General features: G+C 45.0%; 42 protein-coding genes and 5 tRNA genes. 27 read left to right on the plus strand and 20 right to left on the minus strand.

Annotation, left to right across the window (positions count from 1 at the left end):
* Positions 1-192 (plus strand): hypothetical protein (locus tag ACNPNW_RS00510; protein ID WP_448766380.1); only part of this gene is annotated, 192 nt, incomplete at its 5' end.
* A 151-nt stretch (positions 193-343) separates the two neighbouring features.
* Positions 344-988, plus strand: coding sequence for a hypothetical protein (locus tag ACNPNW_RS00515; protein ID WP_420937615.1), 645 nt, complete (start codon positions 344-346; stop codon positions 986-988).
* 15 nt (positions 989-1003) lie between these two features.
* Here ACNPNW_RS00515 and ACNPNW_RS00520 read toward each other — a convergent pair whose 3' ends face one another.
* Complete coding sequence (locus ACNPNW_RS00520; RefSeq protein ID WP_420937616.1) at positions 1004-2191, minus strand: MFS transporter; 1188 nt, start codon at positions 2189-2191, stop codon at positions 1004-1006.
* 222 nt (positions 2192-2413) lie between these two features.
* Here ACNPNW_RS00520 and ACNPNW_RS00525 point away from each other — a divergent pair.
* The 4 genes from ACNPNW_RS00525 to ACNPNW_RS00540 all read left to right on the plus strand — a co-directional run bounded on the left by ACNPNW_RS00525 (position 2414) and on the right by ACNPNW_RS00540 (position 6959).
* Positions 2414-3227, plus strand: a protein-coding gene (locus ACNPNW_RS00525) for an IS5 family transposase (protein WP_420937617.1) whose coding sequence is annotated in 2 segments (ribosomal slippage) — positions 2414-2800 and positions 2802-3227 — 813 coding nt in all. Because the reading frame shifts where the segments join, the coding sequence is not laid out codon by codon here.
* 820 nt (positions 3228-4047) lie between these two features.
* Entirely contained in the window at positions 4048-5175 is a 1128-nt protein-coding gene (locus ACNPNW_RS00530; protein ID WP_311204535.1) for a Re/Si-specific NAD(P)(+) transhydrogenase subunit alpha, read from the plus strand.
* A gap of 11 nt (positions 5176-5186) precedes the next feature.
* On the plus strand, positions 5187-5510 hold the full coding sequence (locus ACNPNW_RS00535; RefSeq protein WP_004281642.1) for a proton-translocating transhydrogenase family protein: 324 nt from the start codon (positions 5187-5189) through the stop codon (positions 5508-5510).
* Between the two features lie 3 nt (positions 5511-5513).
* Positions 5514-6959 (plus strand): NAD(P)(+) transhydrogenase (Re/Si-specific) subunit beta, encoded by a 1446-nt coding sequence (locus ACNPNW_RS00540; RefSeq protein ID WP_420937618.1) that lies wholly within the window; start codon positions 5514-5516, stop codon positions 6957-6959.
* A gap of 267 nt (positions 6960-7226) precedes the next feature.
* Here the strand turns inward: ACNPNW_RS00540 and rsfS are convergent, their stop codons facing one another.
* The 5 genes from rsfS to ACNPNW_RS00565 form a co-directional block, all read right to left on the minus strand.
* A complete protein-coding gene (rsfS, locus tag ACNPNW_RS00545) occupies positions 7227-7634 on the minus strand; it encodes a ribosome silencing factor (RefSeq protein ID WP_004645144.1) in 408 nt (135 codons plus the stop codon).
* A gap of 81 nt (positions 7635-7715) precedes the next feature.
* On the minus strand, positions 7716-8504 hold the full coding sequence (locus tag ACNPNW_RS00550) for a hydroxypyruvate isomerase family protein (RefSeq protein ID WP_005101810.1): 789 nt from the start codon (positions 8502-8504) through the stop codon (positions 7716-7718).
* 39 nt (positions 8505-8543) lie between these two features.
* Positions 8544-9413, minus strand: a complete 870-nt coding sequence (locus ACNPNW_RS00555; RefSeq protein ID WP_420937619.1) for an NAD(P)-dependent oxidoreductase — start codon at positions 9411-9413, stop codon at positions 8544-8546.
* Positions 9414-9449: 36 nt separating this feature from the next.
* Entirely contained in the window at positions 9450-10238 is a 789-nt protein-coding gene (locus ACNPNW_RS00560; RefSeq protein WP_448766381.1) for a crotonase/enoyl-CoA hydratase family protein, read from the minus strand.
* A 101-nt stretch (positions 10239-10339) separates the two neighbouring features.
* Positions 10340-13147, minus strand: a complete 2808-nt coding sequence (locus ACNPNW_RS00565) for a GacS-like sensor histidine kinase (RefSeq protein WP_448766382.1) — start codon at positions 13145-13147, stop codon at positions 10340-10342.
* A 362-nt stretch (positions 13148-13509) separates the two neighbouring features.
* Between ACNPNW_RS00565 and cysM the strand changes: the two genes are divergently transcribed.
* The 5 genes from cysM (at position 13510) to ACNPNW_RS00590 (ending at position 19797) form a co-directional block, all read left to right on the plus strand.
* Entirely contained in the window at positions 13510-14439 is a 930-nt protein-coding gene (gene cysM / locus ACNPNW_RS00570) for a cysteine synthase CysM (protein WP_448766383.1), read from the plus strand.
* An 18-nt stretch (positions 14440-14457) separates the two neighbouring features.
* Positions 14458-15276: a 3'-5' exonuclease gene (locus ACNPNW_RS00575; RefSeq protein WP_044110575.1), complete on the plus strand. Its 819-nt coding sequence runs from the start codon at positions 14458-14460 to the stop codon at positions 15274-15276.
* 6 nt (positions 15277-15282) lie between these two features.
* On the plus strand, positions 15283-16671 hold the full coding sequence (gene rlmD / locus ACNPNW_RS00580; protein ID WP_448766384.1) for a 23S rRNA (uracil(1939)-C(5))-methyltransferase RlmD: 1389 nt from the start codon (positions 15283-15285) through the stop codon (positions 16669-16671).
* A 32-nt stretch (positions 16672-16703) separates the two neighbouring features.
* The gene (locus ACNPNW_RS00585; RefSeq protein ID WP_004281652.1) at positions 16704-19013 is read left to right on the plus strand and encodes a RelA/SpoT family protein; all 2310 of its coding nucleotides are present in this window, start codon (positions 16704-16706) and stop codon (positions 19011-19013) included.
* 100 nt (positions 19014-19113) lie between these two features.
* Positions 19114-19797 carry a S24 family peptidase gene (locus tag ACNPNW_RS00590; RefSeq protein WP_004281653.1) on the plus strand — a complete coding sequence of 228 codons (684 nt, stop codon included), beginning with the start codon at positions 19114-19116 and terminating at the stop codon, positions 19795-19797.
* Between the two features lie 24 nt (positions 19798-19821).
* Here ACNPNW_RS00590 and secF read toward each other — a convergent pair whose 3' ends face one another.
* From secF to queA, 8 genes are all read right to left on the minus strand, one after another.
* Positions 19822-20796 carry a protein translocase subunit SecF gene (gene secF, locus ACNPNW_RS00595; RefSeq protein WP_171054344.1) on the minus strand — a complete coding sequence of 325 codons (975 nt, stop codon included), beginning with the start codon at positions 20794-20796 and terminating at the stop codon, positions 19822-19824.
* Between the two features lie 8 nt (positions 20797-20804).
* A complete protein-coding gene (gene secD, locus ACNPNW_RS00600) occupies positions 20805-22703 on the minus strand; it encodes a protein translocase subunit SecD (RefSeq protein ID WP_004281655.1) in 1899 nt (632 codons plus the stop codon).
* A 51-nt stretch (positions 22704-22754) separates the two neighbouring features.
* The gene (yajC, locus tag ACNPNW_RS00605; protein ID WP_004281656.1) at positions 22755-23084 is read right to left on the minus strand and encodes a preprotein translocase subunit YajC; all 330 of its coding nucleotides are present in this window, start codon (positions 23082-23084) and stop codon (positions 22755-22757) included.
* 100 nt (positions 23085-23184) lie between these two features.
* Entirely contained in the window at positions 23185-24315 is a 1131-nt protein-coding gene (gene tgt / locus ACNPNW_RS00610; protein WP_004281657.1) for a tRNA guanosine(34) transglycosylase Tgt, read from the minus strand.
* A gap of 130 nt (positions 24316-24445) precedes the next feature.
* A complete protein-coding gene (locus tag ACNPNW_RS00615; protein WP_448766385.1) occupies positions 24446-25288 on the minus strand; it encodes a hypothetical protein in 843 nt (280 codons plus the stop codon).
* A gap of 113 nt (positions 25289-25401) precedes the next feature.
* The gene (locus ACNPNW_RS00620; RefSeq protein ID WP_004645163.1) at positions 25402-25971 is read right to left on the minus strand and encodes a LemA family protein; all 570 of its coding nucleotides are present in this window, start codon (positions 25969-25971) and stop codon (positions 25402-25404) included.
* A gap of 49 nt (positions 25972-26020) precedes the next feature.
* Positions 26021-27049 carry a hypothetical protein gene (locus ACNPNW_RS00625; protein WP_448766386.1) on the minus strand — a complete coding sequence of 343 codons (1029 nt, stop codon included), beginning with the start codon at positions 27047-27049 and terminating at the stop codon, positions 26021-26023.
* A 15-nt stretch (positions 27050-27064) separates the two neighbouring features.
* The gene (queA, locus tag ACNPNW_RS00630; protein WP_448766387.1) at positions 27065-28099 is read right to left on the minus strand and encodes a tRNA preQ1(34) S-adenosylmethionine ribosyltransferase-isomerase QueA; all 1035 of its coding nucleotides are present in this window, start codon (positions 28097-28099) and stop codon (positions 27065-27067) included.
* 167 nt (positions 28100-28266) lie between these two features.
* Between queA and ACNPNW_RS00635 the strand changes: the two genes are divergently transcribed.
* A tRNA-Leu gene (locus tag ACNPNW_RS00635) sits at positions 28267-28353 on the plus strand.
* Positions 28354-28613: 260 nt separating this feature from the next.
* On the opposite strand, the gene ACNPNW_RS00640 is transcribed toward ACNPNW_RS00635, so the two are convergent.
* The gene (locus tag ACNPNW_RS00640) at positions 28614-30845 is read right to left on the minus strand and encodes an NADP-dependent isocitrate dehydrogenase (protein WP_448766388.1); all 2232 of its coding nucleotides are present in this window, start codon (positions 30843-30845) and stop codon (positions 28614-28616) included.
* 484 nt (positions 30846-31329) lie between these two features.
* Here ACNPNW_RS00640 and ACNPNW_RS00645 point away from each other — a divergent pair, with 484 nt between their 5' ends.
* On the plus strand, positions 31330-31839 hold the full coding sequence (locus ACNPNW_RS00645) for a DUF1543 domain-containing protein (protein WP_005106094.1): 510 nt from the start codon (positions 31330-31332) through the stop codon (positions 31837-31839).
* A gap of 136 nt (positions 31840-31975) precedes the next feature.
* Positions 31976-32968, plus strand: coding sequence for a DUF2804 domain-containing protein (locus ACNPNW_RS00650; protein ID WP_448766389.1), 993 nt, complete (start codon positions 31976-31978; stop codon positions 32966-32968).
* A gap of 62 nt (positions 32969-33030) precedes the next feature.
* Here ACNPNW_RS00650 and ACNPNW_RS00655 read toward each other — a convergent pair whose 3' ends face one another.
* Positions 33031-33909, minus strand: coding sequence for a metal-dependent hydrolase (locus tag ACNPNW_RS00655; RefSeq protein WP_448766390.1), 879 nt, complete (start codon positions 33907-33909; stop codon positions 33031-33033).
* A gap of 142 nt (positions 33910-34051) precedes the next feature.
* Here ACNPNW_RS00655 and ACNPNW_RS00660 point away from each other — a divergent pair, with 142 nt between their 5' ends.
* Positions 34052-35089 (plus strand): AraC family transcriptional regulator, encoded by a 1038-nt coding sequence (locus ACNPNW_RS00660; RefSeq protein ID WP_448766391.1) that lies wholly within the window; start codon positions 34052-34054, stop codon positions 35087-35089.
* Between the two features lie 49 nt (positions 35090-35138).
* Here ACNPNW_RS00660 and ACNPNW_RS00665 read toward each other — a convergent pair whose 3' ends face one another.
* On the minus strand, positions 35139-36473 hold the full coding sequence (locus ACNPNW_RS00665) for a Na+/H+ antiporter NhaC family protein (RefSeq protein ID WP_420937633.1): 1335 nt from the start codon (positions 36471-36473) through the stop codon (positions 35139-35141).
* A 365-nt stretch (positions 36474-36838) separates the two neighbouring features.
* Between ACNPNW_RS00665 and trpA the strand changes: the two genes are divergently transcribed.
* Genes trpA through ACNPNW_RS00685 form a run of 4 tightly spaced genes read left to right on the plus strand, consistent with a single transcriptional unit; the run spans position 36839 to position 40855 of the window.
* Complete coding sequence (trpA, locus tag ACNPNW_RS00670) at positions 36839-37642, plus strand: tryptophan synthase subunit alpha (protein ID WP_005252810.1); 804 nt, start codon at positions 36839-36841, stop codon at positions 37640-37642.
* Entirely contained in the window at positions 37639-38535 is an 897-nt protein-coding gene (gene accD, locus ACNPNW_RS00675) for an acetyl-CoA carboxylase, carboxyltransferase subunit beta (RefSeq protein ID WP_191112609.1), read from the plus strand. The genes trpA and accD overlap by 4 nt, the downstream gene beginning before the upstream one ends.
* Positions 38532-39815, plus strand: a complete 1284-nt coding sequence (gene folC, locus ACNPNW_RS00680; RefSeq protein ID WP_420937634.1) for a bifunctional tetrahydrofolate synthase/dihydrofolate synthase — start codon at positions 38532-38534, stop codon at positions 39813-39815. Before accD ends, folC begins: the two co-directional genes overlap by 4 nt.
* Positions 39812-40855 carry an SPOR domain-containing protein gene (locus ACNPNW_RS00685; RefSeq protein WP_420937635.1) on the plus strand — a complete coding sequence of 348 codons (1044 nt, stop codon included), beginning with the start codon at positions 39812-39814 and terminating at the stop codon, positions 40853-40855. The genes folC and ACNPNW_RS00685 overlap by 4 nt, the downstream gene beginning before the upstream one ends.
* Here ACNPNW_RS00685 and ACNPNW_RS00690 read toward each other — a convergent pair.
* A complete protein-coding gene (locus ACNPNW_RS00690; RefSeq protein ID WP_420937636.1) occupies positions 40852-41460 on the minus strand; it encodes a dual specificity protein phosphatase family protein in 609 nt (202 codons plus the stop codon). The two genes, ACNPNW_RS00685 and ACNPNW_RS00690, sit on opposite strands and share 4 nt — an antisense overlap.
* A gap of 298 nt (positions 41461-41758) precedes the next feature.
* The gene (locus tag ACNPNW_RS00695) at positions 41759-42400 is read right to left on the minus strand and encodes a peroxiredoxin (protein ID WP_005252799.1); all 642 of its coding nucleotides are present in this window, start codon (positions 42398-42400) and stop codon (positions 41759-41761) included.
* 332 nt (positions 42401-42732) lie between these two features.
* On the opposite strand from ACNPNW_RS00695, the gene secA reads away from it, so the two are divergent.
* From secA to ACNPNW_RS00735, 8 genes are all read left to right on the plus strand, one after another.
* The gene (gene secA, locus ACNPNW_RS00700) at positions 42733-45459 is read left to right on the plus strand and encodes a preprotein translocase subunit SecA (RefSeq protein WP_313564909.1); all 2727 of its coding nucleotides are present in this window, start codon (positions 42733-42735) and stop codon (positions 45457-45459) included.
* A 141-nt stretch (positions 45460-45600) separates the two neighbouring features.
* Entirely contained in the window at positions 45601-45954 is a 354-nt protein-coding gene (locus ACNPNW_RS00705) for a hypothetical protein (RefSeq protein WP_420937638.1), read from the plus strand.
* Positions 45955-46112: 158 nt separating this feature from the next.
* The gene (argJ, locus tag ACNPNW_RS00710; protein ID WP_420937639.1) at positions 46113-47333 is read left to right on the plus strand and encodes a bifunctional glutamate N-acetyltransferase/amino-acid acetyltransferase ArgJ; all 1221 of its coding nucleotides are present in this window, start codon (positions 46113-46115) and stop codon (positions 47331-47333) included.
* Between the two features lie 153 nt (positions 47334-47486).
* The gene (gene nadA, locus ACNPNW_RS00715; protein WP_420937640.1) at positions 47487-48554 is read left to right on the plus strand and encodes a quinolinate synthase NadA; all 1068 of its coding nucleotides are present in this window, start codon (positions 47487-47489) and stop codon (positions 48552-48554) included.
* 151 nt (positions 48555-48705) lie between these two features.
* A tRNA-Pro gene (locus ACNPNW_RS00720) sits at positions 48706-48782 on the plus strand.
* Between the two features lie 34 nt (positions 48783-48816).
* Positions 48817-48893, plus strand: a tRNA-Arg gene (locus tag ACNPNW_RS00725).
* 33 nt (positions 48894-48926) lie between these two features.
* Positions 48927-49002, plus strand: a tRNA-His gene (locus ACNPNW_RS00730).
* 17 nt (positions 49003-49019) lie between these two features.
* Positions 49020-49096: transfer RNA gene (locus ACNPNW_RS00735), tRNA-Pro, on the plus strand.
* A gap of 170 nt (positions 49097-49266) precedes the next feature.
* On the opposite strand, the gene ACNPNW_RS00740 is transcribed toward ACNPNW_RS00735, so the two are convergent.
* Positions 49267-50018 (minus strand): IS5 family transposase gene (locus ACNPNW_RS00740; protein ID WP_448766392.1). Its coding sequence is split into 2 segments (ribosomal slippage): positions 49267-49784 and positions 49784-50018, totalling 753 coding nucleotides; the frame shifts between segments, so codons are not numbered across the junction.
* Between the last annotated feature and the right edge of the window lie 79 nt (positions 50019-50097).

The raw sequence follows: 50097 nt of genomic DNA on the forward strand, positions 1-50097 counted from the left end.
CCAATCCATCATTGGCGCAACACTGATTCGTGGTTGAAGTTTATTTTCAATGGTGGTCAGATCAGTCATTCAAAATCACGCCTTAACGAAATGGAAGAAAGAAGAAGCAATTCATGCGATCACTCAGCTATTGGTTTTTGGCTTAAACTGGATCGGCTGACGTCGCAAAAAGAGGGCGTAATACTAGCATAAAATCAGAAAAACCACTCGGCGAACTTAAACCAAGCCAATAAATCCAGGGAATGAAACAAGAAATAAAATTGGAATTCCCAGTCAGGTTGGAATGGTATATTTTGATAGGAGAAAGATGAAGATAAAAATGCTAGAAATAAGGAGAATAATCATGTTGTTATTGGAGGAAATTTATAAAAGCCATAAAGCACAAAATTCGGCACATTTTAATCTAAGAATTCATCGGGGCTTAGGCTGGTTTAAAAAATCGCTAGACCTGGATCAGGATCTGGATTTTAAGTTTATCAGCCTGTGGATCAGCTTTCAGGCGATTTATGCAGATGATAGTGATCAGGTTCAAGATCAGAGCAAGCTGCAGCAGTTTCTGGAAACACTCTGCCAAAAGGATCTGGATCAGAAAATTAATCATATTCTCTGGGAAAAATATAACCAGCCGATCTGCTCACTCTTGGCCAATCCCTATGTGGAACAAAGCTTTTGGGATTATCGTCATCAAAAAATTAGTCTGGAAAGCTGTCAAGCTGATCTGGAAGCACAGAAACAGAATATAGAGAATGCTTTAAAAGAACGAAATTCTATCGAAATTTTAGCTGGAATATTTCAGCGTTTATCTACCTTGCACCATCAGATAATGCAGGGTGGCGCCACGTATCACAGCTCTCTGAATTATAAATCATTAGAGGAGAGCTGCCGGATCCTGGCAGCCTTATTGCCGGTTTTTATCTGTATTTTATTGGAAAATTCACAAACTCTTGATCTGAATAAGCCTTATTATCCGGCGGCGCAAGTCAGCTAAATATAGTCAAAATACTTATGCAGTTGTCCGGGCCTGATACCATTGATCCAGCAGGGCAAATAAGGTAGCGCACAAAGCTAGCCCAAGTCCTGCCATACAGGTCATGCTCCAGCCACCGTGATGCCAGGCATAAACCCCTAAGGCTGAACCACAGGCACCGCCAATAAAATACAAGGTCATATACAGTGAATTGACCCGTGATTTGGCATCCGGGCGCAGGCGGAAAATTACGTTCTGGTTACAGCTGTGCGTAATCGCGAGCCCAAGATTTATCAGCCCATAACCCAAAATATAACTCAGCAAAGACACTGCACCAAAATATAAAAACAGCCAGCTTCCCATCAGGATAGAACAGCCGATCCAGCTCAGCGTTTTGATATGGCCACGATCGGCCCATTTACCAATGAACTGCGTAGAAAGTGCGCCAAATACACCGACCAGCGTGACCAGTCCCACCATGACATCAGAAAGCTGAAAAGGTTCCTGCGTCAACAGCAGAGCGATGGTGGAGAACAACATACTCATGGCAGCAAAAGCACAGGCGCCAGTAAGTGAACGCAATACCAGACGTGGTTCCTGCTTGAGTAATATCCCCATAGATTTAAAAATTGCTGCATAGCTGATTCTCAGACGTGGCAGGCTCGGTAGTTTTCCTCTCAAATAAAAACTTAAGGCCAACATGCTTATGCCACTGAGGATATAAATCATTTTCCAGTGAAACAGGTCGGAAAGTAATCCGGCAATACTGGTCGAAAGTAGAATGCCAACCAGTAATCCGCTCATCAGGAAGCCCACCACTTCTCCAGTTTTTTCCGGTTTGACCGCCATGGTGGCCAAGGGAATCAGAATCTGTGCAGCTACGGAAAACAGTCCGGCAATGATAGTGCCGACCCAGAGCATTGGCAGATTCACTGCACTGGCACAAATAAATAAACCTGCTGCTGCACCCAGCATGAGGAAAGGGATCAGTTTGGTTTTATTCAGCATATCCCCTAAAGGCACAATAAAAAGCAGGCCCAGGGCATAAGAGATTTGAGCAAAAGTGACAGTAAGCGCCACTTGTGATTCAGGTACCTGATAATACTGCTGAATCGATGAAATCAGCGGCTGGCAATAATAGTTAGCGCCGGCACATAAGCCGCATGCAATCGCCATCAGCCATAATAAGGGCTTATTTTGACTAATATCGAGGGGCGTGTGCATAGGGCTAACCTTGTATTCAGACCGGAAGAATTGAAATGAGGAATAAGAATAATGTTCAAATTGAGGGCACTATAGGCCAGAAGTTCTCGCTTTAAAAGTAGAGAAATATTGCCAGCATTGAAAATTGTCAGCACTCAGGTAGCTTAAAGAAAGAAGTGCAATTTTAAATAGAAAATATGAGTAGATCTCTTGCGAAAGTAAAAAATTGTTTATACTAGCCTCATGAAATATGAAAATTTAACTCGATTTAATGATGGGGAATTTAAACGACTCGTTGGAGTTCCTCGTCCATTATTCTTAAAAATGGTATCGGTGTTACAACACGCTGAACTTGCCAAGAAAAAATCTGGAAGACCTCATTCGTTGTGTTTAGAGGATCAATTGTTGTTAACTTTAAATTACTTACGCTGTTATAGAACTCAAATTGAGTTATCCGCTGACTATAACCTAGCTGAAAGCAATGTGAATCGTACTATTCAAAAAGTTGAAAATGCTCTGATTCAATCACGGATTTTCGCATTGCCTAAAAGGAATCAAAAGTTTAGTGAGGGGGATTATGTGATCGTTGATGTCACTGAGTCACAGATTGAGCGTCCCAAAAAAACAAAGAAAATTCTATAGTGGTAAAAAGAAGAAACATACGCTAAAAACACAGGTCATTTTTAACCCAAGACTAAAGAAAATTGTAAGTATACAGGTCGAAAGTGGCAGAAAACATGATCTGACGATTGTGCGTAAGTATTTGAAGGAGATGATCATTTATCCTTGTATCATGGCAGATTTAGCCTATAAAGGATTTCATCAGATTAAGAGTAAGTTACTCATTCCAATCAAGAAACCTAAGAATTTATCATTACCCAAAATAGCAAAACAGATCAACCAAGAAATCAGTCGGCGTAGGATCACAATTGAACATATCAACGGCAAACTTAAATATTTTCGGATATTAACAGAACGCTATAGAAATAGACGGAAACGATTTGGTCTAAGAATGAATTTAATTGCTGGAATGGTGAACTGGACGCTCTTAAATTAACTTTCGCAAGAGATCTAGTGAATGTTTACAGAATTTTTTATCTTTTAATGATGGGGTTGCTTCATTAAAGCGCAGCTTGAGGTAAAAACAATAAAAAACGAGCACCAAGACCAAAAAAGTGGAATATTTACTCTATTTTATTGCGCAAATTTGGTGCGAAAATGGGATTTTCCATTTTAAATCAAGTTCAGTACATTAATATAATAAATAGTCATCCAGCTTTTTTTCTACCCTTTATCTGACTGTTTGAGACCTGAGTCTTATAAAATTTTAGCGATTACTTTTTGTCAGATCTATTAATTGTGTCTGATGAAGATCTGCTCAAAACAAATTCTATCATTTCATAAAATAAGATTTTAACATCTAAAACCAGTGCTCTTGCGTGAGTGCTAAATTTGTCAAAAAAGTCAAAACAAAAAAAACGGCGCAGCTAAAGGGCCGCTATCTATAGGGACTAGAGAAATTGAAAATCTACTTCTGAATCAAGAAATATAGCAATCATTGTCAGAATCATCAATGTAACAAAATAAATCAGAAATCTGCGCTTATTTACATCAGCAAAATCTGGATATTTCATTCAGCGGAATGAATATCGTTTATAAAAGCATCGAATATGAATAGCCGTTGAATTAAATGAATGTGTTATCACAGCATCATTTTTATGAATCATCAGTTCAAAATATAGGTATTTATTAAATAAATAGTAGGTGGTAATTTCAAACAGTTTGATTAGAATCCAAAAATTCAACAAGAACACATCCTGAGGGGAAGCATCGTTTACACGATGTTTACTTAAGAAAAATTAGCTTGAGGAACGCTCATGCAGATCGGAATTCCAGCCGAAACTGTTGTCGGTGAAAATCGCGTCGCTGCGACGCCAGAGACAGTAAAGAAATTGATCAGCGCAGGACATAGCGTGATTATCGAACGTGGTGCAGGTGTTAAAGCTGCCTATATCGATAGTGCCTATGAACAAGTTGGTGCCAAAATTACGGATGATGCCTATACCGGCAGTCAGTTGATTTTAAAAGTTCGTGCACCGAAAGGTGAGGAAATTCAAAAACTCAACCCGAACACCACTATCGTGGCAATGTTTGATCCTTACCGTAATACTGAGCTTGACCAATTCGCGGCACAAAACGTGTCTGCATTTGCATTGGAACTTTTGCCACGAACCTTGTCTCGTGCGCAGAACATGGATGTCTTGTCTTCTCAAGCCAACCTTGCAGGTTACAAGTCGGTGCTTTTGGCTGCGGCTGAATACCAGCGCATGTTCCCGATGCTGATGACTGCTGCGGGTACGGTTAAACCGGCTCGTGTGGTGATCATGGGTGTCGGCGTAGCGGGTCTGCAAGCGATTGCCACTGCAAAACGTTTAGGTGCCATCGTTGAAGCCACAGACTTGCGTCCAACTGCCAAAGATCAGGTTGAATCTCTGGGCGGTAAATGGTTAGACGTACCGATGTCTGCTGAAGAGCAGCAAAAAGCTGCAGATGCTGCCAAAAATGGTTATGGCTGGATGCCGGGTGAAGAATACATCCGCGATCAGGCTGCAATTGTTGATAAAGCGGTATCAAATGCTGACATCGTGATTACCACAGCGCTTTTACCGGGCCGTGATGCACCGCGTTTAATCCGTGCTGGAACAGTTGCGAAAATGAAACCGGGTTCAGTGATTCTGGACATGGCAGTAGAATCTGGCGGCAACGTCGAAGGTTCAAAATGTGGCGAAACAGTCCATACCGACAACGGCGTCAAAATTCTCGGCATTCCAAATATTCCGTCGACTGTATCAACTGAAGCCTCTGCTTTATACGCTCGTAACGTATTTAACTTCGTTGAAACACTATTTGATGCAGATAAGAATTTTGTCCTGAATCAAGAAGAAGAAATTCAAAAAGCCCTACTCGTCACTCATGGCGGCCAAGTGCTGCTGAAACGTGGTTAAGGAGAAGACTGATGGTTGAAACAATTACGATTTTTGTCCTTGCCATTTTCGTAGGTTACTACGTGGTGTGGGGTGTAACACCAGCATTGCATACGCCGTTGATGGCGGTCACCAATGCCTTGTCATCGATCATTATTGTCGGTGCAATGATTCAGACCGTTGGCCTGCCGGTGATCGGCGTTGAAGGTAGCGTGGATTTCCAGACCATTAACGTGGTGAGCGTACTTGGCGCGATTGCAGTATTTCTGGCCAGTATTAATATTTTCGGTGGCTTTGCAGTGACTGCACGTATGCTGGAAATGTTTAAACCTAAGCAAAAGAAAAAAGAGGGTTAATCCATGGAAATGATTCGAGAATATGCGGATTGGTTCTACCTGATTGGTGCCGTTCTTTTTATCCTGACGCTACGTGGTTTATCAGGTCCTAAAACTGCGATTGCCGGTAACCGTTACGGGATGATCGCGATGGCGATTGCGGTATTAACTACTTTCTTCGTTGCAGATAATCCTGTGGTCTGGATGATCATTGGTGCAATGGTACTGGGTGCAATCGTGGGGATTGCCCGTGCACGTACAGTTCCAATGACGCAGATGCCTGAAACTGTGGCGCTAATGCACTCATTGGTGGGTCTGGCTGCGGTCCTGATTGCTGTCGCTGCCATTATTCACAACAACAAATTGATTGAACTAGGTCCAGACCTGTTGGCTGCCAATGGTGTCAATTTCCATGAAATGAGCCGTGTTCATTTATTTGAACTGTTTGTGGGCTGTTTCGTGGGTGCGATTACCTTTACAGCATCAGTCTTTGCTTACGGTAAACTGGCTGCAAAGAAATGGGCAAAAACCATTTCAGGTGCATGGGTGAAACCGGTTCAGGCGATCATCTTTATTGCTATGTTAGGTTTTGGTGTTCACTTCTTCCTGACTGGCAATATGACCTCTTTCTGGGCGATGACAGGTCTTGCACTGGCATTTGGCTGGGTATGGATTGCACCAGTCGGTGGTGGTGATATGCCAGTGGTGGTATCGCTACTCAACTCATTCTCGGGTTGGGCAGCAGCTGGTATTGGTTTTACCCTAGAAAACAACATGCTGATTGTTGCAGGTTCACTGGTGGGTTCTTCAGGTGCGATTCTTTCTTACATCATGTGTAAAGCGATGAACCGTTCCATCATCAACGTTTTGTTTGGTGGTGCGATGGGCGGTGCAGCTGCGCCGATAGCAGGAGCAGGTGAACAGGTTCAACGTAATCACCGTTCAGGTTCGGCAGATGACGCAGGCTTCCTGATGTCAAATGCAGACAGCGTAGTGATTGTACCGGGTTATGGTATGGCGCAAGGCCGTGCCCAAAATGCGGTAAAAGAATTGGCTAACTTGCTGAAAGAGCAGGGTGTAACGGTTCGTTTTGCGATTCACCCTGTAGCAGGTCGTATGCCGGGTCATATGAACGTACTCCTTGCTGAAGCGGACGTACCGTATGAAGATATCCTGGAAATGGACGAGATCAACTCGGACTTCCCGGCAACAGATGTGGTGCTAGTCATTGGTGCGAACGACGTTGTGAACCCTGCGGCGAAAGATGATCCAACATCGCCAATTTATGGTATGCCAATTCTGGAAGCCCATAAGGCACGTACGATTATGGTGATCAAGCGTTCTATGGCAACCGGTTATGCGGGTCTGGACAATGACTTGTTCTATAATGACAAGACCATGATGATCTTTGGTGATGCCAAGAAAGTGGTGGAAGATATGACTAAAGCCATTAATGGTACGGGTCACTAATCATCTAAATCATTAGAATCCTCCTAAGTCCCCCTTTTAATAAAGGGGGATTTTTTATTTTATATCTTGGGAAAAGGATGATTGAGTGGTCATCGAACGTCTATGTTGATGATGAATTGATCCTAAAATACCAATCAAATCGGTGCATAAGACAAGATGGAAATTAAAAAATAGCGAACAGATTGAGTTGTATTAATGCTTATAAAGTTAGATGAACAGGCAATAAAAAAGCGACCTACACAGGTCGCTTTTTTGAATATTCGGTTTTTACGCTACAGAGTCAGTATCTGTAGGATTGCGCCATAAGCTTTCTAGGTCATAGAATTTACGCGCTGTTGGAAGCATACAATGAACCACCACATAACCAAGGTCGATGAGGATCCATTCAGCATCACGTTCGCCTTCAATACCAAGAGGGCGGAAGCCAGCTTTACGTGCTTCTTCAGCAACGTTATTGGCCAATGATTTGATGTGACGTGTCGATGTACCGCTTGCAATGACCATAGCATCAGCAACATTACTGATACCGCTGACATCAAGCTCAACAATTTCTTTTGCTTTTACATCTTCAAGTGCAGCATGTACGACTTTTAAGCAGTCCTGTACAGCTTGAGAATTTGAATTCATAGTAAGATCGTGAGAATTAGAAGCGCTGGGCGATGGTTCTAAATTCATGGGGAGTGTAATTTCCTAACAATTATGCATGGTCTAATATAGCGGTTTTAGTCCTGAATTTCAAATGAAGCCGCAGTCCACTCAGTCATGCTCCGGAAAGAACTCAGCTTTCCAGTCAAAGGAATCGTTGGAATGTCCGCTAGGTTTATACTCGGCAGCGACATAACCTTGATATTGACTATGTTTTAACCACTGAAATATATCATGATATTGAATTGAACCCGTATTGGGTTGATGCCGTCCCGGACAATCCGCAAATTGGATATGACCAATCGAGGCAATATTTTCTTGCAAAGTTTCTAAGACATCTTCGCCCATCATTGCCATGTGGTAACAGTCGTACTGCATTTTTAAGGCCGGATGATGTACCGCTTCCAGCATTTCCTGGGCTTGGGCAACATTTTGAATCAAAAAACGTGGCATATCGGTGCCATTGATCATTTCGAAGACCGGTTCAATTTGATGCTCAAGCAGCATTGAACAGGCCATTTTTAGGTTACTCGCCAGCGTATTCAGGCAGGGTAAAAGATCACAATCCCTAGGCTGTTTTCCTGCCAGAATGTTCACCCGAGGTACATTCAATGCGGTAGCATACTGGATGGCCTGCTCAACCGCATGACGAAACTCGATTTCCTGTCCTGGAATGCCAGCCAGACCATGACCACCCTGCATTAAATCACCTGCCGGCACATTAATCAGGCACAAGTTTAGCTGATGGGTGCTGAGCTGGTTTTGAATCTGGCCAATCGTAAGTTCATAAGGAAACTGGATTTCCACATGATTAAAGCCCTGTGCACGAGCCAGCGCGAAACGTTCGATCAGCGGCACTTCGGTAAAAATCATCGACAGGTTGACAGCAAGTTTAATCATGTCTTTCTCTTCAATATTCAGGGCTGTATAAATCAAGCGTTATGAGTGTTTCAGCTGCTGGATTACAGTGGCCAGATCTGCTTCGGCAAAGCCTTGAGCTTGATGAGCATGTAACTGCGTTAAAGCTTGAGTTGCGACCGGAACATCCAGATCAAAGCTTTGGGCCAGTTGCACGGCATTATTCAAATCTTTGGACAAGGTCTGTACTTTCCATTGCACCGGTTCAAAAGTTTGCGTGGCCATACGCGGTGCCAGAATCTGAAAAGGCTTGGAGTCGGCAAAACCACCTGCCAGCGCTGGTGCCAGTAAACGTGCATCCACTCCAGCAAGGCCAGCCAGAGCTACGGCTTCTGCAATCAGGGTACTATTGGCCGCAACAATCAGCTGATTACAGATTTTAGTCGCCTGACCGGTGCCGGTATCACCCATGCGGGTCACGCGCTGTGAAAGTACCGCATAGATCGGATCAAGATGTTCAATCGTTGCGGCATCACCACCGGCAAAAATCACCAGACTGCCTTGTTCGGCTCCAACTGTACCGCCTGAAACCGGAGAATCAATCCAGGTCACTTTCTTGGCCTGTGCTTGCGCGGCAAGTGTTTGAGTTTGTTGTACCGAAAGACTGGAAAAATCCACAATCACTTGCTCCGCAACCAAATACGGTTCGATCTGAGCAAAGATCGATTGCACTGCATGATCATCTGCCAGGCAGGTCAGAATCACCGGATAGTCGGCAATCTGGTCTAAAGATAGCGCAGTTGCCCCTAGATCCAGCAAGGGCTCACAGGCTGCTGGTGTGCGGTTCCAGACCGCCACCTGAAAACCTGCCTGAAGCAGACGCATAGCCATGCGAGTGCCCATCAGCCCCATCCCTAAAAAGGCAATTTTAGTATCGCGATTCAACAGCATACTTTGTTTTATTCCTTTCCTAGATTCAGACTGGGTTTATTTGTATTGGCGCGGTACAAACTGAACCTCTGGGTTTTTGTCCTTTTTACGGGCCAATTGACTGTTTTTACCCAGTAATAATTTCAGCTGCCATATTTTTTCCATACGCAAGGATTTATTTGGACGATGCTGCATGGCATCCAGTACAAATTTAGAGGCCATCAGCGCATCTGGAGAACGTTGCAGCATTTCTTCAGCCAAGGCTTGTGCTCTTCCTAGTGGCTGTTCATCGACATGGGTGATCAGACCGATTTCTTTGGCATATTCGCCCTCAAAAATCCGGGCAGTTAAGGTCAGCTCTTTGGCCAGATCAATACCAATCAGGCCTTTCAGGGAGCGGCTGAGTCCCATGTCTGGCACCAGTCCCCAACGTGTTTCCATGATCGACATTTTGGTGTCAGGATGGGCAATGCGGATATCTGCGGCCAGAGCAAGCTGCATCCCGGCACCAAAACAGAAGCCCTCCATTGCGGCAATCACCGGAACTGGTAATTCTTGCCAGACCAGAAATGCTTTTTGAAATAAGCTTTGACCAGGACGAATCAGTTCCCATGCGGCATAAGCACGATTTTTAGGATTATTTAAATCTGCCAGATCAATACCGGCACTAAAGACCTGGGCCTCGCCAGTTAAAATCACACAACGGATGCTTTTATCTTTTTTGATTTTCTGTGCAGTCGCGACCAGTTCGCGCAGCAGGGCAAAGCTCATGGCATTGCGTTTATCCGGACGATTCAGTGTAACAGTGGCAATGCCGTTATTTTTTTCCAAGCGCACGAGTGACATGGCATTCTTCCTTACTTTTCCTGGCTTGAGCATAGCATGCAGCCTTTAGGCTTGCATGACAGCTCAGTCACACTTCTTCAATCATAGATTGAGGAATGTTTTTAATTTAAATGCTGCTTGAGAATCTGCTGAGCAGCCTGTTCAACCTGTTCAACCGCGGCTTTGAGTTCATCAAAATATTTCAGCACGTCCTGAACAAAGTTTTCATCCGCCTTGCGGCGTTCTTTGCGCAGGGTTGAAACGAACTGTTCAAAGCCACCGGTGACTTTCTGCAAAGTCGGTGCACCGACATAGCGGGTCGCGCCATATAAACGATGCAGCACATGTTCCAGTTGTGGAAAATCTTCCAGTTCAATCAGTTGCTGCATTTCATCGAGTTCATCTGCAAAGCTGTCCACCAGCATGCGTAACAGGTCTACCGCCAGATCTTCTTTATTGGCTGCCAGTTGCAGGCTTTGCTGCCAGTCCAGAATATTTGGATCCAGTGCATCAATCACATTGGCGCGTTCCAGTACCGGAATCCGTTTAAAATGCTCGGTAGTCCAGTGCGTCAAAATTTGGATAATCTGCTCGATCTGGATCGGCTTGGTGACATAATCATCCATGCCGTTTTGCAGCAGTTTATGTTTTTCATCAGAAAGCGCATGTGCCGTCAGGGCAATAATCGGCAGTCGATTATGATTTTCAAAGGTCGATTCTAGCGAGCGAATGGCACGGGTGGTATCGATTCCGGACATGACTGGCATCTGAATGTCCATAAAGACCAGATCAAATGCCGGCTGTTCCTGTTCATAACGGCGCTGAATAATATCGATCGCTTCCTGCCCGCTGAGGGCTTTGGTTGTGGTGACATTGAGTTCGCCCAGTAAGGCTTCCAGAACAATCAGGTTCGGCAAATGATCATCCACGGCCAGAATATGCAGGCCTTGACCATTAAATTCTTCATGCTGTTCCTGATCGAAGACCGGCTGATTGCCGAGTAATTGAATCAGCGCGCTGCGGCTGAGTGGCTGATGCAGGGCACGGGCACGATGGTCGTTGAGCATGCTTGGATCCAGCTGCATCTGATAACCATAGACAGCCAGATGACCCTGATAACGTGAACGGATTTCGCGTAACAAGACCTCACTGTCACCACTATGATCGACGATCAGCCAGGTATTTTCGCTATTCTGTAAATGATTCAGACGGCTAAACAGATCCAGAATCGATGCACATTCAATGTGTTTGACCTGATAATTTTCCAGATAATGCCGCAGTACATTCGCAGTTGCCGGATGTGCAAGATAAGACACCACGGTCAATTCGCTAAAATCAGGATGCTCAATCACGGTATCTTCATCGACCAGGAACTGGGCAGTGAACCAGAAGGTCGAGCCTTTTTCGGTTGGGGCACGTTCCTGATTGTCTTCAAAGCCAATCTGGCCATGCATCAGGCTGACCAGCTGTTTGGAAATTGCCAGACCAAGACCGGTACCGCCAAACTGACGGGTTACCGAGGTATCACCCTGCGAGAAGGACTCAAACAGCTTTTTACGGTCGGTACCACTCAGGCCAATACCGCTGTCCTGCACACTAAAATGCAGGACACACTGATCCATCCCATCGTGTTCCATGCGTGCCCGGACAATGATTTCTCCATCCGGAGTGAACTTGATCGCATTGGAAATCAGGTTGGTCAGAATCTGTTTAAAACGTAATGCATCACCAATGATGTGTTTTGGCACACCGTCTGCATAATAGAAGGCCATATCAATATGTTTTTGTGCTGCCAATGGCGAGAGCATGTCCATCACATCAAAAATCGCTTCTTCCAGATCGAAAGGTGCAGTTTCTAATTCCAGTTTGCCGGCATCAATCTTGGAAAAATCCAGGACATCATTAATCAGTGCCAGCAAATGCGCCGAAGACTTACGAATGGTCTGCAAATACAGGCTCTGCTCGTTGCTGAGATTGCCCTGACGCAATAACAGATGAATAAAACCATCAATACTGTTCAGCGGGGTACGCAGTTCATGGGAAATATTGGCCAGAAACACCGACTTGGCCTGGTTGGCCGAGATCGCCTGGTCGCGTGCCTGACGATAGGTAATATTCTGGACTTCTAAAGTGTCGAGGGTGCGGCGTAAATCGTCTTCGGTCTGTTCGGTATGTTCACGCAGTTCCAGAAAGCTGAAATGCAAACGTTTCACCACATTGGCGATATCACGTTGCAATAAACGCAGCTCGCCGGTGCTGTTAATCACCATATGCTGGCCGAGGGTATCGGCATTCAGGCGTTGCAATTGCATGCGAATCTCATACATTGGGGCGATCCAGCGCCGTGAGTAGAAATTCAAGCAAAGTAATAACAATAATAAGGTCAGTAATCCGGTCGCAATCAGTACGATCAGTACCCGGTAACGGGCAATTGCTAGCGGCTGGTTATCCAGTTCGATCGCCAGCCAGCCGGTAGAAAAAGTGTTTTCATTCACTTTAATGGCATAGATATGATTATCTTGATGCAGAATCGGACCAACAAAATTGCCGCTTTTCTCAAATTCTGGCCAAGGCGCCTGTTCCTGAAAACCAATGCCCAAACGGCTCTTGCCATTTTCATCCAGAACTGCTGCCCGAACCAGATGCTTTTCATTCAGCATGTTCTGCATGGCGTTGTGAGCCTGGTCATATTGCCATGGATACAGATTCAAGATATCCAGTGCATATTCTGAGGTGCCTTGAAAACGGGTGAGAATCGCAATGGCCATCTGCTTCTGCTGGGCACGTGCGGCATTCGAGGTCTCAGTCAACACCAGCATGGCACCGACACAGGCCAAAATGGTAATCGGCACAAAAATCAGCGCAATCAGCTGTCCATAGGCATGATTTAAGTGTAGGCGTTTAAACAGCTTTTTGTTGATCGTTGACATGATTTAAGCAGTATTTTCTTTATGCCTGGCATATTAGCATGCTTTAAATCGACAGTTAAAATTTAAGCATAATTTTTATAAAGCTTCGGATTAGCAGTTAAAAATACAAGAGATTTCAGTTAATTTTGCTCAGGTACAGCAAGACTAAGACGCACGAAATTTCAATCTGTAAAAGTGCCAGACTGAAATAGTATTTTCATCTTCATTAGCGAGCTGCTTCACCTGGCTAAATTATCGGGAAATGTAGTTTATGGCTTGATAGTGTGTGAGTTTTAGTGAGTTTTCTGAAAAAGCCTTGCTAAATGGGTGCAGGGAAAAGCATTTTTTCATACAATAGCCGCACCTCGATATAGGTGCAAATAATGAGTAATACCATCCCTGATTTTCAAGCAGATGAATTTTTGTTAGACCATTATGTAGGCAAAACGCCGCTGGTGCGTTTACAGCGTCTGGCAAGTCACACTCAAGCTACAGTACTCGCGAAACTCGAAGGCAATAACCCAGCAGGTTCGGTCAAAGACCGTCCGGCCTATAATATGATCATGCAGGCCGAGAAGCGTGGGCAGATCAAACCGGGTGACACCCTGATTGAGGCAACGAGCGGAAATACGGGGATTGCATTGGCGATGGTCGCAGCAATGCGTGGCTATAAAATGAAGCTGATCATGCCGAATAATATGAGTCAGGAACGTAAGGACGCGATGCGTGCGTATGGTGCCGAGCTAATTGAAGTAACCAAAGAGCAGGGCATGGAAGGTGCACGTGATCTTGCTGCTCAAATGCAGAATGATGGTGTGGGTCTGGTGCTGAATCAGTTCGGAAATCCGGACAATGTCGAAGCGCATTACCTGACCACGGGTCCAGAAATCTGGCAACAAACCGATGGCAAAATCACTCATTTTGTCAGCTCAATGGGTACCACCGGCACCATTATGGGTGTGTCGAAATACCTGAAAGAAATGAATCCTGATATTCAGATCGTCGGTTTACAGCCATCTGATGGTTCAAGCATTGCCGGAATCCGTCGCTGGCCAGAAGAATATCTGCCAACCATTTTCGACCGCAGCCGAGTCGATCGCATTATTGATATTCCACAAATCGAAGCTGAAAAAACCATGCGTAAGCTGGCACAGAAAGAAGGCATTAGTGCCGGAACCTCTTCTGGTGGGGCAGTGTGGGCCTCGATTAAACTGGCGGAAGAACATCCGGATGCAGTGATTGTGTGTATTATCTGTGACCGTGGTGACCGTTACTTGTCTACAGGGTTATTCTCTGTACAAGATCCTGAATAATTATTTGAGCACTGTTTTATGCGCCTGCCTGTTTTAACTTTCGATATTGAAACCCAAACCGATCTCAAATCAGGCGCGCATCTGTTTGGTCTGGACCTGCCCGAAGCAGATCTGGATCAGGCCTTGACCAAATTACGCCGTCAGGATTCAGGCTCTGATTTTCAGCGTTTACCGCTGCATGAAATTGTCTGTATTTCCGGTTTATGGATGGATGAACAGGGTATGAAGCTGTTTTCCTTTAGTCGAGAACAGCATTCTGAAGCAGAAATTTTGAAAAAATTCTTGTCCATTTTTGACAAGCGACATCCGACTCTAGTGAGTTGGAATGGCTCACAGTTTGATTTACCAGTAATTTTATACCGCGCCATGTATCATGGACTCTCTGCACCGAGTCTGTTCGATCAGGGCGAAATTGATACGCAAAAGCGTTATAATAACTACCAGAATCGTTACCATCATCGTCATGTTGACCTGATGGATGTGATGGCCATGTTTCATGCCCGTCATTTCCAGAAGCTGGATGATGTTGCACATTTGCTGGGTTATCCAGGCAAGCGCGGTGACGGAGCCTATCGGGTTCCGGAATATGTCCGCAATCAGCAATGGACCGAACTGACGTCTTATTGTGAAGGTGATGTCCTGAATACCTGGCTGGTGTATATCCGCTGGTTGCTGTTAAAAGGCCAGCTGTTGCTGCCGGATTATCAGCATCTGCTGCAAAGCACGATTCAATATTTGCAGACTCAACCGCAACATGCGGACTTTTTATCAGTCTGGCGTGAAACTTCACAACGAACTGAATTTACCCAATTTGATTTTCCCATCTCCACACCCTAGGTTTTCATGAAACATCGAGCACAAGCACGTCCTATCCAGCAACCCGAGTATATTTTTCAGGTTGAGTCACTATCGCATGAGGGACGTGGCATCGCTCATTATGGTTCACATCCGGATCATCCGCAGCATAAACATGGCAAGAAAGTCTTTATCCGTTATGCCTTGCCGGGTGAAACCGTGCGTGCCCGCATTACCCGAGAAGTTAAGAAGCTAGAAGAAGCCGACAGTCTTGAATTGTTGAGCGACGCTTCCGAGATTCGCGTGAAGCCGGTGTGTCCGCATTTTGGGATCTGTGGTGGCTGTAATATGCAGCATATCGCTGCGGATGCGCAGATTGAACTGAAACAGAATGTGCTGAAATCGCATCTACAGCATTTTGCTGGAATCCAGCCTGATCAATGGCTACCGCCTTTACGTTCACAACGTGAAGATTATCGCCGTAAAGCCCGGATTGGGGTGCGTTATCTACCTTCCAAGGATCAGCTGGTGGTGGGTTTTCGTGAGAATCAGTCCAACAAACTGACACCGATTGATCGCTGTATGATCTTGGATCGCGAGTTTGGCTCGGTTACACGTCTTAAACAATTGCTGCAAGGTCTGAATGGTAAGGCCGACATCGGTCATATAGAATTGGCCATGGGGGATCAGGACATTGCGCTGCTGGTGCGTGAAACTGCAAAATTATCTGCCGATGATGTCAACCAATTGCGCGAATTTACGTTACAGAAAGGCTGGCAACTGTATCTGCAGCCTGCCGGCAAAGAAACGCTCTCGCGGATAGATGATCCAGAAGCATCTGCACGCTTACACTATGGTCTTGATGACTTTGATGTGAAATTCGGCTTTAATCCTCTGGACTTTACTCAGGTAAATTCAAGCATCAATCCGCAAATGGTACGATTGGCATGTGATTTGCTTCAGCTACAACAGGGTGAACGGGTTCTGGATCTGTTTTGTGGATTAGGAAACTTTTCTTTGCCGCTGGCGCGCTGTGTTGGTGCGTCGGGTCAGGTGATTGCGGTCGAGGGAAGTGATGAAATGGTTCGACGTGGTGCGGAAAATGCCAAAAACAATGGTATTGCACAAATATCGTTCTATTCACAAGATTTAACCAAAGATTTCTCGCACCACACTTGGGCAAATCAAGGTTTTGATGCATTATTAATCGACCCGCCACGTGCCGGGGCAGAAGAAGTCATGCATTATATCCCTCAGTTTGGAGCTAAAAGAATCGTTTATGTGTCATGTAATCCTGCGACACTCGCCAGAGATGCAGGACTCTTGGTACAACAGGGCTATCGTCTCACCCAAGCGGGCGTGATGGATATGTTTACACATACTGGACATGTTGAATCAATCGCATTGTTCGAAAAAGAAAATCAAATAAACGATTAAAGAAATGATGTTTTTAAAAGTAGGAGACGGGTATGGTCACAGTACGTGAGCAACTCCCTGGGCGACTCAATGAGTTGTCACAGGAGACGACTGTAGAACATGCCGAACAAGCACACCAGGATCTGACTGAATGGTTGGATCGGGTTCGTGGCATATTAGATGGCGCACCTTTAACGCAGCTCGAAGAAGTCGCCCACTTAACATTAGAAAGAGAGCTGCAAAGTACGGTTCAGCACCGCTCCAATACCTTTTATACCGGTATTGAGATGGCGGATATTCTGGCGCATCTGCACGTCGATGAAGATACTTTGTCCGCAGCCATGTTGTATCGTGCTGTTCGTGAAGGCGTCATGCCACTCAGTGAAGTATTGGAACAGTTCGGCGAACAGGTGCATAGCCTGGTCAAAGGTACGCTTGCCATGGGTAAGCTGTCTGAGCTGATCGAAAAAAATAAACGCCTGGAAGATCATTTCAATAATAACCAGCGTGAACATCTGTCTGGCATTTACAAAATGCTGATCTCGGTCACCGAAGATGTACGTGTTGTTCTGGTCAAGCTGGCCGAACGTACCTATGCCTTGCGTGAACTGGCCAATTCCTCACGTGAGCGTCAGGAACGGGTGGCCCGAGAAATTCTGACCATTTACTCGCCACTGGCACACCGTTTAGGTATTGCCCAGTTAAAGTGGGAGCTGGAAGATCTGGCTTTCCGTTATCTTGCGCCGGAACGTTATAAAGAAATTGCGTCCTTACTGAATGAAAAGCGTCTCGAGCGTGAACAGTATATTCAGTTTGTGATTGATAAATTACGCAATGAATTGGCCGAGCATGGCATCGAAGCTGAAATTAATGGCCGGGTGAAACACATTTATTCGATTTATCGAAAAATGAAAAGCAAGAACCTGAGCTTTGACCAGCTCTATGATATTCGTGCTTTACGGGTACTGGTGAAAAGTGTACCGGAGTGTTATCACACTTTAGGTATTGTGCATCAGATCTGGCGCCATATTCCGCATCAGTTTGATGACTATATTACCAATCCGAAAGCCAATGGTTATCGTTCTTTACATACTGCGGTGATTGCCGAGAACAAGTCACTTGAAGTGCAAATTCGTACCCATAGCATGCATGAAGAAGCAGAGCTGGGAGTATGTTCACACTTTAATTATAAAGAAGGCGCAAAAACCACAGATCGCTCCTTTAACCATCGTCTGCATTCCCTACGTGCGGTACTTGAGCATTATCAAGAGCGCAATGAAAGCAGTGCACATAAAGAATCTGAAGATGAAATAGAGAATTTTGAGCATATTCAAGATTTTGAAGGCTTTGAAAAGATCTATGTGTTTAGCCGTGATGGCGATATCAAAGAGCTACCACGTGATTCGACCGTGCTCGACTTTGCTTATCATGTGCATACCGAAGTCGGGAACAAGTGCTATGCCGCACGGGTAAATCAGCGCTATGTGCCGCTGACCTACACCCTGAAAACCGGTGAACAGGTTGAGATTCTGACCAAAAAAGACCGGGAACCTAATCGGGACTGGTTGGTTAATTCGCTAGGTTATATCAAGACTGCCCGTGCGCGGGACAAGCTGCGTCACTGGTTCCGTCAGCAGGATCGTAGCAAGAACCTGGAAGTTGGCCGTGAAGTACTGAACAAAGAATTGTCACGTCTGGCAATTCACCCGAAATCGATTGATCTGAGTGATTATTGCAACCACTTCAATGTCAAAACCGGTGATGACATTCTGGTGAATCTGGTCAATGGTGATATCAGCCTGCATGCCCTGATTAATCAGGTGAACCGTCACATGCATCTGGATCAGGACGAACCTGAACTGGTGCTGAAACCTGCCTTGAATCCGCGTGCCAGTCATACACTGTCAGCGCACGGGATTCTGATCGACGGTCTGGATAACGTGGAACTGCATGTCGCGCAATGTTGCCAACCGGTGCATGGTGAGTCGATCGCTGGCTATATCACTCTGAATCGTGGAGTGAGCATTCATAAGGTCGCTTGTCCGGACTATGTTCGCATGATCACTCAAGAGCCTGAACGTGCTGTAGAAGCTGATTGGGAAATGCAGCCGACTCGCGGTCAGAGCGTACAGATTGTAGTGGAAGCTTATGATCGACGCGGCTTGCTGAAGGATCTGACTCAAGTCATTTTCTCGGATCAGATCAATATCCGTCAGGTGAATACCATTTCGGAAGCGGACGGGATTGCCAATATGAAGCTGCTGATTGAAGTCAAAGGTCTGGCACAACTTTCCAAACTGCTGGCCCGTCTTGAGCAGCAACCGGGAATTATCAGTGCACGCCGTCTGGTACAGGGCACTTAATTCCCGTTATGTAAGTTTAAAAAGCCTGCAATTTAATTGTGGGCTTTTTTATTGTAAGGTATTTGAATCACATGCATAAAAAATAGACCAGAAACCCAAGATGAGTGCGACCGAAATATTTGAACGTAGACGGAATAATCTGGCCAAGGTGATTGATCTGCTGATCGAGACCCAGCAATTTAAAACCGGCAAAGAGATCTGTGAACATTTTGGCTTATCTGCTTCATATATTGCGCAATTGCTGAATAGCAAACGCCAGATCGGGGAGAAGGCAGCAAGGGAACTGGAACAACAACTGGGTCTGGATACTCTTATTTTAGATCAGTCGGCTGAGCCAAAAGTTGAATTAGCTCCAATTCCAGAGCAAGGCGTATTATTTCAGATGCAGGTGGTGCAACAGCAGGCATTTGCACTTATTCCTATAGATTCTGCATTTTCATTCAATCAGGATATTTTTCATCTGCAAGCACAGCATTATGCAATTCAGGTAGCAGGGCCGTATTATTTTCCCAGCTTAAAACCGGGCTGGTGGCTGATCTGTGACAAACAGGCCGAGTTATCCACTGCAGGCATACTCTGTGTGTATCTGGTTAATGGCCTGCAGCTCATTTTGCAGTTGGTGAGCGAAGCTCAAGATCATTATGAATTCCAAAGCCTGGATGAACATCGACAGGTGATTTTCCAAAAAACTGATATTGAGAAAATCCATCCAGTCATTGCGATTATTCCCACTGCCATATATTCAAACGGCAGAAATAATTCAGCCCATCATAAGACGGGCTGAACGATGAACATGAAACAGAACAGATTATGGAATCTGGTTCTCGTCTTCAAATTCTGGCTTCACCTGAACAATAAAGTCCTGACGGTTCAGACCACGCCACAAGGCAAAGGCTGTACCGATATAGATGGACGAATAGGTCCCGACAAAGACACCAACAAACATCGCGATCGAGAACCATTTCAGACCATCGCCGCCCATCAGCATCATGGCAAGCACCACCAGCAATAAGGTCATAGAGGTATGAATGGTACGACGCAGCGTTTCAGTCAGGGCAATGTTAATGATTTCGACCGGTTCTGCACCACGAATCTTACGGAAGTTCTCACGGATACGGTCAGAGACCACGATATTATCGTTCAGTGAGAAACCGATGATTGCAAGGAGTGCTGCAAGTACAGTGAGGTCAAATGGCCACTGCATCATCGCAAAAATCCCGAGGGTGACGATAATGTCATGGAATAGTGACAACACGGCACCCATGGCCAGCTTGAACTCAAAGCGGATAGTGACATAGACCAGCATCAGCAGGAGTGCCAATGCCACAGCACCACCAGAACGGACATAGAGCTCGTTACCGATCTGTCCACCGACGACATCGACCTTGGGTACTTCTGCCGCATTATTTGGCAGTTGAACCGCTGCTGTAACAGCCTTGGTCAAGTCTTCAGCTTCGATATCTTCCTGAACCGGCATACGCACCATCAGATCACGTTCAGAACCTAAAGTCTGAACCACAGCATCATTAAAGCCTGCCTGGTTCAATGCCTTGGAGACATCTTCAGGTTTGACCGGATTGGTATAGTTCAGCTCGGCTGCCACACCACCGGTAAAGTCCAAACCGAGGTTCAGGCCTTTAGTAGCAATAAAGAAGATACTCGCAACGGTTAAGAGAATTGAAAACAATGCCGCAGGCATCGCAATCTTCATAAACGGAATAATGCGTTCGTCTTCCGGGCGACCGTACTGTTTTTGATTCAGTTGAGTATTTTCAGTCATCAGTGATCTCCTTAAATGCTCAACTTTTTCAAGTTACGTTTTTTGCCATAAATGAGCTGTACCACGGCACGCGTTACTGTAATTGCAGTAAACATCGAGCAGACAATACCAATCATCAGGGTTACGGCAAAGCCTTTGATCGGACCTGTACCAATCGCGAACAGAATGAATGCCACCAGGAATGTGGTTAAGTTCGAGTCGAAAATGGTGTTATAGGCACGATCATAACCAGCAACAATCGCCTGTTTTGGCGAAGCCCCCCATTTCATTTCTTCCCGTATTCGTTCACAGATCAGTACGTTGGCATCGACCGCCATACCGATGGTAATCACGATACCGGCAATACCCGGAAGGGTCAGGGAAGCACCAATCCAGGACATGACTGTCAGAATCATCGCCAGGTTAAAGACCAGCGCAAAGTTAGCAATCACACCAAACACACGGAAGAATACCACCATCCAGATGGCAACCAGAAGGAAACCGATCTGAGTTGAAAGTACACCTTTATCGATGTTTTCTTGACCCAGACTTGGACCAATTACACGTTCTTCTACAAAGTACATTGGCGCAGCCAACGCACCTGCACGCAACATCAAGGCAAGTTCAGCAGCTTCTTGCGGCGAGTCCAGGCCAGTAATACGGAACTGAGAACCCAGTACTGCCTGAATGGTTGCAGCGTTAATGACTACAGATTCAGTATACGGGGTACGAACTTCAGTCTGAGTGCCGGTCGCAGGGTCTTCCACATAATTAATGCGCTGCTTGTTCTCGATGAACAAGACGGCCATACGTTTGCCGACCGCATTACGGGTGGCATCCGACATCAGTTTGCCGCCTGCGCTGTCCAAGGTAATGTTAACTTCAGCACCGCCTGTGTCTTGGCTAAAGCCACTTGATGCATTCTGAACACGTTCACCGGTTAAGATACGGTTACGGTTCAAGAGGAGCTGACGACCACTGTCCAGTGACTCATAAGCAAAGACTTCTGTGCCTGGTGGCAATGCACCCGTTGCCTGACCGGTATATGGATCAATATATTGATCATTCAGGTCAGACACCAGACGGAACTCGAGGTTCGCGGTACGACCTAAGACACGTTTCGCTTCAGCGGTATCCTGCACACCAGGAAGCTCAACCACAATACGGTTGCTGCCCTGAGTTTGAACCAGTGCTTCTGCCACACCTAACTCGTTAATACGGTTACGTAAAGTGGTCAAGTTCTGATTGACAGCATAAGATTCAATTTCTTGCTTACGCACATCAGTATAGTTTAGACGTAAGGTCGAACCGGTCTCGGTCGCAACAGCCTGCTGGGTAAACTCATTGCCATTACGGCGCAAGAAGTCCATCGTTGCAGAACGATCATCATTGTTGGCAAACTGCATCACAATGGTGTTGTTGCTTAAATTCAGGCTATTAAATTTCAGGTTGTTATCACGTAACTGACGACGTAGATCCGTCGCAGAGGTTTCCATGCGCTGGGAAATGGCCTTGTCCATATCCACTTCAAGCAAGAAGTGAACACCACCACGTAAATCCAGGCCGAGCTTCATTGGTTTGGCACCAATTTTTTGCAGCCATTCTGGGGTGGTCGGGGCAAGGTTCAATGCAACCACGTAATCATCACCTAAACCACGACGTAAAGCCTCTTTAGCTTTAAGCTGTGATTCACTTGAATCTACACGTAATAAAGCTGCATTGTTGCCAAAGCTATTGTCATGGGTGGCAATATTTTCAGTTTTTAAAATTTGCTCTGCTTTTTGTACGATGCTTGCATCAATTTGAGTACCGGCTTTGGCACCCGAAATCTGTACAGCAGGTTCATCTGGATACAAACTTGGCAGGGCATATAAGGTACTGATCACCAGGACAACCAGGATCAGTACATATTTCCATGCTGGGTAACGCATTCGTTTTCTTCTTAAAATGAAAAAGTCGTGCGAGGGCACGACTATTTTTGATTAAAGGTTATTTAAAGTGCCTTCAGGGAGGACTGAAATCACACTTGCACGTTGAACTTTGACTTCTACACCACGGCTCAATTCAACCACTGCGAAGTCACCTTCAATCTTGGTGATTTTGCCCATTAATCCGCCTGCAAATACCACTTCACTGCCAACGCCAAGGCTGTCGACCAAAGCACGGTGTTCTTTGGCACGTTTAGATTGAGGACGCCAGATCAAGAAATAGAAGATTGCAATAAAAACAGCAATCATCAAAAGGTTCGCCATCATGCTTGGTTGTTGTGCAGTTTCACCTGCAGCGTGAGCAGTCGAAATAAAAAGGCTCATTACATTTTCCTAAAATAAAAAACTGGTGATCAACTCGATAATAAATTGACATATTCTTGCAATTTACATTGTCTTTTTCCTCAGCGCAAATACTGATGGATTAATCTTGCGGACAAGGTGGCACTTCCAGGCCACGGCGGGCATAAAAGTCATGAACAAATTCGTCAAATGTACCGTTGTCTAATGCATCACGCATTGTTTCAGTCAAACGCAGGTAATAGCGCAGATTATGAATCGTACCGAGCATAGAGCCGAGCATTTCCCCACATTTCTCAAGATGGAATAAATAGGCACGGGTAAAGTTCTGGCAGGTATAGCAGTCGCAATGCGGATCGAGTGGACTCTGGTCATGACGGTATTTACTGTTACGGATTCGCACCAAGCCGTCTGTCACAAAATAGTGACCGTTACGTGCATTTCGGGTTGGCATTACGCAGTCAAACATATCGACACCACGACGCACCGCTTCCACAATATCTTCAGGCTTGCCGACGCCCATCAAATAACGCGGTTTGTCTGCAGGCATTTTTTCTGGAAGATAATCCAGTACCTTGATCATTTCCTCTTTTGGTTCGCCCACGGACAGGCCGCCAATCGCATAACCATCAAAGTCGATTTCAAGCAGGCCTTTTAAAGATTCATCACGTAAATCTTCATACATGCCGCCTTGAATAATGCCGAACAGCGCATTACGGTTTTTCAGCACGTCATGATGCTGGGTTTTACAGCGTTTGGCCCAGCGTAGAGAAAGTTGCAAAGATTTTTGTGCTTCTTCATGCGTCGCAGGGTACGGGGTACATTCATCAAAAATCATTACAATGTCAGAGTTCAGCGTGTGCTGAATATCCATTGAAATTTCAGGAGATAAAAATACTTTTGAACCATCAATCGGCGAGCGGAAGGTCACACCTTCTTCTTTAATTTTACGCATTGCGCCCAGACTGAAGACCTGGAAGCCGCCTGAATCGGTCAAAATGGGACTATTCCATTTCATAAATCCGTGCAGGCCGCCATGTTCACGAATTACATCCAGTCCTGGACGTAGATACAAATGGAAAGTATTGCCCAGAATGACTTGAGATTTGATCTCTTTAATGTCGCGTGGCAACAGGCCCTTGACCGTACCATAAGTACCCACAGGCATGAACATCGGGGTTTCCACCACACCATGTTCAAGCGTTAAACGACCACGACGGGCACGGCCCGACTGACCTAATTTTTCAAACTTCATAGGAGTTCCACATCAAGGCGAAAAAACAGTTCGCTGATTGTTATAGCTAAAGGGCGCTATTTTCCTTGATTCTTACACTAAACGCCAGCATTGTAGAGCATTCGCTCTGTAATTTTATTTATCGCTTAAGCTAGAGAACATCCGGAGATATTGGCGGATGGGCAGAAAACTGCTGCAAGCGCTGCTGGATATCTTCCCGGCTAAGGGCACAGCTGCCATCCGGTTCCGAGGCCATTGCGGCGATATGCTGGATCAGTTTCTGGATATAAATATTGCTATCGACAAAGTAGGATTCCAAGGTCAGCAAATAGGCATCTTGCGCCACTTGCAGATAGTCATAAGGCTCCATTACCAGCATCTGCTCCAGATCAATCAGAATATCCTTGTCGTTTTGCGAGAGTTTCAAGCGTTTCTGCATGGCAGGTAAATGAGTAGTTTGTCTGGATGCCAGAAATTTCTGTAAATGAATATGCTCAGGCTTCAGGGTCTGCGCAGATTGGCATTCAAATTCGACTTGGGTCGGCAGGCTCATGAAAAACAGGATGCTATCCAGATCCAGACCATAGGCCTCAGAAAGACGATGTTTGGCCTGTTTAAAACTCTCCAGCAATAAATCCAGATGCGTCGCGTGCAGCTGTTTTTGCTGTGCCAATACCGGATGGCCAAAGCTGTGCTGGGTTTTAAAATAATCGGCCAGCAAGGTTTTAAAGGGAATGAGTCCAGAGTGGGGCAAAGCATGTGCCCGATAACGCCATTTCCGGACATTCCAGCGATCCTGTTCCGCCAGATATTGCTGAAGATATTCCGGATCTTTAAAAATACTGCGTTCAGTCGAAATGGCCAGATCATCCAGCAGTAAAAATTCGTCAAAGACCAGACTACAGGCATAGATTTGATCATCCTGATAATGGTCGTATAACCGATAAAATTCCTCGACCAGCGTCTGTTGCAAGTGCTCTAAATAATCCAGCATAATTTTTATTCTTTATATTATAAGTTTTAGATAGGTACAGCCGCATCCTTGGCTATTTTTATAATAAGTTAATGCGCCAAGGATGCAAAATTTTATCAGATCTTGCTGTTCACTCAGTGAAAGTTCGGACGGTAATCAAAATTCTGTGTCACGCTTTGATCACGGAATGGACGTACCACTTTTTTTCTGAGTAACATATTATTAATGATGTTGTGCGGAAAAATCTGGATCTGGTTGTTAAACAGCTCGACATTGCGATTATAAATGGTAATCGCCGCACCGACATTTTCATTCTGTTCTTCAATTTCAGCCATCATTTTCAGATAGATGTCATTGGCTTTCAGTTCCGGATAATTTTCAATCACGACATTCAGGCTATGCATCAACTGTTTATTCAGGCTTTCAATGCGTTGTAATTGTCCAATATCGGCATCCTTGATATTCAGGTTCATGATGTTCTGACGCAGTTCGGTGACTTTTTCTAGCGTGCCTTTTTCAAAACTCGAGTATTGCTCGACCAGCGGTTGCAGCCCATCCAGAATTTTCAGTTTTTGCCGTTCATAACTGGCGACATCCGACCAGGCGCGAATCGTGGCGTTGTGATGACGGACAATACTGTTGCGGATCATGATAATCGTGACAATCAGCGCCACAATGATCAAACATAAAATCAAAAATCCCATCCGAGATCTCCCCAAGCTATATCTATATTTTAAAAATGATGCGAAAAATTTATTTTAAAAACTGCAGCAGATCATGTTGTAAGTTTTCGAGCTGTTTTAATTTAAACGTTCTCAGGTGGCCGCGCAATGTGGAAATATCGCTAATATTCTGCTGCTTGCTCGATACCTGAAATAAATCATGGGGCCCTAGATAGCACAGCATCTTATTTTCTGGGTGAAACAGTAAATCACCCTGACGCTGTTCAAAAAAGTCGGCCAGTCGCAGCACAAAACCCGGACTGAGTAATTTGGCAGTTTGCAGCATATCGCTACCATAAAAGCTTAAGCGCTGATTGGTGCGAATATCGCTGCTGTGCCAGGGATGGCTATAAGGATAATAAAATTTCTTTCTGGAAGTCGTAACGGCCAGTCCCTGAATCTGGATATCAAAAACAAACACGCCCCACAGGTCTTTATGGACCTGCATCAGTTTGACTGGCTGACCTTCCTTGTTTCGGGCCTGCACTTCATCAATATAGTGGTATTGGAAGAGTAGTACCTGATGTTGCTGGCCGTTTTCGTCTTCCCATACCGTGCTGGCATAACGCTGAATTTCATTACTCAACGAACCTTGGTTGAATACTGGAAATAATTGTTTTAAATGCCGGATAAAGTGTAGGGGATTAAGTGGCATAGAAATATGCTGTGGCTGTTTTTGAAAGGCAAGCTGATATTTCTTGGCCAGTGCTTGTTCTTCCAGAAAAGCAATGACTTCCTCTAAGGGCTGCTGCTGTTCGTAGCAAATATAAGCCCAGAAAATACAGAGACAGCCGAGAAAAACACTGCTCTGAATCCAGATATTTCCCGGCGCAATAAAAATGCTGCCAATCAGAAAAAGCCCAATTCCGGCAAGCGCAAGCGGCAGGTTATTTTCAAACTTGAGCGTAATCGGGCCATTCCAAGGATGCAGCCCGTCGAGCAGTTCTTGATGCGTTTTGGCCTGTTGACCCAGATCCCAAAGCCGAGCGATATTTTGAAACACCACTGCATTTTTCTTGCGGCGAATATGAATGGACTGTTGTACAGACTCGATCGGCATGGAAGTGGTTCTCGCTTATTGTACCTGATCAACCAGCATGGCATCGCCATAACTGAAGAAGCGATACTTGCTGTCTACTGCATGCTTATAAGCATTCAGAATATTGTCACGGTTGGACAAGGCAGACACTAGCATTAACAGGGTCGATTCTGGTAAATGGAAGTTGGTGATCAAACGATCGACCACTTTAAACTGATAACCCGGATAGATGAAAATCTGGGTATCACCTGTCCAGGCTGCCAGTTCACCGTTATGTGCTTGTGCTGCACTTTCGACTGCACGGGTGGCAGTCGTGCCTACAGAAATGACTTTATTACCGCGGGCTTTAGTCTGACGAATCATCTCGACCGCAGTTTCAGGGACGTCGCACCATTCGCTGTGCATGATGTGATTTTGAATATCATCGGTACGCACTGGCAGGAAAGTACCTGCACCAACATGTAGGGTCACAAAAGTTTTTTGAATCCCTTTGGCTTCCAATTTTGCCAACAGATCGGCATCAAAATGCAGGCTGGCAGTAGGTGCTGCAACGCTGGCCAGTTTGGTTGGGTCATTAAACACGGTTTGATAACGTTCAGTATCAATCTCTTCCGCTTCACGGTTGAAATAAGGCGGAATCGGCAAGGCGCCGTATTGATCCAGCACATCGAGAATTGGTTGTGAAAATTCTACAATAAACAGATTTTCATGACGGCCTTGTACGGTCACTTTCACTGCATCCGGGCCAATAAAAAGTTCTGCACCGGCTTTCGGAGTGTTGCTGGCCTTAATATGACAATAGGCAATAAAGCGATCTTGCATACGCTCAACCAGCACTTCTACCGCACCGCCTGAAGCACGTTTACCTTTTAAACGGGCCTTCATGACTTTGGTGTCGTTTAATACCAACAAGTCGCCGTCTTCAAGTAAATCCAGAATATCGGTAAATTGATGGTCATGATATTGACCTTGGGCATCGAGGTGCAACAGGCGAGAGGCACTGCGTGTTTCCAGTGGGTAGCGAGCAATCAGCTCATCGGGGAGATCAAAATTAAAATCAGAAAGTTGCATGATGATTTACGCTAAAAAAACTGCGGCTAGTATAAACTTTTTTCTTTTTTATGGCGGGAATTGCTCGATTTTAAAACGAAAAAATGCGATTTGTTTTAAAAATAAACAAATGAAAATATTCTGCGTTGACAGTGCTGAGAAATCGCGTATTATACCTTTCATCCACTCCCGAGGTGGTGAAATTGGTAGACGCGGCGGACTCAAAATCCGCTGTCAGAGATGACGTGTCGGTTCGAGTCCGACCCTCGGGACCAAAATTCTAAAAAACCCCAAGCACATTCAGTCTTGGGGTTTTTTATTGTCTGAAAAATAATAACCTGTTTCTTTTTATCTGCTCTTCAAAATTATCTTCTTGATTTAAAAGATAGCTTGTGAAAATAACACTGCATAGAACTGCTTAAAAAATGGATTACTTCAGTGATTACGATGCATGAATCAGATATAAAAAAACCGGCGCCTAGACGCCGGTTTTTTTAATCAATTTAACCTAAGGTTAAATCGATTTTTTAACTCATTACATAGAAGCAAGAGCAGCATTCAACGTTGCACTTGGACGCATCACTGCATTTACTTTTTCTTGATCAACTGCGTAGTAACCGCCGATGTCTACTGATTTGCCTTGAACTTCTGCAAGCTCAGCAACGATTTTCTCTTCATTTTCAGCTAAAGTTTTTGCAAGAGGTGCAAACTTCGCTTTCAATTCAGCATTTTCGTCTTGAGCAGCAAGTTCTTCAGCCCAGAATTTCGCCAGGTAGAAATGGCTGCCACGGTTATCAAGCTCACCTGTACGACGAGAAGGTGACTTGTCGTTATCCAGTAATTTACCAGTTGCACGGTCTAAAGTTTTGGCAAGTAACTTGATGTTGTCATTGCCTTCTTTAATACCCATTTCTTCTAAAGATACCGCCAACGCCATGAATTCACCGAGTGAATCCCAACGTAAGTGGTTCTCTTCAACTAACTGCTGTACATGTTTAGGAGCAGAACCGCCTGCACCTGTTTCGTACATGCCGCCACCCGCCATTAACGGCACGATAGACAACATTTTCGCAGATGTACCCAATTCCATGATTGGGAACAAGTCAGTCAGGTAGTCACGCAGGATGTTACCTGTTACCGAAATAGTATCTAGACCGCGTGCAACACGTTCAAGCGTATAACGCATTGCACGTACTTGTGACATGATCTGGATATCAAGACCAGTGGTGTCATGATCTTTCAGGTATTTTTCAACTTTCTTGATCAGTTCGTTTTCGTGTGGACGGTACGGGTCAAGCCAGAAGATTGCTGGCATGCCAGAGTTACGTGCACGAGTAACTGCAAGTTTCACCCAGTCACGAATCGGTGCGTCTTTCACCTGACACATACGCCAGATATCGCCTTCTTCCACGTTTTGTGACATCAACACTTCGCCTGTTTCTAGGTCAGTGATGTTCGCAACACCTGTTTCAGGAATTTCGAAAGTCTTGTCGTGTGAACCGTATTCTTCCGCTTTTTGCGCCATCAAACCAACGTTAGGTACAGTACCCATGGTTTTTGGATCGAAGTTGCCATTCCATTTACAGAAATTGATCATTTCCTGGTAAATACGTGCGAAAGTTGATTCAGGCATGACTGCTTTACAGTCGTAAGGCTTGCCGTCAGCGCCCCACATTTTACCGCCACCACGAATCATTGCAGGCATAGAAGCATCTACAATCACGTCGTTTGGTGAATGGAAGTTAGTGATGCCTTTGGCAGAATCAACCATCGCTAAAGCTGGACGGTGTTCTTGACAAGCATGTAAATCAGCAATGATTTCTTCACGTACAGAGGTTGGTAAAGTTTCAAGCTTTTCGTAAAGCCCCGCCATACCGTTATTGACATTAATGCCAAGCTCATCAAAAAGCTTGCCGTGTTTTTCAAATGCGTCTTTGTAGTAAATTCTCACACAGTGACCGAATACGATCGGGTGTGAAACTTTCATCATGGTTGCTTTCACGTGAAGTGAGAACAAGATGCCAGCTTCTTTACAATCATCTAATTCTTTTTCATAGAAATCGCAAAGCGCTTTTTTGCTCATGAACATTGAATCGATGATTTCGCCATCTTGAAGCGCAACTTTTGGCTTAAGAACGATGGTTTCACCAGACTTGGTGATCAATTCCATTTTCACATTACGTGCACGGTCTAAAGTCATCGACTTTTCGCCATGGTAGAAGTCGCCTTCGTCCATGTGTGAAACGTGAGTTTGAGACCACTGTTTCCACTCGCTCATAGAGTGCGGGTGTTTTTTCACATAGTTTTTAACGGCAGCAGGTGCACGACGGTCTGAGTTACCTTCACGTAGAACAGGGTTTACTGCTGAACCAAGACATTTGCTATAACGTGCCTTGATTGCTTTTTCTTCTTCAGTGGTCGGGTTTTCAGGATAGTCAGGGATTGCATAGCCTTTAGACTGAAGTTCCTTGATACACGCTGTTAGCTGGCCAACAGAAGCACTGATATTTGGGAGTTTGATAATGTTCGTGTCTGGATCTTGTGTAAGACGACCTAGCTCAGCTAGAGTGTCAGGCACCTTTTGCTCTTCGCTTAGGTAATCTGTAAATTCGGAGAGCACGCGCACAGCTACAGAGATGTCACTTTTGACGATCTCAACGCCAGCTGGCTTAGTAAAGGTCTCAATGATCGGCAGCAGAGAATAAGTCGCCAATAATGGCGCCTCGTCGGTCAGTGTGTAAATGATAGTTGACTTTCCACCAGCCATATATAGCCCCTTGCGTTGGATTGAGTTTCTGAGGACCGAACTTTTGGCCCAGTCTCTTTGAACCGATTTGCTTAAATAAAAACATTGAGAGTATCGTCTTTCAGCGCATTTCAGTCAACGAAATATCCCTTTAGATTAAAATTTGGGCGAAAATTTGTACAGGTTTGTGCGGTTTAGCCGTGTTTGTATTTTGTACAAAAAAATAATCATCTTCCGCTGTAAATCCTGATGAAAATGATCGGAAATGATTCGCTAGCCAATTGTATTCACTGAAAATGGTTTTTTGAGTCCGACATAGACTTAAACTGATCCTCGAGATGTATATCGGTACCGAATGACTTCATGCTGTTTTGCGCAAATTCAGTCAGGCTGACGATGCAAATTTGTCCTTGGCAGATGGCTACATCATCCTGAAATAGCTTTGCGCTATACTGGCAAGCATCAATGAAATGATCTTAAAGATTGACGCTAACAAGGAAATGTAATGCCCAGCTTGTTTATTGTGATGCTCGGTGGTCGTCATGCCCGTGCCAATACAGAAGTTCATGATGTGGTTTTGGCAATAGGAGAGAGTCTGGAAGATACTTATCCGCAATTGAAAAATGCCTGGTTTGCGGAACAGAAAGGTCTGCATATTGATGCTTGGGCGCAAATCAACGGACTGGAGTTTGAGGGCAAATCCTATACGCTGCAATTTACTGATGCACAGCCACAGCAATCCGATGAAAAACTTTGGCTGATTAATCTGGGTGGTTATGATCCACGTGAGTTTGGCGAGCTGCATCGTTATGTGCTGGTGGTTGCACAGAATGCCATGGTGGCCAAACAGCGCGGTAAAGCCTACTTCGCCCGGCACTGGCAAAAACAGCATACTGACCGTGTGCTGGATGTAGATGACTGTATTGCCATTGATCAGGTTTATGGTCGCTACGTACAACTGTTAGAGGGTAGTTTCAGTGGCAATCGTTGGGAAAATACTTATCTCACGATTTAAAGCAGTTTGCGATTGAATTAAACCTAGGGCTAGCTGAATGATTCGACGAGTGACTTAAAAAAATCTTTATCAAAATTTAATAATCGGCATAATACTGCCAAGGAAAAGCAGTTTTGACTGAGATGGAATGTCTTAAATGGATTTAATTCAGGCAAATGGACAACCGCGTTATGGACGTTTCAAGGAACTTCCAAAAAGTATTGACTATCAGGCATATCAATACAAGAATCCTTATGGTCATGTGCTGTCAGGCTGGCGTAAGCATCTAAAATATAAAAAATTCAAATTCTGTAGTATTCAGCACGAGCATTATACCATTGGACTGGCAATTGCCGATATCGCATGGGCAGGGCATGGTTTTGTCTATGTCTATAACCATATGACCAATGAAGTGCTGGAATGGAATGCGATTAATTTCCTGTCCCGTAACACGGTGCTGGACGAGCAGCCACTGTTTAATCATAGTTATTTTCACAAGTCACCTTTTCAGATCGATATCCAGCATGCCAACGGCGTGCGTTATATCAACGTCGGCAAATATGGTGAAATTAAACTCAGTGCCCGGATTTTCTGTGCTGGCACAGACCCGCTGAGTATGTGCAGTCCGACTGGCATCAACGGCTGGACCTATACCCAGAAACTGACCACTTTGGGCTGTGAAGGCTTTTTCATTAACAAGCAGGGGCAAACCATCCAGTTTAATGAACGCAGCTTTGCCTCATTAGATGATACTTGCGGCTTTTTACGCCCGGAAACCGCCTGGTTCTGGCTGTCCTGTAATTTCTGGGATGTGAACCAGAACCGGATTGGGATTAATCTGGCCTCTGGCGTAAATGAAAGCTTTGGCAATGAAAACTGTCTGTGGATCAATGGAAAGATTTATCCATTGGCCGATGTACTGTTCCAGCAGGAATCGGAAAACCAATGGACGATTCAGTCGCTGGATGAAAAACTGAATCTGATAGTGAGTACAGGCTGGCGCCGTTATGAAAATCTGAATTTACGTCTGGTGGGGAGCCAGTTTAGTCAGTGGCAGGCCAAGGTTTCCGGAACAATCCAGCAGGATGATCAGGAAATTATTTTACTGAATGAATATGCCTTGCTTGAACAGCATTATGCCAAGTGGTAAAAGTGCAGGACATAAGAACTAATAAAAAAAGCCTTCAATTTTGAAGGCTTTTTTTATTGAGTTTAATCTTTGGCAGCCTGCCAGAAGGCTTCGCCCGCCTGAAACGGGTCATTGGTTTCTGCTAAAGTCTTCACCCATACATCGTATTGGGCAATGATCGGATGCTGGCTGGGATGGAAATCTTTTTTAAACCAGTCCCGATATTGTGGACCCATGCGGGTCAATATCCCGTCGCGGCCAAAGAACCAAGAAAGCCCTTTCCAGTTCATCTGTAACCGTTGTAAGGGACTGAAACCATCATGTTTGAGCATCACATTGGCGCGATAAATGGTAAAGCCAATCATCAATGCACTGGTCCATGCCAAGGTAAATTTGCGTAGGTTTTCTGGCACATCGCCTACCTGTTTCATTACATCAAAGGCAACATCACGATGTTCCATTTCTTCAATGGCATGCCAGGCAAACAGAGCACGTACATAAGGATGCGCTTCTCTCAAAGTGTCTTTATAGGCATAGAATGTTTCTGCCATCAGCGCAGTCATATGCTCAGCCGCAGCGGTCATGGCAATATTGAACTGTGCTGAACGATGTTTGAGGTCATGAGCGAACATATTATTCAGACGCTCAATAAAATCATCGACAGGCATGCCTTGTTCACGCATCAGCTGGTTCATTTTCTCATGGGCAATGCCGTGCTGTGCTTCCTGACGAATAAAATCTGCCACACGTTTTTGCAGATCAGGATTGGTAATCTTGTCGCGGAACAGGCGCACGCTCTGAATAAAATAGCGTTCGCCATCAGGAAAGGTCAGACTTAGCGCATCAAACATACGGGTCAGGAAGGGGTCGCCGCCAAACCAGTAACGCGGGATTTCATCCAGTTTAAAATCAAGCTGGGTCCGTACCACGGGCTTTATCGAAGATTTTAATCCTGCATTCATCTTAGAAATTCTTTTTTGTGACGATGCTGACAGTATGTCGACCATTACACAAATTGTTTTGACAGTTATTGCCAATTTTTATACATTTTACGCCAAATGAAAATAAAACTTGTCAAATTGCTGCGCTTACTGAGAATCACATATGCAGGATATAAAAATATCCAATGGTTATATTCAGCTTTGGGCAACACATCTGCGAAGCTTGAATATAGAACCTCTGCAAGCTGATTTTCTTCAGGATCTGCATACGTCATTAAGCCATCTGATTGACCAGCCCTTTAATACTGAAGTTCCACTTGAGTTATTAAATATTGTTATTGAAAGAACCCAAACTCATCTGAATTGCCCGCAATTAATTTTTGAAATCGTCCAATCTATTCGCCCGGAACATTTTGGTGTGCTCGGTTATATGGCTTCGCGGAGCAGTAGTGTTTCGGAAATGATCCGCCATATCATGCGTTTTCAACGACTGGTGGTTGATGGCAGTGAGTTTGTACCTTTGCAATTGAAGCAGCGTGAACACAGTCTTGAATTATTTTGGGCCTATCTGGATGAAAAATATAATCTGTTAAATGAGCTGACCATGGCCGCGATGGTGCAGTTGGGGCGTGTCATTTTGCAGGATCATCAACTGTTACTGCACTGTGTACGTTTTGCCCATGCGCCCGACAGGGGGCAAATGCATTATCAAAAGTTTTTTGCCAGTGAGGTGAGATTTTCTCAGGACTATTATGGCATAGAGCTGGATTTGCAAGGACTGGCACATGGGTCTGAGCAGGCTGATCCAATCCTGTTGCAGCTACTGGTTCATCAGGCAGAACAGGCGATTGCAGCCAAGCCGCCCCTTGAAAATCATTTGGAACAGGCGCAGCAAATGATTGCCGAACAGCTGCGGACCCAGCATCAGGCCATTAAAGTTGAACAGCTTGCCCGGCAGTTGTTGATGTCGACACGTAGTTTGCAGCGTTTATTTAGCACCCATGGCACCTCATTTAAAAAACTGCTGGAACAGCAGCGGATTAAACGTTGCGAGCTGCTGTTGCAACAGGGAATGGGTCTGAGTGAGATCGCCGAGCAGCTGGATTATTCTGATCAGTCGGCATTGGCAAGGGCTTACAAGGCAGCCACCAGACAGACATTGTTAGAGCGCAAAAGGCAGTTACACCAACAGCGCAGCTAAAAAAAGCGACCCAAACAGGTCGCTTTTTTATTTGAAGAAAATGATGAGGTTAAGCGCTGGCTTTGATTTGGGGGAATCTAAATGCAATCGCCGCAATCGCAAAAATGGCCAGAATCCAGCAGTAGTACACACCACCAATCAGTTCAACGGGCGAGATTTTTGCAATGGAACAGGCCAGTAGTAACTGTGCGCCATAGGGAATCAACCCTTGCACCACGCAAGAGAAAATATCCATCAGTGCGGCAGAACGCTTGGGATCCACGCCGTATTCTTTAGCCACTTCACGTGCCATATCACCAGACAGAATAATCGCCACGGTATTATTGGCCACAAAGATATTCGAAAATACGACCAGGAAGCTGATCCCGATTTCACCGGCACGTTGCTGGCCGACTTTAAACAGACGGGTCAGGCTATAAATACGCTCAATCAGCCAGCGTAAACCGCCTTCGCGTTGCATGATTGCCGACAGGCCACCCAGGAACATGGACAATAACGCCACTTCAAACATGCCGACAAAGCCATCATAAATTGAAGTATTCAGCTGGAGCAGATCAAATTCAGCTGTGGCAAACAGGCCAAACAAGCCGGAAAGTAACACCCCAATGCTCAGTATCACCAAGACATGCAGACGGCTAAAGGCTAAAATAAATACGGCGATATAAGGTAAAACCAGAAGCCAGTTGAAGTCCTTGTATTCCACTGCATTGCTACTACCGCTACTCAATACATAAATCAAAATAGTCACGATTGAGGCTGGAACCGCAATCCAGACATTGACTCTGAATTTGTCACGCAGTTGTACGCCCTGACTGGTCGTTGCAGCAATGGTGGTATCCGAGATCATTGAAAGATTGTCACCGAACATGGCACCACCGACGACCGCACCAACCGCATAAACTACATTGATCTCGGTGACCTCGGCAAATCCAAAAGCGATCGGCGCACAGGCTGCAATCGTGCCCATGGAGGTACCCATCGCCGTGGCAATAAAGGCCGAGATCACAAATAACATCGGCAGAATAAATGTAGGTGGAATCACTGACAAGCCCATCTGCACGGTGGCGTCGACGCTGCCAATGGCGCTACTGACGCTGGCAAAAGCACCTGCCAGCATAAACACCATAAACATCAGAATTAAGTTCGGATGACTGGCACCTCTGAGGAATTCCTCAATACCCTGGTTGAGTTTGCCGCGATACACTAATGCAGCCAAGATAATCGCAGGCAGGGCAGCCACAGGCGCTTTCACCTGATAGAACGCGAACTCGGTTCCGATCAGGGAATGATAGATCCCGCTACCCAAAAATATGGTTAAAAATACAATAAGCGGCAGCAGTGCAATGGCGCGTGCCTGCACTGTAGCCTCAGAATCAGTCTGCATAGGAGATAAAAAAGTAAGAGAATAGGACTAGTATAAAGCAGGTTTTGCTATTTCAGAAAACTTTAAATGAATGCGCTAACATCTGCATTTTTATTAATTTTTATATGATAAAAATAAGTTTATCTAAATATTCAGGATTTTAGGTAATAGCAAAATTAGGCATCTTTGATCATTGAGAAAAAAATCAAAATAATCGTAAATAGACCCTTCCGAATTGTTTTGAAATCTTCGCACAGGAAATGAAGTACTCGAGGTCGGTATCGCAGACTGTTCATTGGACAAAAAATAGCGTTACAATGCGATGTCTTGTATTTCTACATAGTCAATGCCTCAAGTTTGAAACACGTTAAGGAAAATACCACCCTATGTCACGTTTAGCCACACGATTTGGACAACTTAAATCTCAACAGCGTAAAGCTTTAGTTTCTTATGTCATGGCGGGTGATCCGCATCCAGAAGTCACAGTGCCTTTGCTGCATGAGATGGTGGAAGCGGGTGTCGACGTGATTGAGCTGGGACTTCCTTTCTCAGACCCGATGGCGGATGGGCCGGTGATTGCGCTAGCTGCCGAACGTGCTTTGGCAGGTGGAACCAATACGCTAGATGCCCTGCAGATGGTGAAAGAATTTCGTTTGAAAGACCGCGAAACACCGGTGGTGCTGATGGGTTATCTGAATCCGGTTGAAGTAATTGGCTATGAAAAGTTTGTGGCTTATGCCTATGAATGTGGAGTAGACGGTGTGCTGCTGGTGGACTTGCCACCAGAAGAAGCACAAAGTCTGGGTGAAGTACTGGAAAAATATGACATGGATCAGATTTTCCTGCTGGCACCCACTTCAACCGATGCACGTATTCAACATGTAGCAAAACAGGCCAGCGGCTTTATTTACTATGTGTCACTGAAAGGCGTGACCGGTGCAGCAACTTTAGATGTCTCTGAAGCCGCTGCACGCATTCAAAAGATTAAAGCTGTGACTGATGTTCCTGTAGGCGTAGGTTTCGGTATCAGTGATGCTGCATCTGCGAAAGCGATGGGTGTTGCTGCCGATGCAGTTATTGTGGGTAGTGCGTTTGTAAAGCAGTTTGCAACGCTCGCACCAGAACAAGCCGTTATTGCAACGGTGAATAAAGTCAAGGAGCTTCGAGCAGCGCTCGATGAGTTAGTATGAGTCAACAACTGAAATCAGGCAAAATTCTGAGCCCATCGACCCCATGGACGGAGCGTACTGTTCCGGGCATTCAGGTACCCGATGAGCAAACGGCATATAAAGCGACATTTACCGAGCCTACGATTGAGTGCCCTGAATGTCATGCATTGGTGACCCGTACTGCGATGTCATTTAATGCTTATGTCTGTCCGCAATGTGATGAACATTTGCGCATGAAAGCCCGCGAACGTCTGAACTGGTTCTTTGATCAGGTACAAACAGAATTGGGTCAGGAATTTATAGCCAAAGATCCGCTGAAATTTGTCGATAGCAAAGCGTATCCCGATCGTATGGCTGAAGCGCAAAAGAAAACCGGTGAAACTGAAGCACTGGTGGTAATTCAGGGTTTGCTGAAAGGCGTACCGATGATTGCCTGTGCGTTTGAGTTCGACTTCATGGGCGGTTCTATGGGCACAGTGGTCGGTGACCGCTTTGTTCAGGCTGCAGAACATGCGATTGAAGCTCGTCAACCTTTGATCTGTTTTGCTGCTTCGGGTGGTGCGCGTATGCAGGAAGGCATGTTGTCCCTGATGCAAATGGCGCGTACTTCGGCTGCAATCCAGCGTTTAAAAGAAGCAGGTCTGCCTTATGTCGTGGTACTGACTCATCCGGTATACGGTGGTGTAACTGCCTCATTGGCAATGCTGGGTGATGTACATCTTGCTGAACCGAAAGCGATGATTGGCTTCGCCGGTAAACGTGTGATCGAACAAACCGTACGTGAGAAACTGGAAGAACCGTTCCAACGCGCGGAATACTTGCTTGATCATGGGGTAATCGATCAGATTGTTCACCGTCATGCATTACGTGATACAGTTTATCGTATCGTTACGAAGTTGATGAATTTGCATTGAACACAGCTCCATTAGCAACAGATTCTTTAAACACATGGCTCGATTATTGGAGCCATGTTCACGTTACGGGTATTGATTTAGGTCTGGAGCGCGTTATTCCGGTGGCTGAAAAGCTGGGCGTGACATCTCCAGAGGCCAAAGTACTGACGGTGGCGGGAACCAATGGTAAGGGTTCGACCACCACCACGCTGGCCGCGATCCTGAATGCGCAAGGCTTCAAGGTCGGGCTATATCAATCCCCCCACGTGTACCGTTTCAATGAGCGTGTTAAATTGCGCGGCATTGAAGTGGAAGATCAGTTGCTGATTGATGCTTTTGTTCAGGTCGATCAGGCTCGTCGCGAATGCGGTTTGAGCCTGTCTTTCTTTGAAGCCACGACACTGGCTGCTTTTGTGATTTTTAAAGATCAATGCTGTGATGTCTGGGTGCTGGAAGTTGGCTTAGGCGGCCGTCTGGATGTGGTCAATGTGGTCAATCCGGATGTGGCGGTGATTACCAATATTGGTCTGGATCATACTGACTGGCTTGGTGACACCATCGAGAAAATTGCTTTTGAAAAGGCCGGAATTATTCGCCCGGATATTCCCGTGGTATTTGGTGGACAGCAACAGATCCCGCAAGCTATTCTAAATAAAGCCCAAGAATGTAAAGCACCCTTGTATGCAATCAACCGGGATTATTTTTATGAAGCCTTTGAAGATGGCCAAAGCTGGGCTTTTGCTTCATCAGGTACGACCTTAAAACTCCCTACAGGTTCACTGGCATTAGATAATATTTCTACCGCCGTGGCCGCCATTCTGCTGAGCGAATTAAACGTCAGCCAGCAGGCAATTGCACAAGGCATTCAAACGGCAAAATTGCCGGGACGTTTTGAAATCCGTCAAATCCAGAATAAAACCGTGATTTTTGATGCAGGACATAACCCGCATGGGGTGGAATTTCTGCTGAAACAATTACGAGATTATTTAAATTACAATCAAAAATATAATGAAGTCATTTGTGTATTTTCAATGCTGGCAGATAAAGATATAAATTCTGTCGTCAAGTTATTGAAAGACACGGTTCAATTGTGGAAAATTGCACCATTATTCGTCCCACGTGCGGCAGAGGTCACAGTTTTGGCTGATGCTTTAAGCGGTGAGGCGGTAGAACAATTTGACAATGTAAAATTAGCTTTTAAATCAGCACTGGATCAAACAGATAATAATCAGCTGATTTTGGTATGTGGATCATTTCATACCTTAGAAGCGGTATGGGAGTATTTGGAAGAATGTCAATGAATAACAAACAGCGCTGGATGGGCGGTGTTGTTTTACTCGGTGGTGGTGTTTTATTGGCAGCATTACTCCTGAAAGGCCAAGATGAAATCAATCAGGACCGTCAGCAAAATCCGGCACAGGCTGCGGAAGTTGAAAATAAAGAGACAGGCAATCATTCGCTCGGTTCTTTGACGGTCGATGTGGAAACAGAAAAGCGTTTACTTGAACAGCAACGTCGTGACCGGGAAAAATCGGTTGCAGAGCAGGAAGCACGTGCAGCCGAATTTTTAGCGATGCAACAGCAGGCTGAAGCAGATGCTGCGCGTAAAGCGGCTGAAGAATATGCTGCCCTGAATGCACACCGCCTGGGACAGCAAAGTTCCGATAATATTCCGCCAGAACTGGTTGAAGACGAACAGGCCAAGCAGAAACGTCTGGCTGAAGAAAAAGCGGTGCAAGAAAAAAAGTTAGCCCAGCAGCAGCTGGACCAACAAAAAGCCAATAGTTCTACTGATGCAGCCAAGAAAGAAGCAGAACGTAAAGCTGCTGAAAGCAAAACCGCTGAAGAAAAACGCAAGTTAGAACAACAGCAAAAAGCCGAAGCAGAACGTAAGGCAGCTGAAGCAAAACGTAAAACCGAGGAAGAGCGTAAGGCTGCTGAAAAGAAAGAAGCTGAACGTAAAGCTGCCGAGGAAAAACGCAAAGCTGACGAAAAGCGTAAAGCTGAAGAAGCCAAGAAAAAAGCTGCAGCCGAAGAAGCCAAGAAGAAAGCAGAAGCTGAACAGGCGCGTAAGTTATTGGAAGGTGAAGAGGACAAGCAATGGATGGTGCAGGTGGCACTGGCAGCGAATGAAGCCAATGCAGATGCTGTAGCAGCCAAACTGCGTGCTAAAGGTTATAAAGTGACCAAAAGCTCAACTTCTAAAGGTGTACGTATCATGGTGGGGCCATCCAAAGACCGTGAGACTGCAGATGCACTCCGTAAGAAAATTGCGTCTGATGCCAGCCTGAATATGAAATCAGCTTGGGTGAATGACTGGGTGCCGCTGGATAAGCGTTAATTCTTTGTATTAATCAAAGTTTCTGTAGATGGATTCTTGAGTTGCTCGCGAATCCATTTTACATTTTCAGGCGTGAATAACTTTTCGATATTGCGCCAAATGGCATGAAAGCCATAACCGCCATGTTTCATTTCCTGTAGCGCCTGCTCAATCGGCCAATGTTCAAAAATAATTCGGTACATGGCGACACTTGCACCAGTGCGGTCTGAACCGTGATAACAATGCAGGAGCACCTTTTGGTGATTTTGTTGTGCTTGCTGAATCAGTAGCATAATTTTCAATAAATCTTCCCGATCAATTGCCCAGGTATGTATGGGTACATGATGTAGCTGAAAGTTTTCATTGCTCAAAACAAAGCTGTCTTGATCCCGTGAACGTAAATTAATAACCACATTGATTTGATGCTGCTTTAATAAAGGAATGAGTTCAGTTGAAGGCTGCTCACTACGATAAACAAAATTGCTGATTTGATGAAAATTATGATTCTGATGAATGGGCTGTCCCCAATGCTGAGGACGTTGAGGTTCAGGCAGGGCAGGCGTAGTCATGCAACCTGTGGTTAGGAGGTAGCCACTCATGAGAATTGGAAATATGCAGATTTTCATACAGAGCGTAGATGTTGTTTTTGTTATTTCAAGTTTAAAGTGAATACGAGATTTTGAATATAAAAAAGCCTATCCGAAGACAGGGTGTATCAACAAATCGAATCCGTGGCACGTCACTGTCGTATTCGATAAAGCATAAAATGTGGAAAATAGAGTTTCTCTTATCCTTTACTACGAGCTCCATCTTATCCTGTGCTACGCGCTTCGCTTGTCTTGCGCAAAATTAAAAAGGAGTCCTTTTAATTTGTTGCTCGAAGCATAGCTTCTCACCTTGCGCAAGGGCAGAGCAGTGCTCTGCTTATCCTTGCTCAGGATGGGGCGTTAAGCGCAGGTAAGGCGTGACCGCTGTATAACCTTTTGGAAAACGTTGCTTGATTTCTTCCTCATCTTTCAGTGAAGGGATAATCACAACATCATCACCATGCTGCCAGTTCGCAGGCGTGGCCACTTTATGTTTATCGGTGAGTTGAAGTGAATCCACCACACGCAAGATTTCATGGAAATTACGGCCGGTCGATGCAGGATAAGTAATAATCAAACGGACTTTTTTATTGGGATCAATGACCACTAAAGAACGAACCGTTAGAGTTTCACTGGCATTTGGATGAATAAAGTCATATAGCTCGGAAACTTTACGATCCTGATCGGCAATGATCGGGAAATTCACCGTGGCGTTCTGGGTTTCATTAATATCTTTAATCCAGCCATGATGCGACTCCACATCATCAACTGACAAGGCAATCGCTTTAACACCACGTTTTGCAAACTCATCTTTAAGTTTTGCGGTATAGCCAAGTTCAGTCGTACATACCGGTGTATAGTCGGCAGGGTGTGAAAATAAAATGCCCCAGCTATCGCCCAGAAAGTCATAAAAATTAATTAGGCCTTCACTGGATTGCTGTTCAAAATTCGGTGCGGTATCGCCTAAACGTAAACTCATCTTTTTAGCCTCAATTGGTCTTTTAGTGTCGAGATAGGATTTAATATGAACCAATTTTTTTATGATTAAAAATAGTGTTTTTTGCTTTCTTTATGAGTAAATTGCATAAATGGGATATCCATCTATCCAGAAGCGCAAAAATCAGTCACTTAATTGACTATGTTGCACAGGGAAAATTTGCTACATTACTTTGCCTTAGATCTTAGGGCTAGAACTAAGGATCAGATTTTTTTAGCGGTTTTACAGCAAAACCCTTGTAGTTCAAATTTCTAGCACCATAATAACGACTAAGAAAATATTCATTTGACAAGCAAGATTTAGAGAGTCTATTCATGTTGGCAAGTCTGATCGGAGGAATCTTCGGTACCAAAAATGAGCGCGAACTCAAACGCATGCGTAAAATCGTAGACAAGATTAATGTGCTCGAGCCGACGATATCTACCCTTAGCGATGCAGACTTATCTGCAAAAACTGAAGAATTCAAACAACGATATAATAAGGGTGAAACCCTCGATAAATTATTGCCTGAAGCATTTGCAGTCTGTCGTGAAGCGGCGAAGCGGGTGATGGGCATGCGTCATTATGACGTGCAGCTGATCGGTGGTATTACCTTGCATGAAGGCAAAATCGCAGAAATGCGTACCGGTGAAGGTAAAACCCTGATGGGTACTTTGGCCTGTTATCTGAATGCCATCAGTGGTCAGGGCGTGCATGTCATTACCGTGAACGATTACCTGGCGCAACGTGATGCCGAGTTGAACCGTCCATTATTTGAGTTTTTGGGTTTAAGCATCGGCATTATTTATTCCATGCAAAATCCGATGGAAAAAGCTGAAGCTTATCGTGCCGATATTACTTACGGTACCAATAACGAATTTGGCTTTGACTACCTGCGTGACAACATGGTGTTCTCGCTGGCTGAGAAAAAGCAGCGTGGTTTGACCTATGCGATTATCGATGAGGTCGATTCGATCCTGATTGATGAAGCACGTACCCCGTTGATTATTTCCGGTCAAAGTGAAGATTCTTCACAGCTTTATGCAGCCATCAATAATATTCCACCAAAATTACAGGCACAGAAAGAAGAGAAAGTGCCGGATGGCGGTCACTTCTGGATTGATGAAAAACAGCGTTCAGTTGAAATTACTGAAGTGGGTTTTGAAACCATTGAAAGTGAATTGATTGAAATGGGCTTGCTGGCAGAAGGCGAGAGCTTGTATTCAGCGTCGAACCTGAACCTGTTGCATCATGTCACTGCAGCGATCCGTGCCCATTATCTCTATCAACGCAATGTGCAATACATCATCAACGATGGTGAAGTGATTATTGTCGATGAAAATACCGGTCGTACCATGCCGGGACGTCGCTGGTCTGAAGGTTTGCATCAAGCCGTAGAAGCCAAAGAGGGTCTGGAAATCCAGCCGGAAAACCAGACTCTGGCAACCACAACCTTCCAGAACTATTTCCGTCTGTATAAAAAATTATCCGGTATGACCGGTACTGCTGATACTGAAGCAGCGGAAATGAAAGAAATTTATGGTCTGGATGTGGTGCTGATTCCGACCCACCGTCCAATGATTCGTCAAGACCATAACGATTTAATTTATTTAAATCGTGAAGGGAAATATAACGCGATTATTCAAGAAATTCAGCGTGTGCATGAAGCTGGTGTCGCACCAATTTTGATTGGTACAGCCACCATTGAAGCTTCTGAGATTCTGTCGGATAAGCTAAAAGCGGCAGGGATCCAGCATGAAGTACTGAATGCCAAACAGCACGAACGTGAAGCCGATATTATTGCGCAGGCCGGTGCGCCGCGTGCAGTGACGATTGCCACCAACATGGCCGGTCGTGGTACCGATATTCTCTTGGGTGGTAACTGGAAGGCGTTGCTGGCTAAAATTGAAAACCCGACTCCTGAAGATGAAACGCGTCTGAAAGCAGAATGGGATGTTAATCACCAGGCTGTGCTGGATTCAGGCGGTTTGCATATTATCGGTTCCGAGCGTCATGAATCACGCCGTATCGATAACCAGCTGCGTGGTCGTGCCGGTCGTCAAGGTGACCCGGGTGTATCGCGTTTCTATCTGTCACTTGAAGATGACTTGATGCGTATTTTTGCCGGTGATCGCGTAGTCGGCATGATGCGTGCCATGGGCTTGCAGGAAGATGAAGCGATTGAGCACAAAATGGTGTCTCGCTCGATTGAAAATGCGCAGCGTAAAGTGGAAGCACGTAACTTCGATATTCGTAAGAATTTGCTGAAATACGATGACGTCAATAACGAACAGCGTAAGATCATTTATAGTCAGCGTGACGACATTCTGGCAGAAAATTCACTGCAGGATTATATTGAAGAAATGATCCGTGAAGTGATGCAGGGTGTAATCGCCAACTATATTCCGCCTGAATCGATTCATGACCAGTGGGATAGTGAAGGTCTGGAACTGGCGCTGCGTGAAGATCTTTCGATGGATCTTCCTATCGGACAATGGCTGGAACAGGACCGTCGTCTGGATGAAGAAGCTTTGGTGGTGCGCATTACCGATGAAGTACTGAACCGCTACCGTTCACGTCGTGAACAAATGGGTGAAGAATCTGCAGCTTCGCTTGAACGTCACTTTATGCTGAATTCTCTGGATCGTCATTGGAAAGAGCATCTGGCGGCTATGGATTATTTGCGTCAAGGTATTCATTTACGTGGTTATGCGCAAAAGAATCCAGAGCAGGAATATAAAAAAGAAGCTTATAACCTGTTTGTAAACATGCTCGGTACAATCAAGTCAGATGTCGTAACAGATCTGTCACGCATCCACGTACCGACCCCTGAAGAGCTGGCGGAAATGGAAGCACAGCAGCAGGCACAGGCTGAGGCAATGCGTTTGCAGTTATCTCATGAAGAGTTTGACGGCTTGTTGGCAGGCGAACATGAGGTGACGACCGAGCAAAATGCTCAGGCCAATCCGGTAGCACCAGTCTTTGAAGCACCGGCAAGTCGTAATGCACCTTGTCCATGTGGTTCAGGCCTGAAATACAAACAGTGTCATGGCAAGATCTAAACAGTGTTAAAAAAAATCAGAGCCACATGGCTCTGATTTTTTTATGTATGAAGATTTTTCAGAAATTGAATACTGTTTGCAGTCTTAGGAATTAAATGCTATTTAATGGCTCATTCAACACCTCAAAGTGGAATAACCTGAATGAAAAAAGTATTAAAAACGCTCATGATTGCCGCTTTGGCAATACCTGCCTTAAGTTTTGCACAAACTGCAGCGACCACAACAATTGATAAAGTTCAGCAAGCGGTAGGTACTAACACTGCTCAAGTACAACGTACCGATGCGCAAGTGACTGTAGCAAGCCCACGTACCGGCATTCGTTATACCTTTGCCAATCAGAATCGTCCGATTGTGTTGCAGACGGCTGCGATTGCAGCGGCAAATGCGGCAAATGCAGACCGTATTGTTGCTACAAATCCGGCACTTTCTACTGCAAGTCAACAACAAGCGAAACAGGCTTTGCTAAGCGAATCTGGACAACTTGCACAAAATTAAAAATATCTTATTTTAAAAATGTAGAAACCAGTCTTGATGACTGGTTTTTTATTGTGAAAATCTATAACAAATCTCAGGCTGGCTCAAGCTTTGGCTCGATTTTTTGTTGCAGATCAACTAAGCTGTATTTTTCCGAAAATTCAATATTGGACTTTAAAATGGCAGTTGGTGACGTATCTATGCCACAGATGCATGTGGTAAAAGGGGTTAAAATTGGTTCGGCTGAAGCTTATGTGCGCTATCAGAACCGACGTGACCTGGTGATATTTGAACTGGCTGCGGGCTCCAATGTTGCAGGAGTATTTACCCAGAATGCCTTCTGCGCAGCACCCGTGCATGTATCCAAAGCACATTTAAAAGTAACTAATCCGCGTTACCTGGTAATCAATACCGGCAATGCCAATGCAGGAACAGGTCCTACAGGCATGACAAATGCAGAAGCCACCTGTGCTAAGCTAGCTGAACTTGCAGGCGTACAGGCTGCTGAAGTGTTGCCATTCTCGACTGGTGTGATTGGTGAGCAGCTTCCAATGGAGCGTTTGCTTACAGGTTTACAGCCTGCGCTGGATTCATTGCGTGATGATGCCTGGGTCGATGCAGCAACTGGAATCATGACCACAGATACCATCCCGAAAGGTGCTTCAGAACAGTTCGAGCTGGATGGTGTGATTTATACCATGACCGGTATTTCCAAAGGTGCAGGCATGATTCGTCCTAATATGGCGACCATGCTGGGTTACGTTGCGACGGATGCACCGATCAGCCGTGAACTGGTTCAACAGTTATTAACTGAAACGGTCAATGTATCGTTTAACCGTATTACCATTGATGGCGATACCTCGACCAATGACTCGTGTATTTTTATTGCCACAGGTCAGGCCGGTGGTGCTGAAATCACTTCGACTGAAGATCCGCGTTATGCAGTGGTGCTAGACGTATTGACACGTACCATGAAACGCCTTGCGCAACTGATTGTGCGTGATGGGGAAGGTGCGACTAAATTCATTACCGTGACTGTAGAAGGCGGTGGCAACACTCAAGAGTGCTGCGATATTGCCTATAGCATTGCGCATTCACCGCTGGTCAAAACTGCGATCTTTGCTTCTGATCCAAACTGGGGCCGTATTCTGGCAGCGATTGGTTATGCCGGTGTGCCGAATTTAGACGTTGCAAAAATTCAGGTTTGGTTAGATGATGTACAAATCTGCAAAGATGGTGGTGCGGCAGCAGACTATACTGAAGCAGCCGGTGCACGTGTGATGGCCCAGGCTGAAATGACGATTCGAGTTGATCTTGGACGAGGTCAGGCAAAAGATACGGTTTATACCTGTGACCTGTCGTATGACTACGTAAAAATCAATGCAGATTATCGCTCATAATTCAGATTGTTTCTAAAGCCTCCGTTGTGGGGCTTTTTTTATATCTTGTAGTTTTTAATGACTGGTCAAAAATAGCACTTCGCCAGAGATGACCGGGATGTAGGGTGAAAGGTTCATTGAATAGTGAACCATGAGGGTAGAGTAAGAATTGTGATGAATGATGCGACCAAATTAATAGCCAATGAAGCTAAATCGATTGTGCAGGCGCATTTAGATCGTTTGGGTGTTCCTCAAGAACATCAAATGAGCCAGCAGGAAAAATTGGACAAATTTGCACAGATCAAGGCAGAGCTGGAAAAACAGGATGCTGTTTTGGTGGCGCATTATTATTGTGATCCTGAAGTGCAAGAACTGGCTGAACTGACCGGTGGCTGTGTTTCCGATTCACTGGAAATGGCGCGTTTTGGTCGCGATCATCCGGCTTCAACGCTTGTGGTGGCTGGTGTGAAATTTATGGGCGAAACCTCTAAAATTCTTTCACCCCATAAAACCGTGCTGATGCCTACCCTGGAAGCGACCTGTTCACTGGACTTGGGTTGTCCTGTCGATGAATTTACCGCTTTTTGCGATGCGCACCCGGATCATACCGTGGTGGTTTATGCTAACACGTCAGCGGCCGTGAAAGCCCGAGCCGATTGGGTCGTCACTTCAAGTTGTGCAGTGGAAATTATCGAACATCTGGACAGTCTGGGCGAAAAAATCATCTGGGCACCAGATCAGCATCTGGGTCGTTATATCCAGAAAAAAACCGGTGCAGAGATGTTGCTCTGGGATGGCGCCTGTATCGTGCATGAAGAATTCCGTTCACGCGGTATTGCCAATATGAAAGAGCTCTATCCAGATGCTGCGGTTCTGGTACATCCTGAATCACCGATGTCTGTAGTCGAGATTGCCGATGCCGTGGGTAGTACCTCACAATTAATTAAAGCAGCACAGACTTTGCCGCACCAGCGCTTGATCGTGGCTACTGATCGCGGCATTTTTTATAAAATGCAGCAGGCGGTACCGGATAAAATCCTGATTGAAGCGCCAACCGCAGGAGAGGGGGCGACCTGTCGTTCTTGTGCGCATTGTCCTTGGATGGCCATGAACGAGCTGGATGGTATCTTGCATGTGTTACAGCATAAAGATCAGGAAGTGCATGTCGATCCGGCACTTGCTGAACGAGCGAAACTGCCTCTAGATCGCATGTTGAACTTTAGTGCCGGACTAAAACGTTAAAATTTGTATAAAAAATGTCTGAAGTGATTGATAAATAAACGCTTGAAGCGTTTTTTCGGTTTTTTTTAAATATAGGTGTTGACGTCTCCGGGCGTCACGCCTAGAATGCACACCGTACCGAACGATGTTCGATACGAAAGCTGAGATGAATCGGAGCATAGCACAGCCTGGTAGTGCACCTGGTTTGGGACCAGGGGGTCGTAGGTTCGAATCCTACTGCTCCGACCAATTCTTCAAGGCAAATGATGTTTGCATCAGTAACGCGCTTGTAGCTCAGTTGGATAGAGCATCCGCCTTCTAAGCGGATGGTCACAGGTTCGAATCCTGTCAGGCGCGCCATTTGGTCGCTTGATGTTAAGAATCAAAATGATGGTGGATGTAGCTCAGTTGGTAGAGCCCTGGATTGTGATTCCAGTTGTCGCGGGTTCGAATCCCGTCATTCACCCCAACTTTTAAAGTTGAAATCGGAGCATAGCACAGCCTGGTAGTGCACCTGGTTTGGGACCAGGGGGTCGTAGGTTCGAATCCTACTGCTCCGACCATCTCCTTCAAGATGGTCGAGATAAAAGATACCGCGTTAAGCGGTTTTTTTATGCCTGAAATTTGATAATACTCTAAAAATAATTTTATTCTTACATAACAATCATTATAAAAATCTTGCGCTTGTATAAATAATAATCGATATTTGTTTTTATGCTTCTAGGGTGTGTCCTCATTTGGCTTTGCACCAAATAAATATGCAGGCTATACGGATCATAGATTTATAATTGCGTGCCAGTTTATCAAATCGAGTTGCAATAGCACGGAAATGTTTTAATCTCGAAAATGCATTTTCAACTAAATGTCTTAATTTATATAGATATTTATCAAACTCCTTATTCGATCTCTTACTGTTTGATCTCAATGGAATAATGGGAATCATATTCTTGTTCTTGGCATATATTCTAATGTGCTCAGCATCATACCCCTTATCAGCAATGAGATAAGTTGCCTCGTCTACCGTATCAATCAGTTGTTTTGCAACTTGACTGTCGTGGACGTCACCCTCAGTGATTTTAAAATCAATCGGTAATCCATTCGCGTCGGTTGCAAGATGTATTTTTGTTGTTCGTCCACCGCGTGATTGTCCAATTGCTCTTTCGAAACCATGCCGAGCTCCACTTGCATGTTGATGCACGCGTATGTAGCTTGCGTCAATGAATACCCATTCCTGATCCAAGATGCCTCGTAATCTAAAAAAAATTTATCCCACAATCCCTTGCTTGCCCAACGATTAAAACGATTGTAAGCAGTTTGCCAAGGACAAAATTCTTGGGGAATATCACGCCATGTGGCGCCTGTACGAAGTTTCCATAAGATCGCTTCCATGATATTTCTACTATTCTTTGAACAGTAACAACCGTGTAATCGCATAGTATCTTGAATTTGCTGCCAGATATCATCGGTAAGAAGAGTACGTGCCATTGAAAATATAGAAATAAAAATAACTCAAAGGAGGATTTTAAGTATTTAAAACCAATTCTTCAAATGAGGACACGCCCTA

The sequence above is a fragment of the Acinetobacter endophylla genome, assembly GCF_053543775.1.

What these genes read in the sequence shown, in the direction of transcription:
- ACNPNW_RS00615 (WP_448766385.1), bottom strand. Translation starts at nt 25,288, where the DNA reads ATGCTGGATTATTTAGAGCACTTGCAACAGACGCTGGTCGAGGAATTT.
- ACNPNW_RS00540 (WP_420937618.1), top strand. Translation starts at nt 5,514, where the DNA reads ATGGAAATGATTCGAGAATATGCGGATTGGTTCTACCTGATTGGTGCC.
- trpA (WP_005252810.1), top strand. Translation starts at nt 36,839, where the DNA reads ATGTCACGTTTAGCCACACGATTTGGACAACTTAAATCTCAACAGCGT.
- ACNPNW_RS00665 (WP_420937633.1), bottom strand. Translation starts at nt 36,473, where the DNA reads ATGCAGACTGATTCTGAGGCTACAGTGCAGGCACGCGCCATTGCACTG.
- ACNPNW_RS00640 (WP_448766388.1), bottom strand. Translation starts at nt 30,845, where the DNA reads ATGGCTGGTGGAAAGTCAACTATCATTTACACACTGACCGACGAGGCG.
- ACNPNW_RS00590 (WP_004281653.1), top strand. Translation starts at nt 19,114, where the DNA reads ATGAGTGCGACCGAAATATTTGAACGTAGACGGAATAATCTGGCCAAG.
- ACNPNW_RS00565 (WP_448766382.1), bottom strand. Translation starts at nt 13,147, where the DNA reads ATGTCAACGATCAACAAAAAGCTGTTTAAACGCCTACACTTAAATCAT.
- rlmD (WP_448766384.1), top strand. Translation starts at nt 15,283, where the DNA reads ATGAAACATCGAGCACAAGCACGTCCTATCCAGCAACCCGAGTATATT.
- ACNPNW_RS00555 (WP_420937619.1), bottom strand. Translation starts at nt 9,413, where the DNA reads ATGCTGTTGAATCGCGATACTAAAATTGCCTTTTTAGGGATGGGGCTG.
- argJ (WP_420937639.1), top strand. Translation starts at nt 46,113, where the DNA reads ATGGCAGTTGGTGACGTATCTATGCCACAGATGCATGTGGTAAAAGGG.
- queA (WP_448766387.1), bottom strand. Translation starts at nt 28,099, where the DNA reads ATGCAACTTTCTGATTTTAATTTTGATCTCCCCGATGAGCTGATTGCT.
- ACNPNW_RS00520 (WP_420937616.1), bottom strand. Translation starts at nt 2,191, where the DNA reads ATGCACACGCCCCTCGATATTAGTCAAAATAAGCCCTTATTATGGCTG.
- ACNPNW_RS00560 (WP_448766381.1), bottom strand. Translation starts at nt 10,238, where the DNA reads ATGTCACTCGTGCGCTTGGAAAAAAATAACGGCATTGCCACTGTTACA.
- yajC (WP_004281656.1), bottom strand. Translation starts at nt 23,084, where the DNA reads ATGAGCCTTTTTATTTCGACTGCTCACGCTGCAGGTGAAACTGCACAA.
- ACNPNW_RS00550 (WP_005101810.1), bottom strand. Translation starts at nt 8,504, where the DNA reads ATGATTAAACTTGCTGTCAACCTGTCGATGATTTTTACCGAAGTGCCG.
- cysM (WP_448766383.1), top strand. Translation starts at nt 13,510, where the DNA reads ATGAGTAATACCATCCCTGATTTTCAAGCAGATGAATTTTTGTTAGAC.
- ACNPNW_RS00690 (WP_420937636.1), bottom strand. Translation starts at nt 41,460, where the DNA reads ATGAAAATCTGCATATTTCCAATTCTCATGAGTGGCTACCTCCTAACC.
- ACNPNW_RS00655 (WP_448766390.1), bottom strand. Translation starts at nt 33,909, where the DNA reads ATGAATGCAGGATTAAAATCTTCGATAAAGCCCGTGGTACGGACCCAG.
- ACNPNW_RS00585 (WP_004281652.1), top strand. Translation starts at nt 16,704, where the DNA reads ATGGTCACAGTACGTGAGCAACTCCCTGGGCGACTCAATGAGTTGTCA.
- tgt (WP_004281657.1), bottom strand. Translation starts at nt 24,315, where the DNA reads ATGAAGTTTGAAAAATTAGGTCAGTCGGGCCGTGCCCGTCGTGGTCGT.
- nadA (WP_420937640.1), top strand. Translation starts at nt 47,487, where the DNA reads ATGAATGATGCGACCAAATTAATAGCCAATGAAGCTAAATCGATTGTG.
- ACNPNW_RS00515 (WP_420937615.1), top strand. Translation starts at nt 344, where the DNA reads ATGTTGTTATTGGAGGAAATTTATAAAAGCCATAAAGCACAAAATTCG.
- secA (WP_313564909.1), top strand. Translation starts at nt 42,733, where the DNA reads ATGTTGGCAAGTCTGATCGGAGGAATCTTCGGTACCAAAAATGAGCGC.
- ACNPNW_RS00650 (WP_448766389.1), top strand. Translation starts at nt 31,976, where the DNA reads ATGGATTTAATTCAGGCAAATGGACAACCGCGTTATGGACGTTTCAAG.
- rsfS (WP_004645144.1), bottom strand. Translation starts at nt 7,634, where the DNA reads ATGAATTTAGAACCATCGCCCAGCGCTTCTAATTCTCACGATCTTACT.
- ACNPNW_RS00575 (WP_044110575.1), top strand. Translation starts at nt 14,458, where the DNA reads ATGCGCCTGCCTGTTTTAACTTTCGATATTGAAACCCAAACCGATCTC.
- ACNPNW_RS00625 (WP_448766386.1), bottom strand. Translation starts at nt 27,049, where the DNA reads ATGCCGATCGAGTCTGTACAACAGTCCATTCATATTCGCCGCAAGAAA.
- ACNPNW_RS00530 (WP_311204535.1), top strand. Translation starts at nt 4,048, where the DNA reads ATGCAGATCGGAATTCCAGCCGAAACTGTTGTCGGTGAAAATCGCGTC.
- ACNPNW_RS00705 (WP_420937638.1), top strand. Translation starts at nt 45,601, where the DNA reads ATGAAAAAAGTATTAAAAACGCTCATGATTGCCGCTTTGGCAATACCT.
- ACNPNW_RS00695 (WP_005252799.1), bottom strand. Translation starts at nt 42,400, where the DNA reads ATGAGTTTACGTTTAGGCGATACCGCACCGAATTTTGAACAGCAATCC.
- ACNPNW_RS00535 (WP_004281642.1), top strand. Translation starts at nt 5,187, where the DNA reads ATGGTTGAAACAATTACGATTTTTGTCCTTGCCATTTTCGTAGGTTAC.
- ACNPNW_RS00645 (WP_005106094.1), top strand. Translation starts at nt 31,330, where the DNA reads ATGCCCAGCTTGTTTATTGTGATGCTCGGTGGTCGTCATGCCCGTGCC.
- ACNPNW_RS00685 (WP_420937635.1), top strand. Translation starts at nt 39,812, where the DNA reads ATGAATAACAAACAGCGCTGGATGGGCGGTGTTGTTTTACTCGGTGGT.
- ACNPNW_RS00620 (WP_004645163.1), bottom strand. Translation starts at nt 25,971, where the DNA reads ATGGGATTTTTGATTTTATGTTTGATCATTGTGGCGCTGATTGTCACG.
- ACNPNW_RS00660 (WP_448766391.1), top strand. Translation starts at nt 34,052, where the DNA reads ATGCAGGATATAAAAATATCCAATGGTTATATTCAGCTTTGGGCAACA.
- accD (WP_191112609.1), top strand. Translation starts at nt 37,639, where the DNA reads ATGAGTCAACAACTGAAATCAGGCAAAATTCTGAGCCCATCGACCCCA.
- secD (WP_004281655.1), bottom strand. Translation starts at nt 22,703, where the DNA reads ATGCGTTACCCAGCATGGAAATATGTACTGATCCTGGTTGTCCTGGTG.